59 protein-coding genes and 1 pseudogene (2 of these 60 running past the window's edge) are annotated in these 56,143 nt (G+C 58.5%); 27 read left to right on the forward strand and 33 right to left on the reverse strand.

The genetic code is table 11. The annotated features are described in order from the left end of the window. The 5 genes in view from G8E03_RS16325 to G8E03_RS16345 are tightly spaced (at most 39 nt apart) and all read left to right on the forward strand, a layout consistent with a single transcriptional unit that may run on beyond the window. Positions 1-2,611: the 3' portion of a sigma factor-like helix-turn-helix DNA-binding protein gene (locus tag G8E03_RS16325; RefSeq protein ID WP_166195114.1), read on the forward strand. It extends 443 nt beyond the left edge of the window; 2,611 of the gene's 3,054 nt are visible here — the last part of the coding sequence; its start codon lies off the left edge, out of view; its stop codon occupies positions 2,609-2,611. Beyond that, a complete protein-coding gene (locus G8E03_RS16330; RefSeq protein ID WP_166195117.1) occupies positions 2,611-4,695 on the forward strand; it encodes a DNA phosphorothioation system restriction enzyme in 2,085 nt (694 codons plus the stop codon). The genes G8E03_RS16325 and G8E03_RS16330 overlap by 1 nt, the downstream gene beginning before the upstream one ends. A gap of 39 nt (positions 4,696-4,734) precedes the next feature. Further along, positions 4,735-4,926, forward strand: coding sequence for a hypothetical protein (locus tag G8E03_RS16335; protein WP_166195120.1), 192 nt, complete (start codon positions 4,735-4,737; stop codon positions 4,924-4,926). Further along, positions 4,923-6,974 carry an AAA family ATPase gene (locus tag G8E03_RS16340; RefSeq protein WP_166195123.1) on the forward strand — a complete coding sequence of 684 codons (2,052 nt, stop codon included), beginning with the start codon at positions 4,923-4,925 and terminating at the stop codon, positions 6,972-6,974. The genes G8E03_RS16335 and G8E03_RS16340 overlap by 4 nt, the downstream gene beginning before the upstream one ends. Continuing rightward, positions 6,964-7,395 (forward strand): DNA phosphorothioation-associated protein 4, encoded by a 432-nt coding sequence (locus G8E03_RS16345; protein WP_166195126.1) that lies wholly within the window; start codon positions 6,964-6,966, stop codon positions 7,393-7,395. The genes G8E03_RS16340 and G8E03_RS16345 overlap by 11 nt, the downstream gene beginning before the upstream one ends. Positions 7,396-7,430: 35 nt before the next feature. On the opposite strand, the gene G8E03_RS16350 is transcribed toward G8E03_RS16345, so the two are convergent. The 17 genes and pseudogenes from G8E03_RS16350 to G8E03_RS16430 all read right to left on the reverse strand — a co-directional run bounded on the left by G8E03_RS16350 (position 7,431) and on the right by G8E03_RS16430 (position 21,079). Continuing rightward, complete coding sequence (locus G8E03_RS16350) at positions 7,431-8,705, reverse strand: DNA phosphorothioation-associated DGQHR protein 1 (protein ID WP_166195129.1); 1,275 nt, start codon at positions 8,703-8,705, stop codon at positions 7,431-7,433. Beyond that, a complete protein-coding gene (locus G8E03_RS16355) occupies positions 8,702-9,226 on the reverse strand; it encodes a hypothetical protein (protein ID WP_166195132.1) in 525 nt (174 codons plus the stop codon). The genes G8E03_RS16350 and G8E03_RS16355 overlap by 4 nt, the downstream gene beginning before the upstream one ends. A 269-nt stretch (positions 9,227-9,495) precedes the next feature. Beyond that, positions 9,496-10,575, reverse strand: coding sequence for a TrbL/VirB6 family protein (locus tag G8E03_RS16360; protein WP_166195134.1), 1,080 nt, complete (start codon positions 10,573-10,575; stop codon positions 9,496-9,498). Positions 10,576-10,581: 6 nt separating this feature from the next. Continuing rightward, positions 10,582-10,986 carry a hypothetical protein gene (locus tag G8E03_RS16365; protein ID WP_166195137.1) on the reverse strand — a complete coding sequence of 135 codons (405 nt, stop codon included), beginning with the start codon at positions 10,984-10,986 and terminating at the stop codon, positions 10,582-10,584. After that, complete coding sequence (locus G8E03_RS16370; protein WP_009820227.1) at positions 10,983-11,171, reverse strand: hypothetical protein; 189 nt, start codon at positions 11,169-11,171, stop codon at positions 10,983-10,985. Before G8E03_RS16370 ends, G8E03_RS16365 begins: the two co-directional genes overlap by 4 nt. Then, entirely contained in the window at positions 11,168-12,154 is a 987-nt protein-coding gene (locus G8E03_RS16375; protein ID WP_166195140.1) for an ATPase, T2SS/T4P/T4SS family, read from the reverse strand. The genes G8E03_RS16370 and G8E03_RS16375 overlap by 4 nt, the downstream gene beginning before the upstream one ends. Positions 12,155-12,158: 4 nt before the next feature. Further along, a complete protein-coding gene (locus G8E03_RS16380; RefSeq protein ID WP_166195143.1) occupies positions 12,159-13,538 on the reverse strand; it encodes a TraB/TrbI/VirB10 family type IV secretion system protein in 1,380 nt (459 codons plus the stop codon). Continuing rightward, on the reverse strand, positions 13,535-14,230 hold the full coding sequence (locus tag G8E03_RS16385) for a TrbG/VirB9 family P-type conjugative transfer protein (protein WP_009807513.1): 696 nt from the start codon (positions 14,228-14,230) through the stop codon (positions 13,535-13,537). The genes G8E03_RS16380 and G8E03_RS16385 overlap by 4 nt, the downstream gene beginning before the upstream one ends. A 1-nt stretch (position 14,231) precedes the next feature. Then, a complete protein-coding gene (locus tag G8E03_RS16390; RefSeq protein ID WP_166195146.1) occupies positions 14,232-14,885 on the reverse strand; it encodes a VirB8 family type IV secretion system protein in 654 nt (217 codons plus the stop codon). Between the two features lie 17 nt (positions 14,886-14,902). Further along, positions 14,903-15,712, reverse strand: a complete 810-nt coding sequence (locus G8E03_RS16395; RefSeq protein WP_166195149.1) for a type IV secretion system protein — start codon at positions 15,710-15,712, stop codon at positions 14,903-14,905. Beyond that, positions 15,712-16,800 (reverse strand): lytic transglycosylase domain-containing protein, encoded by a 1,089-nt coding sequence (locus G8E03_RS16400; RefSeq protein ID WP_166195361.1) that lies wholly within the window; start codon positions 16,798-16,800, stop codon positions 15,712-15,714. The genes G8E03_RS16395 and G8E03_RS16400 overlap by 1 nt, the downstream gene beginning before the upstream one ends. 55 nt (positions 16,801-16,855) lie before the next feature. Beyond that, a complete protein-coding gene (locus G8E03_RS16405) occupies positions 16,856-17,023 on the reverse strand; it encodes a hypothetical protein (RefSeq protein WP_166195152.1) in 168 nt (55 codons plus the stop codon). Beyond that, positions 17,020-19,395, reverse strand: a complete 2,376-nt coding sequence (locus G8E03_RS16410) for a VirB4 family type IV secretion/conjugal transfer ATPase (RefSeq protein WP_166195155.1) — start codon at positions 19,393-19,395, stop codon at positions 17,020-17,022. Before G8E03_RS16410 ends, G8E03_RS16405 begins: the two co-directional genes overlap by 4 nt. Further along, complete coding sequence (locus G8E03_RS16415; RefSeq protein ID WP_166195157.1) at positions 19,385-19,663, reverse strand: VirB3 family type IV secretion system protein; 279 nt, start codon at positions 19,661-19,663, stop codon at positions 19,385-19,387. Before G8E03_RS16415 ends, G8E03_RS16410 begins: the two co-directional genes overlap by 11 nt. Continuing rightward, positions 19,656-19,940 carry a TrbC/VirB2 family protein gene (locus tag G8E03_RS16420; protein ID WP_027246639.1) on the reverse strand — a complete coding sequence of 95 codons (285 nt, stop codon included), beginning with the start codon at positions 19,938-19,940 and terminating at the stop codon, positions 19,656-19,658. Before G8E03_RS16420 ends, G8E03_RS16415 begins: the two co-directional genes overlap by 8 nt. Before the next feature lie 107 nt (positions 19,941-20,047). Further along, positions 20,048-20,667, reverse strand: a pseudogene (locus tag G8E03_RS16425) (lytic transglycosylase domain-containing protein). A gap of 43 nt (positions 20,668-20,710) precedes the next feature. Further along, positions 20,711-21,079 (reverse strand): hypothetical protein, encoded by a 369-nt coding sequence (locus tag G8E03_RS16430; RefSeq protein ID WP_166195159.1) that lies wholly within the window; start codon positions 21,077-21,079, stop codon positions 20,711-20,713. Between the two features lie 210 nt (positions 21,080-21,289). On the opposite strand from G8E03_RS16430, the gene G8E03_RS16435 reads away from it, so the two are divergent. The 3 genes from G8E03_RS16435 to G8E03_RS17660 all read left to right on the forward strand — a co-directional run bounded on the left by G8E03_RS16435 (position 21,290) and on the right by G8E03_RS17660 (position 22,320). Next, positions 21,290-21,541, forward strand: coding sequence for a hypothetical protein (locus tag G8E03_RS16435; protein ID WP_166195161.1), 252 nt, complete (start codon positions 21,290-21,292; stop codon positions 21,539-21,541). A gap of 124 nt (positions 21,542-21,665) precedes the next feature. Then, entirely contained in the window at positions 21,666-21,923 is a 258-nt protein-coding gene (locus tag G8E03_RS16440; protein WP_108895410.1) for a helix-turn-helix domain-containing protein, read from the forward strand. Between the two features lie 169 nt (positions 21,924-22,092). Then, on the forward strand, positions 22,093-22,320 hold the full coding sequence (locus G8E03_RS17660; RefSeq protein WP_108895409.1) for a hypothetical protein: 228 nt from the start codon (positions 22,093-22,095) through the stop codon (positions 22,318-22,320). Between the two features lie 119 nt (positions 22,321-22,439). Here the strand turns inward: G8E03_RS17660 and G8E03_RS16450 are convergent, their stop codons facing one another. The 6 genes from G8E03_RS16450 to G8E03_RS16475 all read right to left on the reverse strand — a co-directional run bounded on the left by G8E03_RS16450 (position 22,440) and on the right by G8E03_RS16475 (position 26,750). Beyond that, positions 22,440-23,183: a hypothetical protein gene (locus tag G8E03_RS16450; protein ID WP_108895408.1), complete on the reverse strand. Its 744-nt coding sequence runs from the start codon at positions 23,181-23,183 to the stop codon at positions 22,440-22,442. A 306-nt stretch (positions 23,184-23,489) separates the two neighbouring features. Further along, the gene (locus G8E03_RS16455) at positions 23,490-23,852 is read right to left on the reverse strand and encodes a SpoIIAA family protein (protein WP_166195164.1); all 363 of its coding nucleotides are present in this window, start codon (positions 23,850-23,852) and stop codon (positions 23,490-23,492) included. Beyond that, on the reverse strand, positions 23,824-24,789 hold the full coding sequence (locus G8E03_RS16460; protein ID WP_166195364.1) for a cation diffusion facilitator family transporter: 966 nt from the start codon (positions 24,787-24,789) through the stop codon (positions 23,824-23,826). Before G8E03_RS16460 ends, G8E03_RS16455 begins: the two co-directional genes overlap by 29 nt. Beyond that, positions 24,779-25,549, reverse strand: a complete 771-nt coding sequence (locus G8E03_RS16465) for a transglutaminase-like domain-containing protein (protein ID WP_166195167.1) — start codon at positions 25,547-25,549, stop codon at positions 24,779-24,781. Before G8E03_RS16465 ends, G8E03_RS16460 begins: the two co-directional genes overlap by 11 nt. 69 nt (positions 25,550-25,618) lie before the next feature. Next, entirely contained in the window at positions 25,619-26,239 is a 621-nt protein-coding gene (locus G8E03_RS16470) for a cation efflux transmembrane domain-containing protein (RefSeq protein WP_166195170.1), read from the reverse strand. Between the two features lie 82 nt (positions 26,240-26,321). Continuing rightward, positions 26,322-26,750: a MerR family transcriptional regulator gene (locus G8E03_RS16475; protein ID WP_108895404.1), complete on the reverse strand. Its 429-nt coding sequence runs from the start codon at positions 26,748-26,750 to the stop codon at positions 26,322-26,324. A gap of 523 nt (positions 26,751-27,273) precedes the next feature. Here G8E03_RS16475 and G8E03_RS16480 point away from each other — a divergent pair. Next, the gene (locus tag G8E03_RS16480; RefSeq protein WP_240910498.1) at positions 27,274-29,424 is read left to right on the forward strand and encodes a protein-disulfide reductase DsbD family protein; all 2,151 of its coding nucleotides are present in this window, start codon (positions 27,274-27,276) and stop codon (positions 29,422-29,424) included. A gap of 97 nt (positions 29,425-29,521) precedes the next feature. On the opposite strand, the gene ccmI is transcribed toward G8E03_RS16480, so the two are convergent. Genes ccmI through G8E03_RS16500 form a run of 4 tightly spaced genes read right to left on the reverse strand, consistent with a single transcriptional unit; the run spans position 29,522 to position 33,699 of the window. Next, the gene (gene ccmI, locus G8E03_RS16485; RefSeq protein ID WP_166195173.1) at positions 29,522-30,673 is read right to left on the reverse strand and encodes a c-type cytochrome biogenesis protein CcmI; all 1,152 of its coding nucleotides are present in this window, start codon (positions 30,671-30,673) and stop codon (positions 29,522-29,524) included. Continuing rightward, entirely contained in the window at positions 30,670-31,155 is a 486-nt protein-coding gene (locus tag G8E03_RS16490; RefSeq protein ID WP_166195176.1) for a cytochrome c-type biogenesis protein, read from the reverse strand. The genes ccmI and G8E03_RS16490 overlap by 4 nt, the downstream gene beginning before the upstream one ends. Further along, a complete protein-coding gene (locus G8E03_RS16495) occupies positions 31,152-31,703 on the reverse strand; it encodes a DsbE family thiol:disulfide interchange protein (RefSeq protein WP_166195370.1) in 552 nt (183 codons plus the stop codon). Before G8E03_RS16495 ends, G8E03_RS16490 begins: the two co-directional genes overlap by 4 nt. 4 nt (positions 31,704-31,707) lie before the next feature. Next, complete coding sequence (locus G8E03_RS16500; protein WP_166195178.1) at positions 31,708-33,699, reverse strand: heme lyase CcmF/NrfE family subunit; 1,992 nt, start codon at positions 33,697-33,699, stop codon at positions 31,708-31,710. Between the two features lie 623 nt (positions 33,700-34,322). On the opposite strand from G8E03_RS16500, the gene G8E03_RS16505 reads away from it, so the two are divergent. From G8E03_RS16505 to G8E03_RS16565, 13 genes are read left to right on the forward strand one after another with little or no spacing between them, the layout of a single operon-like run. Further along, the gene (locus G8E03_RS16505; RefSeq protein WP_221892748.1) at positions 34,323-34,898 is read left to right on the forward strand and encodes an SCO family protein; all 576 of its coding nucleotides are present in this window, start codon (positions 34,323-34,325) and stop codon (positions 34,896-34,898) included. 5 nt (positions 34,899-34,903) lie between these two features. Continuing rightward, positions 34,904-35,326, forward strand: coding sequence for a disulfide bond formation protein B (locus tag G8E03_RS16510; protein ID WP_108895398.1), 423 nt, complete (start codon positions 34,904-34,906; stop codon positions 35,324-35,326). Beyond that, the gene (locus G8E03_RS16515; protein ID WP_166195182.1) at positions 35,323-35,982 is read left to right on the forward strand and encodes a DsbA family protein; all 660 of its coding nucleotides are present in this window, start codon (positions 35,323-35,325) and stop codon (positions 35,980-35,982) included. The genes G8E03_RS16510 and G8E03_RS16515 overlap by 4 nt, the downstream gene beginning before the upstream one ends. A gap of 22 nt (positions 35,983-36,004) precedes the next feature. Continuing rightward, complete coding sequence (locus G8E03_RS16520) at positions 36,005-36,475, forward strand: copper chaperone PCu(A)C (RefSeq protein WP_430693254.1); 471 nt, start codon at positions 36,005-36,007, stop codon at positions 36,473-36,475. Beyond that, a complete protein-coding gene (locus G8E03_RS16525; RefSeq protein WP_166195188.1) occupies positions 36,475-37,101 on the forward strand; it encodes an SCO family protein in 627 nt (208 codons plus the stop codon). Before G8E03_RS16520 ends, G8E03_RS16525 begins: the two co-directional genes overlap by 1 nt. Then, entirely contained in the window at positions 37,098-38,471 is a 1,374-nt protein-coding gene (locus tag G8E03_RS16530; protein WP_166195193.1) for a M23 family metallopeptidase, read from the forward strand. The genes G8E03_RS16525 and G8E03_RS16530 overlap by 4 nt, the downstream gene beginning before the upstream one ends. Before the next feature lie 3 nt (positions 38,472-38,474). Then, positions 38,475-38,933, forward strand: coding sequence for a DUF411 domain-containing protein (locus G8E03_RS16535; RefSeq protein ID WP_166195198.1), 459 nt, complete (start codon positions 38,475-38,477; stop codon positions 38,931-38,933). 22 nt (positions 38,934-38,955) lie between these two features. Then, the gene (locus G8E03_RS16540; RefSeq protein WP_166195201.1) at positions 38,956-39,741 is read left to right on the forward strand and encodes a ZIP family metal transporter; all 786 of its coding nucleotides are present in this window, start codon (positions 38,956-38,958) and stop codon (positions 39,739-39,741) included. After that, the gene (gene lspA, locus G8E03_RS16545; protein ID WP_185805241.1) at positions 39,722-40,216 is read left to right on the forward strand and encodes a signal peptidase II; all 495 of its coding nucleotides are present in this window, start codon (positions 39,722-39,724) and stop codon (positions 40,214-40,216) included. The genes G8E03_RS16540 and lspA overlap by 20 nt, the downstream gene beginning before the upstream one ends. Next, entirely contained in the window at positions 40,213-41,784 is a 1,572-nt protein-coding gene (lnt, locus tag G8E03_RS16550) for an apolipoprotein N-acyltransferase (RefSeq protein WP_166195208.1), read from the forward strand. The genes lspA and lnt overlap by 4 nt, the downstream gene beginning before the upstream one ends. Then, complete coding sequence (locus G8E03_RS16555) at positions 41,784-41,951, forward strand: hypothetical protein (protein WP_088652261.1); 168 nt, start codon at positions 41,784-41,786, stop codon at positions 41,949-41,951. Before lnt ends, G8E03_RS16555 begins: the two co-directional genes overlap by 1 nt. Positions 41,952-41,975: 24 nt before the next feature. Continuing rightward, the gene (locus tag G8E03_RS16560) at positions 41,976-43,910 is read left to right on the forward strand and encodes a penicillin acylase family protein (protein WP_166195213.1); all 1,935 of its coding nucleotides are present in this window, start codon (positions 41,976-41,978) and stop codon (positions 43,908-43,910) included. Continuing rightward, complete coding sequence (locus G8E03_RS16565) at positions 43,907-44,902, forward strand: cytochrome c oxidase assembly protein (RefSeq protein WP_166195216.1); 996 nt, start codon at positions 43,907-43,909, stop codon at positions 44,900-44,902. Before G8E03_RS16560 ends, G8E03_RS16565 begins: the two co-directional genes overlap by 4 nt. Before the next feature lie 245 nt (positions 44,903-45,147). Here the strand turns inward: G8E03_RS16565 and mntR are convergent, their stop codons facing one another. After that, the gene (mntR, locus tag G8E03_RS16570; protein WP_166195219.1) at positions 45,148-45,618 is read right to left on the reverse strand and encodes a manganese-binding transcriptional regulator MntR; all 471 of its coding nucleotides are present in this window, start codon (positions 45,616-45,618) and stop codon (positions 45,148-45,150) included. Positions 45,619-45,709: 91 nt separating this feature from the next. Between mntR and G8E03_RS16575 the strand changes: the two genes are divergently transcribed. Genes G8E03_RS16575 through phnE form a run of 4 tightly spaced genes read left to right on the forward strand, consistent with a single transcriptional unit; the run spans position 45,710 to position 50,005 of the window. Further along, positions 45,710-47,593, forward strand: a complete 1,884-nt coding sequence (locus G8E03_RS16575; protein ID WP_240910499.1) for a cytochrome c peroxidase — start codon at positions 45,710-45,712, stop codon at positions 47,591-47,593. Further along, positions 47,593-48,468, forward strand: a complete 876-nt coding sequence (locus G8E03_RS16580; protein ID WP_166195226.1) for a phosphate/phosphite/phosphonate ABC transporter substrate-binding protein — start codon at positions 47,593-47,595, stop codon at positions 48,466-48,468. Before G8E03_RS16575 ends, G8E03_RS16580 begins: the two co-directional genes overlap by 1 nt. Beyond that, the gene (locus G8E03_RS16585; protein ID WP_166195230.1) at positions 48,465-49,247 is read left to right on the forward strand and encodes a phosphonate ABC transporter ATP-binding protein; all 783 of its coding nucleotides are present in this window, start codon (positions 48,465-48,467) and stop codon (positions 49,245-49,247) included. The genes G8E03_RS16580 and G8E03_RS16585 overlap by 4 nt, the downstream gene beginning before the upstream one ends. Beyond that, positions 49,247-50,005, forward strand: a complete 759-nt coding sequence (phnE, locus tag G8E03_RS16590) for a phosphonate ABC transporter, permease protein PhnE (RefSeq protein ID WP_166195237.1) — start codon at positions 49,247-49,249, stop codon at positions 50,003-50,005. Before G8E03_RS16585 ends, phnE begins: the two co-directional genes overlap by 1 nt. 3 nt (positions 50,006-50,008) lie before the next feature. On the opposite strand, the gene G8E03_RS16595 is transcribed toward phnE, so the two are convergent. Together G8E03_RS16595 and G8E03_RS16600 are read right to left on the reverse strand one after the other, a co-directional pair. Continuing rightward, positions 50,009-50,518, reverse strand: coding sequence for a L,D-transpeptidase family protein (locus G8E03_RS16595; RefSeq protein ID WP_108895388.1), 510 nt, complete (start codon positions 50,516-50,518; stop codon positions 50,009-50,011). 66 nt (positions 50,519-50,584) lie between these two features. Then, entirely contained in the window at positions 50,585-52,981 is a 2,397-nt protein-coding gene (locus G8E03_RS16600) for a heavy metal translocating P-type ATPase (protein WP_221892757.1), read from the reverse strand. 169 nt (positions 52,982-53,150) lie between these two features. On the opposite strand from G8E03_RS16600, the gene G8E03_RS16605 reads away from it, so the two are divergent. Then, positions 53,151-53,420 carry a hypothetical protein gene (locus G8E03_RS16605; RefSeq protein WP_166195243.1) on the forward strand — a complete coding sequence of 90 codons (270 nt, stop codon included), beginning with the start codon at positions 53,151-53,153 and terminating at the stop codon, positions 53,418-53,420. A gap of 39 nt (positions 53,421-53,459) precedes the next feature. Here the strand turns inward: G8E03_RS16605 and G8E03_RS16610 are convergent, their stop codons facing one another. The 3 genes from G8E03_RS16610 to G8E03_RS16620 form a co-directional block, all read right to left on the reverse strand. Next, complete coding sequence (locus G8E03_RS16610) at positions 53,460-54,125, reverse strand: L,D-transpeptidase (protein ID WP_166195245.1); 666 nt, start codon at positions 54,123-54,125, stop codon at positions 53,460-53,462. Between the two features lie 205 nt (positions 54,126-54,330). Further along, a protein-coding gene (locus G8E03_RS16615) for an IS5 family transposase (RefSeq protein WP_166195248.1) occupies positions 54,331-55,088 on the reverse strand; the annotation gives its coding sequence in 2 pieces (ribosomal slippage) (positions 54,331-54,767 and positions 54,767-55,088; 759 coding nt in all). Positions 55,089-55,167: 79 nt separating this feature from the next. Further along, positions 55,168-56,143 (reverse strand): IS3 family transposase gene (locus G8E03_RS16620; protein ID WP_166195251.1). Its coding sequence is split into 2 segments (ribosomal slippage): positions 55,168-56,096 and positions 56,096-56,143, totalling 1,191 coding nucleotides (it continues 214 nt past the right edge of the window); the frame shifts between segments, so codons are not numbered across the junction.

A 56,143-nucleotide genomic window follows, 5' to 3' on the forward strand; every position in this document is an offset into this window, starting at 1 on the left:
TAGCAGCCGGTCGCGCCAGTTAGAACGTCCCACTTCTCAAAATGTTCCAGAAGAAGAAGAACTTCTGGACTTGGCAATACAGAGTTTCGCATCAACGCGGCTGATCAATGTGTTGCGTAATGCCGAAGTTGAGCTGCCTGCAAATACGGTCGCTGCCTACATGCGAGCGCCTGACGCAGCGCGAGACGCTTTCAGGCAACTCGAAAACTTTGGCGAAAAGACCGCAATGGAACTCGATGACCTTGTCAGAAAGTTCGCGCGCGAAGCCGATCAGAACAGGCAAACCGCGGCTGACAGCATCGTCGATGTAGTAAGAGAAGCCGACTGCTCCGTTCGCCTATTGAACGCAATCTCAGCAAACTCCGATTGTCTGCCAGTCAATACTGTAAGCGGATACTTGAGCGCTCCGGAACGCTCTCGGCAAGCGTTCCTTAAACTGCCGAACCTTGGGCGCAAGTCGGCAGATGAACTCGATCAAGTTTTGCGCAGTTTCGTTCCGAGCGTAACTAATGCTGAAGGTCACCAAGAACTGATCTCAAACGAGGATGGCTACTTCCAACGAGCGATCCGCGCCGCCGAAATGTTCTTTTCCGGAATGCTGTATCCTGATGAACTGTTCGAATGGTCACCGCCGACCAGGCTCGCGAACCTCCTCAAAATTGATCAGTTAGAACATCGAAAGAGTCTTTTAGATTTCCTGAAGACATATGACGAAACCGCCTCACGCATCCGTTCGCTGCCGGGCTGCGGACGAAAGAGCATCGAACAGCTCGACGAAATCGTGTCCAAGTTGATCGAAGCGCGACTCTCAATTTGTGGTGCAGGTAGCGATATTACACTCGATCTTAGACGTTTGTTGCGTGGTGAATTTGTTTCGCACACATCGCTTGCGAGCATAGTTGAACTTGGAAATATCAAGCCTGAAGACATCAAAGACTCCGAAAGTGGTTCGATCGAAGAATTGACGGTAGCCGAAATCATTGAGCGATGTATCTCGTCCCTCAATGATAGGCAGCAAGACATTCTGCAGCGGCGATACGGTATAAACAGAGAGGAGACCGAAACGCTCGAGCAAGTCGCTTCCAGCTATGACGTGACGCGAGAGCGCATTCGTCAGATTGAGAAAAAAGCAAAGCAAAAGTTCGAGACGAAACGCACAAAGAAAATTTTGATTGGCGCGCTGGAGCAAGAAGGGTCGTTGGAAAAGCTCTTCAAGAACCGGAAAATCGTTTCTGAGGAACAGATCAGTGCTGTAAGCAATTTACTGACTCCTGGGGAACGTCTTGCGGTCGATTTGGCGTACGGCAGCTTGAGGTCGTTCCTAGACGCTGAAAGCGTTCGAACCGATGCAGGTTGGATTCAAGAACAAGATCTGCTCTTGATGAACCATGAGCCGGAAGATCTATCTGGATCACTCCGTCAGAGGATCGTGTCTGCAATCCGCGACCTACACCTTCCAATACGCTTGTCTGAGATTGCCTCTTCATTGCCAGACTATCCGCTTTCAGGAATCAAGAACGAGATGATCGAAAGACTGAGTGCAACTTTTCAAGGAGATATAGTTGTCGCCGCTCCACGGCTTCCAAGCTCCCTAAGGTGTGTACTGATCCTAAGAGAAGCAGGACATGCCATGCATTGCGAGGAGATTCGAGCAAGGATGCATGAGCTGTTCGGGAAGGATGAGAGCATTGGCCAAATTGGAAATACATTGGCAGGATTGGAAGAAGCTCTCATCGTTGAGAGAGGAATATATGATCTCTACGAGAACCTAATCCTTACTGACGAAGACATAAAGGAAATTAGGCACCGTACGATAGCGCACTTAGAACACGTTGGCGGGTTTGTGAGCGCTAAAGTTTTGTTCTCCGGCTTGTTCCAGGGGGAGACTGAACGTTTTGGGATCGCGTTTGGACCTTACATGCTCCTTGGCATTGTGCAGGACGACAAGCGCTTCGAGACCAGGCGGGGCCTGATGATCGGTCTCGCATCCGAAGACAACAAGTCTGAGTTCCGGGGCCTTGGTGAAGATGTTCTAACCGTTCTAACAGAAGCGAAACGGTCGATGACGCTCGTTGAGATTGCCGAGGAGCTTGAAGGCCGGAGAGATGTTTTGACAACGTCGATATCAATTGGCCTGGAAAATTCGCCTGAGGCGGTTTCGGTTGGTCGAGGGCGCTTTGACCTGACTGTACGGGTAATCGGGCCAGAAGAGCGCCAAGCAGACCTAACACTGGCTTGCGCAATCGCTTTGGTAAACGGCCCAAAGACGGCATTTGCTCTTTCAGAAGTACTGAGACCCGTTTGGGGCGAGATTCAGACAAGACCGCTACTGAGCTTTCTGAAAAACCGCGTAATTTTCGTCGTCGATCAAAAGATCGTTTCAATTATTGAGCTGCCCGAAGCGGTTGCGAAATACGTGGCAATTCGTGATCGACTTCTAGAGGTTGGCGGTATGGGCGTACCAGACGCTGAAGCCCTGCAAGATGCTCTCGACTCGCGCGGTGCGCCCGACCTGACGCGTCTCGACCACTTGTTCGCAAGCAAGGAAGACGAGCAGGGAGAAGGAGAAGAAATGCTTGGGATGATACTCGGGGATTTTGGTATTGATTGATGTCCCTTGAGACCTTGAAACTCCCTTTTTACGTCACAACGAGCGAGCATGATCCTGTAGCGGATTTCTTCGATCCTGTTCTTGAGCGCGCGCAACGGTATGACATTGCAGTCGGATATTTTAGCAGCGCGTGGTTGCGCGATGCGGCTCATGGCATGGCAACCTTCGCAATCAACGGCGGTAAAGCTAGGTGGGTGATCTCACCCGAGATATCTGTCGAAGACTTCAAGAGCCTTCAGGTTGACGGCCAACTGTCAGATCAGCGTGTCCAAGACTTCATTTCTCAGTCGTATGAAGACCTCTACGACCATCTTACACAACATACGCGAGAAGCGCTTGGGTGGCTTCTCCATGATGGCGTACTGACCTTCAAAGTTGGCATTCCCAAGAACAGGCTGTCCGGAATCATGCATGCCAAACAGGGCATCTTCACTGATGAGTTCGGAAGCCGAGTCGGATTCCAAGGATCGTACAATTTGACCGGCGGAGCTGGTACAAATTGGGAAGCTTTCAGCGTTTTTTGTGATTGGACATCAAGCGAAAGCCTAGAAAGAAACAACCGTATTGCGGGTTCCTTTGATCGAATGTGGAGAGGGCTCGATCCGAACTTGGCGCTGTTTGACCCTTCTTCAGCCGATCTTGAGAGATTCGTCAGCGCGGCCCGAGATAGCTCCAGACACTACGAATTGTTTCCGCCTGAAAAACCAAGTTCTCCTCGTGTACCTGAACACTTCCTGACTGACGGTCGCCTACGTGGCTACCAAGAAGAGGGGATACGTAAATGGTTCAAGAATAATGGTCGCGGGATTCTCCACATGGCAACGGGAACCGGCAAGACAGTGACTGCTTTGACGGCAGTGACGAGGCTGAATGATTTTGTCGCCCAGAAGAACGGCCAGCTTTGCATCGTTGTTACGGTTCCTTATCAACATCTTGCAGAACAATGGGCCCGAGAAGCTGAAGAGTTCGGGTTCGAACCTGTTTTGTGCTACGGCGGCGTCAACCGCTGGATGGAGGAATGCCAAAGGCGCCTGAATGAGCTGCGATCAAAGGCAACGCAGCACGTAATGCTCATCGCGGTCAATGCCTCTATGGCAGACAAGCCATTCCAGTCTGTTCTAGGTTCTTTTGATGGCAACATCCTATTTGTTGGCGATGAAGCGCATAATTTGGGTGCGCCATCTAACCTACAAGCGCTCCCAGAGGGAGCTGCATTTCGACTTGGATTGACGGCGACTCCTGATCGCTACGGCGATGAAGAAGGTACCGACGGTCTCAAGAGGTATTTCGGCGAGATTGTCTTGGACTACGGCTTGGACAAGGCGATCAGCGGAGGGCACCTCTGCCGATATCTGTATTACCCGATCCTTGTGCACTTGGACGAAGATGAACAAGACGAGTACGCGGAGCTATCCACGCGTATTGGAAGACTTTTTGGCCAAGCAGCCAAGCCTGATAGCGACAAAGGCGAACAGCTGAACCGATTGTTGATCAAACGGGCCCGTTTGGTAGGGAAAGCGCGAAACAAGCTGCCGGAGTTAATCAAGCTTCTGAAGCAACAGGGAGACGTCTCACATACTCTGATCTATTGCGGCGACAGCAAGGAAAATGGTCAGCGTTACATTGATACGGCGCTTGCGCGGGTAGGAGGCGAACTAGGGTTGAGGGCAAGCCCCTTCACTTCAGAAGAAAACAATGATGAGAGGTCGAGATTGCTGAAGCAGTTCGCGGCTGGAGACATACAAGCGCTGCTCGCTATCCGATGCCTAGATGAAGGCGTCGACGTACCAATGACGCGAACTGCTTACATCTTGGCTTCATCTGCAAACCCAAAAGAGTTTGTCCAAAGACGAGGTAGAGTACTTCGGCGCTCTGAAGGGAAGACCAGAGCATACATCTATGACTTTATCGTTGTGCCGGATCTAGAAAAATTGTCAGATCAGGCTCCATCCAACGTAGAGCGAACCCTGATGAAACGCGAACTGGCGAGGTTCAACGAATTTGCTACGCTTGCAGAAAACCACGGTGAAGCGCTCTCAGCGATCACCGAGATTAAGAAGAGCCTTAACCTCCTCGACCATTAACGGATATGATGCACGAAATTTCAAAAGGACGCATTTAGAATGAGCGAGCGCACTAAGTCCCCAAAGCAAATTCTCGAAGCCGCCTCCCCAAAAGCGAGAAAAGTCGTGAACGAGATACTATCCATTGAGCATGAGTATCAGAGCTATCGAAACATTGGGGCAGCTGGTAGCGTTGAAAAAGAGATTGCTGCGCGGATCAAGCAACTCATTGAGCGTGAGGTAAAGCGGTGAGGATACTTCGTCTAAAACTCAAGAACTTTCGTCAATTCTATGGCGAGTGTGAGCTCAGGTTCCTTTCCGACGATACATCAAGAATCACCGTTATTCATGGCGAAAACGGATCTGGAAAAACCTCGCTACTGAACGCATTCAAGTGGGTTCTCTACGGGAAGACGGACTTTGATACCGGCGAGCAAACAATCCTTAACGAACTTGCTTTGTCTGAAATCGCTCCTGGAGCGGTTACGGAGCTAAGTATTGAGCTTAAATTCGAGCATGAAGAGGCCACGTACACTGTTCACCGAAAACAGGAATTCAAGCGGACTGGCGAAGCGCTAGACGCCGAACCAATCGGAAAATCAGTTCCAATCCTGTCTTGGATAGATGAACGTGGCAAGTACGAAACGGCTAAAAACCCAGCCAATCGTATCAATCAATTGATACCGGAGCAGATGCACTCGTACTTCTTCTTCAATGGGGAGCGGATCGAAAAACTTGCGAATGTATCTGCTTCTGGTGAAATCCGAGATGCCATTAAGACCTTAATGGGGTTGGAGATTATTGACCGCGCGAGTGATCATCTAGGTCGTTTGGTAATCAAGGACCTGCGCAAAGAAGCAAGCGAAACGGCTTCAGCTGATTACCGCGAGCTTCTTGAGAAAGAGGCAAAGATCAATACTGAGACAGATCAACTCAAACAGGAACGGGACACTGCGACGAAATCAAGTAAGGGCTTCCAGACGGAACTAGATGCCATCAACGCGTCATACGAGCAGATTGCTGATGTCAAGGCAAAGGCAGAACAGAGACGAAGTTTGGAGAACGAAAGAGGCACAATCGAAGGCGAGCTTGAGAGTCTAAGCCAAGAGAGAATGGAGCTGGTATCACAAACTGGTGCACTGGCTTTTCTGAACGATACCGTTACATCTGTCTCCAACGTTCTGGAGGATTGTCGGAAGAAGGGCGAGCTGCCGTACAAGATTAGGCGGACCTTCATCGACGACTTGCTGCACGATGCGAAGTGCATTTGCGGCACAGAACTACAGGAGGGCTCGCAGGCTAGAGCTGCTCTCGAAGGTTATCGAGATCAGGCAACTGGTGAGGATCTGGAGGCCGCGTTTACAGATGTTGTGAGCAACCTAAGAGCAATGCCACGTGAGAGAAATCGGCTATATGCACAGCTCTCGACTTGGTCAGCAAAAGAGAGCGACTACAACAAACGCCTAAAGGCGATTTCTGAAGAGCTCGACGAGATCAGCAGCAGCTTGGGGTCTTCAGATATTGAAGATGTCAAACGCCTTGAAGAGCGGCGGAACGAGTTGACACAACTGCAAGCGGAAGAGCGCTTGAAAATCATCAAGGCGAAAGATGCGATCGAACTGCTGAACGACGATCTGGCCAAGATCAAAAAAGAGATCGAAAAAGTCCAATCCAAATCTCAAAAAGAAGACTTGGCAAGACAGAAGCTTGAGTTTGCAGAAGCCTGCAAGAATCTCGTGGACAGTCTTCATGAGGCTCTGGCCGAGGAGACGCGACACCATCTCTCGTCCAAGGTCAATGACACCTTCCAGAGTATCCTACGTAAAGACTTTTATGCGGAAATTGATCAAGACTACACCTTGAGAATATTCAAAGACGTCCCGGGGGTGGGGAAGCAGCCCGTTTCTGAGAAGTCGACGGGTGAGAACCAGGTCATCAGCTTGAGCTTTATTGCGAGCTTGGTAAACCTCGCAAAGGAACGCAATAAAGCAAAAACGACCTTCTTCAAGGGCGGCGTTTATCCACTGATTATGGATTCACCATTTGGCGCTTTGGATCGTGAATACCGGGAGAAGATCGCACAGCACATTCCCGATCTCGCCGACCAAGTCATTATCTTTGCATCTAACTCCCAATGGAGCAAAGAAGTCGACGATAAGTGTCGCCCATTTATCGGTAAAGAGTACAGCTTGGTCTATCACGCCCCAAAGTCGAAGGGCCGTGAGGAAGATAGTGACTACGTCAAGCGTACCGATGGGCCTGAGTTCACGAAGATTGAGGAGGGCTATCTTGGCCACTAGAGTAAGACGACCCGCCGAATTCGAAGAAATGCTGAGCGAGTTACGGGACGAAGGTATTTTCCCAACTTTCAAGGATGCGCTTGTCTTCGCGGCTGCTCTAGGTTTCCGCCGCGGTAATCGGAAATCCTTCCAGAAGAGCTCTGAACCGATCGATCTTGAAGTATTCAGAGGCGACTTTGATCGCACGATCATGAGCATGATTGCGATCGAAGAAAACAGCGATCCGAAGATGCTTGCTCCTTCGAACGAAGCCGAGCGTGTCTTGTGCTTTGAAGAGTATGCGAACGGAGGTCTTGAGATCATGAAGCGTGAAATCTCGGACGGCAAACAAGACTGGCGGGAAGGGCTGCTATCCCTAATTCATAGGGAAGAGAGTGACCAGACCATTCTTGATGATATTACCGAACTCGCAAATTTTTAGGGTTTAAACGTCGGACCAAGCTAGATGCCATTGCTTCACACGTTTCGTCTGGCTTGGTCGACTATCCTTTCAATTTCCTTAGCTTGATCGTCTGTAAGATTTTGTTCCAATTTAAGAATGAAAAAGAGTACCCTTCGGATCTGAGTGCGACCTTGTCCTGAAGCTTGCTGGAATGCCTCATGCGTAAAATCAACAGTTGCAATAGGCGCAAGTCGCTCTAGAAACCACTCTTCCGAAAAATCCATATCTTTCAACGCCAAAGGCGATAAGGCTCTGAGAGTATCAAATAGCGCCTGCATTCCTACTGTCTTTGTGAGATAGGAACTGATCCCCAGTTCAGTTCCGTAGGCTTTAAAAACAGCGTTGAAAAAATTCGACACGGCTCCCAGTAGAACCTTGTCGCGAGTCTCTAGGTAGATTGAACGAAGCGGTGACCTGTCTGCGTGCGTAGATACACCCAATTTCGATCTATTATTTTCTCGCCCTGTTCTCAGTTCATCAGCGTCTCTTTTGGGTGAGGTCGAAATCAGACGCGTAATCCCATCAACTATAGTCGCAGTAGATATCATCCATCGGTTATCGGCTTTTGCCTCTGCTCGCGTTATAGCAAAGTCATTTTCCGCCGCTACCAAAATACGACGATACAACGGGCTGGATGGATCTGTGTTGAGTTTTCTAGATAAAAAAACCGCGAGCTTCTCAGGAGACCAAAACTCCGGTGGTTCTTCATCAATGTTGTATCCAAAGAGTTCATAAGTTTGACTGCGGTCTACTGGTTTCTGGGTAGAGTTGATGGTAGCAAAAAGATATGCCTGATATGGCCGTGGGAGGTCCAGAAATACCGAGCACAGGATGGACATTCCAAGGCGTCGCTCAGCGGCTTCCGTAAACCCGAATAGGCGATGCTGCCCATCAATAATTGGCGCTAGCGGTTCCGAAGTAGGGATGATCAACTGACAGCATCCACTCCCTTCGGTGTCCTCTTCAACTCTCCACTTTTTGGTGGTGTCACTCAAAGACAGGCCATCCGCCATAACGTAATTTGCGGCGAGGATTATTGAGTTCGGGAACGCTACTTCGGAAGTGCCGATGTACCGACCAATTTCTTTGAGACGTTTTTGATCGATGTCTCTCTGCGACCCATCCAATCGATAGCTATCACCGTCCATCACTGCTCGAAGGCGATCCGTATAGCAGACTTTAAGTAGGGTTTTCGCTGGAATTGCGACAGCATAGAACTCACCCAATGGCTGTTCAATGCGAATTGCTGGAAACCGAGCAAACTCAGATGAAACTTGGTCCGCGCTCATAGCTTGAATCCACCGTTGTCACCTGCGACTGCATCGTCTAACTCGCCGCCAAGCGCCTCGACTGCAGGTACTTGAGAGTATTTGCCGTCATCCCAGTTCGCGATCCACCAAGTAAGAACGGCAATAATTGTGCCTGAAATCAAATAGATAAAGCCATCCCCTTGTGATACGTGATCTTTGAGAGCAGCCATAATTGCTAGAAAAATTATGACCAGTAGGAGCACAATCGCAAAAGAACGGAGGTTCTTTTGTGTATCCTCAACGACAATAATTTGCATACATGACAATGATCCTAAGCCTGCAAAGAACGTGAGAATTGACTTGGCAACGCTTGGATCTTGCCAAATGCTCGACGGGGATACTTGCGATATTCCAGTTTGGCCCGGAGCTGCCAGCGTAAGCCATGCCTCCGCCACCGCCACCCAAACACCCGTCGCACCGATCATCATAGAGGCCAAGAAGAAGAACACGTAAGAAGGTTGGCCAAGAGGGCTAATAAGGCGTTTGGAAAGAGCCGTCATTAGTATCCTCCATTCAGAAGGTGTGTCGTCCTGCCGTTCCTTCGTCCGAAATATCTGGAATAATTTCATGCCCATTGAGACCTCTGCATCGACTTTCGTAGCAAGAGACCAAAGCTTTGCACTTCTACGAACATTAAACCCACATTACGGGCGTTTTTGTCCCAGACAAGAGCAAGTCCATCGAGCAGCAAAGACAAGAATCCTAACGAAATGGGTCATTGGCAGTATCTGCCGTCGCTGATCGGTGCAAAAAGTCGTATTTAGGCTGTTCACCGTCTGCCAAGCCTGCCGAGTCTTGAAAGCTGTGCCAGCATTCGGGCGCCTGTTCCGGTTGCGTCACCCGGACGAGCCGCAGTTGGCCCTCCAGCAGTATTTGGCCGGCTCGGCAAGGCTTGCACGCCGAAGAATTGTCGCGCTCGAAGGGCTGCGTATTCAGCCCCAGTTGCGCCACCGATGGCATAGCGATTGTAAACTTGTTGGCTACCTGCAAGCCCTCTGGCGAAGGCATAGCTTCCCCCGAACCCGGCTGAGAGTGCTGGCATCATGATGTTTCCGGAAATCGCCCGAACCAAGAAAGGCGTTGCTATGATGAAACCCTTTGCCATCAGCACCATCATGAAAAATGGGATAAGGGCCCCTATGTTCGAGGCTCCCTCCGGGTCGCCAAGCTCGGCAAGAAGCGCCCGAGAGACCCCTGTGATCGTCGCGAACACTCCGGCGACGACGATCGGATACATCGCGAATGAAATGAGCGCGGATAACCAGCGCGCGAAATAATCCTTGGTCACCTCGAACAGGGTCAAGAAGATCATCACTGGCGCAATGCCAATTAGCAGAGCGATCATGAGCCGGGACGCCACAACAATGAACGCCGCCAACCCGCCAAGAATCGAGAGCAGCAGAACCCCAACTGTGTCAAGCAAGGCACCCGCCATCCAGTTCAGCTCAGATCCCGCAGCATTCAGATAGTCCCCGAGCGCTGCGATCAGATCGTCGAATTCCTCCGCAAAGGTACCGGACGGACCTGGTGATCCGCCGCCGACAGAAGCCACAAGGGCCCCGGCAATGCTGTCGATCCCATTCAGTATCGCTGAGGCGAGCGCATTGAATTGGAGCCAATTGGCTGCGAAGACCCCTATCAGCCCCACCTTTACGGCCAGCCAAAAGGCAGTTCGCCCATCCATGGCGCGATACTGGTAGATCATGTTGATGAAGACCAGAATGACAACTAGTGTTGTGCCCAGAACCAGCAACGTGCCGACCGTTGCTGCGACCGCACCAAACTGAGTTTCGGCAGCGGTATCTAGATACCCTTCGGACGTTTCCACGAAGTAGGTGACGACACTCATGGATTGCTACCAGTTGCCAACTGCTTCGCAGATTGGCATGGCGGCGCGGCGCAGTTCATTTGCCTGTCGTCGGTATTCGGACGTCGCTTCGACAACGTCCCAATATTCAGATGAAGCATAGCGCTCGGTGTAGAAGCGTACGGCGTCCTCCCAAGTTGGATACCGTGTGAGACAGTCGCAGTTTTGCGAGTCTACGACGCGCTCCATGCTTTGAGCCCGATATATCTGTTGGATCAAAAGGCGCTTGTAGGATTCGCGCACATTGATGTTCTGCATCCATTCCGGCTCGGGTGGTTGGTCTGGGCAAACATTTGGGTGGTTGTCGAGCGTTGGGATCAGGTTCCACTCTGCTACGCCAGCAGTTGTGCCAAAGATCAAGAGCAGGCCAGCGACTGCAATAGCCCGTGTCATTCCGATGCCGCCTTCATTGTACCAGTCTCACGCTTCAAGAAAGTGGTGTAGCCGTAGTCGCCGGCTTCGGCGGTGATAACCTCCCACCCTTCCGCGCCGCGCTCATTCAAAGCACGTCGCACCTCGTCGTAGTCCTTTTGCTTCTTCACCGGAAAGAACAGGATGTCATATTCAAAGGTTTTCATGGGGAAGTTCCAATCTCAGTTGCGCCGGGGAGGTAGAATTCGGTGATGCCGCGTTTGCCGTCATGCCGACCGGCCTGGATGATCACGTCGATGGAGTTCTCGATGTACTGGATCATGTCGGCATAGGTCATCGGGATCTCGGTCTTGAGTGCTGCGATCGCGAGGCGCTGCACGGCCAGTTGCGGGGTTTCGGCATGCAGCGTGGTCATGGACCCGCCATGGCCGGTGTTGATGGCTTCCAGAAAGGTCATGGCCTCCTTGCCACGCACCTCGCCCAGGATGATCCGGTCGGGGCGCATGCGCAGCGTGGCGGTGAGAAGCACATCGGCGGTCTGGAATTCTGCGTCGCGATTGGCGATGAGTGTCACGGCATTGGGCTGGGTCGGCAGAAGCTCGGCGGCTTCTTCGATGGTGACGATGCGTTCCTCGGCCGGTACGTGAGAGAGGATCTTGCGCGCGGCGACGGTCTTGCCGGTGGAGGTGCCACCCGAGACGATCATGTTGAGTTTGTTCTCGACGCAGAAGGCCAGCGCATCATCGATCAAACCCGCGGTCACCACTGCGCGCAAGGCGCGCTTCTTTTCGACGCGCAGGTCTTCGAGCTTGCGCTCTTTGCCATAGAGAAAATCGAGCGCGATGCCTTCAAGCGGCAGGCTTGAGAAGAACCGCAGGCTGATTGACATGGCCGAGAGCACTGCGGGCGGGGTGATGACCTGTGCGCGGATCGGGCGCCCCTTGTAGGTGATCGAGACCGAGACGATGGGGCGGTCCTTGCTCATCGTGGTATTGGCCGAGGAGGCGATCTGGTTGCCGAGGTCCCTGACCTGAACGCCCGTCAGCCTTTGATCCAGCGCGCGCATGAAATGATCGCCCTGGAATTCGCCCCAGCAGGTCCCGTCTGGGTTGATGCAGATCTCGATGACATCGTCGCGAGCGGCGGCGTCGATCCGGTCGAGCGAGGTTTCGAGATAGCTCAGCGACATGGGCTCAGAATATCTCCAGATCGCGGTCGACCATGACGGTGACGCGCGCGCCCTGGTCGACATAGATGACGGGGCCGATGGAGAGGTAATCGCCTATGACGCTGTCCGTGGCATCTGCCAGATCATCGCCAACGTCTTCGAGAACGTCGGCGGCAGTCTCATCCTGGACCTCGGAGGCGGCGGCACTTGGTGCCGCGGAAATCAGCGAGATCAGGGCGGCCGACCCGAAACGCTCGGCAAAACGCGTGTCCACGAAACCCGTGACGCCGGAGCGGCCAAGTTCATCGCCCCCGAAAGAACTGATCTGGACGGTCTGGCCCGCGGGCAGGATGATCCGGTCCCAGGCGATCGTGACGCGGCGCTGCGCGATATCGACGCCCGCGCGGTAACGCCCGATGAGACGCGATCCGCGCGGGATCAGGAGGCGCGTGCCATCGACGCTGTAGACATCCTCGGAGACCACGGCACGGGTCTGGCCGGGCAGGGAGCTGTCGAGGGCAGTTTCCATGACGGCCTGGATCATCGTGCCCTGGATGATGGTGTTGGAGGGATTGGCGATGACTTCTGCCTGCGTCACCGAAGTGGGCAACGCGCCGTTCAGCACAAAATCCGTCACTTCCCCAAAGGTCCGTTCGGTCAGAGCCGTCTCATTCGCACCCGAGGCACCACCAAAGGCGATGGTGGGCGAGGCGATGCGCCGCTCCTGGAAGGCGCGTTCCTCCGCCGCGCGGCGTTCAAGTTCTGCCAGCCGCCGTGCCTCTTCCTCGCGGCGGAGCCGTTCTTCCTCCCGCGCGCGCAATTCGTCCTCGGTAGGACCGACGGGTGCCGGAAGCGGGCGGTTAGCCTCGAGCTGCGCAAGTTCGAGGTCCATGCGGATTTGCTCCAACTCCCGATCGCGGGCAGTGAGTTCGTCTCGGAATTGCTGCTGTGCGGCTTCCGAGGCGGCTTGCAGCGCCGCGATCTGCGTGGTCAGCGCATCGATCGCTTCGGCGGCAGCCGTGTCTTCCTCGACCACCGGTTCGGGGGCGTTGCGCAATTCCTCGATCTGGGCCTGAAGGGCGGCGAGTTGCGCCAAAAGCTCGGCGTTCGGTTCCACCGGTTCCGGTGCGACCAGAACGACTTCGGGCTCGGGTGGGGGGAGGGTTTCGATCGCGCCAAACCCGTCGCCTTCGTTCTGGAACACGTCCGGCGTGGCCGTAGGCAGAGCTTCCTCTTCCTCGGGCTGGGAGAGGAGATAGAGCAATGCACCGCCGGCACCGATCACGAGGACGACGACTAATGCGAGCAGCGGTGAGCGCCGTGGGGCAGGGGGCGAACCTGCGCCTTTGCCCTGCTCGAGGGCGGCGAGTCGTTTTTCGAGGTCCGCGTTTCCGGTATCGCTCATGATCCCACCCCCGCAGGCGGTGTGGCCTCGATACAGACTACCTCTTCCCCGATCCGCAGGACCCACTGCCTGTTCACCCCCGAGACTCGGATCACGCCGTCCTCGGTGGCTTGCGTGTTGACCGTGCGCTCACGGCTATTGGCGTAACGGAAGATCGCGGGCACCGGCGCGTTCCGCGGAAATTCAAAATACGTGAAGGTCCCGTCATCCCAGACGCGGGTCGGGGTGAATTCGGTGCGGGCGCTAGCACTGTAATTGTAGTTTGGCGCTTGGGCCGCGATGGCATGCGTGGGCCGCGCATTGTCTTCGGGGTAGCGGAACTGCACGACGTAGAAAGTCGGGCTGCGGGTCTCCTGGACATTGAAGTAGTAGCTGCGGCGGTTGGTATAGACGGTCACATTGGTATGGACACCGCGCGCAACGGGCTTGATCGCGAAGGCCTGGCCGCCCGGCACGCCGTCGATCTCAAAGCCCTCCGTGTCGCCCGCGATGATTGAGCGGATGCTTTCGCCCTCGCCGAACTCGACCGTGGTCACATGGGTGAGCGACACGCTGAGGCGGTAGACCTGACCCTCCTGGTAGGTGGCCAGCCGCACCCGATTGTCGTTGGGCCCGCCGCGCGGGATCGCTTCGGCATGGGCGAGGACCGGCAGCAGGGCAACTAGGCCAGCAACAAAGAACTTACTGATCAAACTAGTTCTCCAATCTGTCGGAGCGGATGGAATATTCGAGGACGGTGAAGCCGAATGGATTGGTCCAGACCTCATCGATGGAGCGGCGGGTCTCCGGGCGGAACTCGAAAAGAAGCGTCGCAGTGAAGAGGCCGGTCTGGGTGCCGTTAATGGACGTCAGGCGCTTGCGCAGGCGGACCGTCGCGCGGTTGGTTCCGATCCGGTTGATGCTGAGGATTTCCACGTCGAGCCGAGCATTGGGGCCATAGACCGTCGGCGGGTAATTCTCGTTGGCGCTGTTCCAGATCTGGCGCAGCCCGCTCTCGGCAGCTCCGTCCGAGCGGCGCAGGACGCTGCGGATGCGCAGGTCGTTGTCGAGCTGGTTGTAGACCTCGCGGTCGGTCACATAGCGGAACACTTCCGCCTCGATGATCGCCTGGTTGGCTGTGACCGAAGTCGCGCCCACTGAAGCCTCGGGCAGGGCAAAGCCGGTGGCGGGATCATAGGGCACGACCACAGGCGGCGGATCGACATCGAGAATTGCGACAGCCGCCGCACTCAGGCATCCGAGAATGCCGAAGACGAGCCCGATGAGCCCAAGGCGCTGCCAGAGCCGTTCACGGCGCAGGGCACCATAGACCAGCTCTTCTTCGATGATTTCTTGTTCACTCGCCACCCGTCATGCCCCCGCGATCAGTCTGCCCGGAGGTCTGGCAAGGTGAAATCCATGAAGCGCTGCTCCTCGGCGATGGTGGCGGCATCGATCACGCCGCCGGTGCCATCGCCCACGGTCTGGATGGCTTCGAGTTGCCACATGGCGACCAGCGCAATGGCGAGCTCCGCGGTCACGCGCGTGTTGAGGTCGATACTTTCCTTGAGTTCGTCCATGTCGTCGATGAGCCCGACAAGGCGGTCTACCCGCTCGAGCGATTGGCCGGCATCCTCATAGCTGTTCTGGGCGGCGGCTGAGACGAGCGCGCCGGTTGTTGCCTGCGTGGCCACACGGTTGGCCCCGGGATTGCCGCTGGTGGCCATTTCCGAGAGCGTGTCTTCATCGAAGCCGAGATCGGCCAGAACCCGGTCCATCTGGGTTTCGATCTCGCCTGCGCCAGAACCGGACAGGCCGGAGAAATCCCCCGTCTTGATCGCCTCAATCGTGGCGAGGATGTCGCCGAACTCCTGGTCGAGCAGGCCGTTCAGCTCATCTTCCATCTCGGTGCGGATGATTTCCGGAAGCTCGGCAAGGCGGGTGAGGGCCTCGTAGGTGCGTTGCAATTCGCCAAGTTGATCCGTGAGTGTGGCAAGCTGTTCGCGGAGCTGCGTCAGCTGCTCGTTCTGCAGGATCTCGTCTTCGATCATCTGCCGGAGCTGCTGGATGTTTTGCGCGATGTTCTGGGTATCGACGACGGGCACGCCTTGTGCTGCGGCAGGGGGTAGGGCGCTGAACTGCAAGCCAACGCCAAGTGTCGTGGCCAAGGCCGCTCTCAGAAACTTCCGTCTCATCAATCAATCTCCCTGATCGTAAAATCCATGAACGCGCCTTCGGCCATGCGGGCGCTGGCCTGGGCCAGCTCCTCGGCAGAGAGCACGCGGGTGCGGGCGGCCTGAAGCCGGATGCGGGCGGCCACGAGACGCACGAGTTCGGCGCGGGCATAGGTATTGAGCGCGACGCTTTCCTGTACGTCTTCCGTCGCGGAAATCCGCGTGACGATGTCTTGGATACGCAGGGCAGCTTGCCTGATCGCGGCGGGCGAGTTGTTGCCATAGAAAGCCGCGCCATGCCCGGTCATCGAGAGGTTGGCATTGGCCAGAAGCGCGGGGTCGATCGTGCCGAGCGCGTCTATCCCGCCGATGCGGCTCAGATAGAGATTGTAGCGTTCGGGAATGACCGTGACGTAGTGCTGGGTCTCGGCGAAAGGCGGCACGCCCCCATATTCGAACACGCGACCGGGTCCGGCGTTATAGGCCGCGAGGGCGTTGATGATGTTGCCATCGAAGGTGTTGAGTTGTGTCGCGAGATAGCGTGCGCCGCCATGCACCTGCAGGTAGGGGCTGTCGTAATACTCCGGGTTGATGCCCAGATCGCTGGCGGTGCCCGGCATGATCTGGGTGAGACCATAGGCGCCGACGGGAGAGCGTGCACCGATGGTGAAACGGCTTTCCTGCCAGATCAGCGCCTGTAGGAGTGCGCGCCATTGGACCGGGGAGAGGCCCGCGCGGCCCACGCCCGCAAACCCGCTGGTTTCTTGAGCGACGCGGATGATGAGTTGCTCGATGTTCTCGGCGGCGTCGCCGAACATCTGTGCACCGCCGGGATTGGGGTCGATCTCACCCGTGCCATAGACAGCCTCGACGGACCGCGCCGGATCGCCGCTGCCGCTTTCCAGCCCAGAGACCATCGCGGGCAGGCCCTGACCGCCGAAGCTGGTCTGGGCATCGAGGATGCGCTGCAGGGTTGCGAGTTGCTTGCGTTCGATCTCGGCAATGAGTTCGCGTACGGCGAGCTTGTCGGCCTGAATGGCCAAGTCAGCCTCGCGGTCGCTGGTCTCGACGATATCGCGCGCGGTCAGCCCGCTGTCATTGGTCGGCACACCTTGGGACAGGGCGAGACCGGGCAGCAGGCAAAGCGCCAGGATATGGGGCAGCTTAGACCTCAACGTCACCCTCCGGTGCGCCAAGCGGTGTGAAGCTGCAATCGGGCGCGACGGGTGCCGTGGACGCAAGGAATGTGAAGCAGTTCGCCTGCGGCTCCCGGTACTGGGTGCAGGAGGCCAGCGCGCCAAGCACAGCCAAAGCGATAAGAATACGGATCATGAAAGCCTCCAAAAATCTGGGCGGTCGCGGTAATCGGCGCCGACAAGCGCTTCGCCCTTTTCCATGCCGCCAAGGATCGTGAGATTGGGCCCAAGGGCGCTCAGATCGGCATCAACGACGATTGAGCCCTGATCGTCGCGGATCAGTGCGAGGCGGCTGTTGCTGCCCGTGTTGAGAAGGACGTCGAGCTCCTTCTCCGTGAGGTTCAGCATGGCGTAATCCGAGGCACTGGCGCGGATATTGGGCAGCAGGATCTGCGTCGGAACGGCTTCGACGATGGTCTTGCCGGTCCGGGTGCGCTCAAGCTGGCTGGCATATTGCGTCATCATCACCGCTACGGTGTTCTGCTTGCGCGCAGTCACGAGCCAGTTCGACAGCCGTTCGGCGAAATATGCGTTGTCGAGCGCCTTCCAGGCCTCGTCGATCACGATGATGGTGGGGCGGCGGTCCTCGATCTCGCGTTCGACCCGGCGGAAGAGATAGGACAGGACCGCCATCCGCTCCTTGTCGGCTTCGCTGTCGAGAATGCCGGTCAGATCGAAGCCCACCACATCGCCTTTGAGCGAGAACGTGTCCTCGAGGCTCTGCCCGAAGATCCAGCCGTAGCGGCCGTCTTCGGTCCACTCGAGCAGGCGCTGGTGCAGATCGCCGCCATCGTCGGTGGACACAAAAAGCGATGCGAAATCCCGCCAGTTCCGCAAGGCGGGGTTTGTGGCCTGCGCGTTCTGGCGCACGACTTCTTGGATGCGATTGGTCTGGGCAGGAGTGAGCGGCTTGTCGGCGCGGTAGAGCAGGGTGGCAAGCCAGTCCGAGAGCCAGGCGGTGCCGCGCGCATCGGTCTCGGTCCAGAGCGGGTTGAGGCCCGTGGGCTGACCGGCGTTCAGGGACGCGTAGCGCCCGCCATTGGCGCGGACCGCCATCTCCATACCAAGACGGTAATCGAAGACGAAGATCCGCGCGCCTGCGCGACGGGCTTGCGTCATCAGAAAGGCGGACAGCACCGATTTGCCCGACCCGGGCCGACCCATGATCAGGGTATGCCCGCTGGTCGGTTCTTTGTCCGGGCTGCCCTGCTCGTGGTAGGAAAACCGGTAGGCGCTCTGCTCGGGCGTGGGCAGATAGGTGATGACCTTGCCCCAAGGGGTTTTCTCAGCAGGTTTGCCAAGCTGCGTGCGATGAAACGCCCCAAAATCCGCGAAGTTGCGGTTGGTGATCGCACTGGCACGCACGCGCTTGGGCTGGTTGCCGGGATGCTGGCTGAGGTAATGCGCCTTGGCCGCGACCCGCTCGCCGATCATCTTCACGCCTTCGGCCGCGGCAGCGTTGACGATCTCGGCGCTGAGGGTCTGCAATTCGTCGAGCGTGTCACAGAAGATCGTCACCACCATGTGGTGCTCGCCGAAGCTCTGGCGCTTGGCCTCCAGATCGTCGGCGGCGATGTCGAGGGCTTCCATGAGCGACAGGGCCGCATCCTGGGAGGCTTGCATCTGGCGCTTCTGCCGCTTGATGCGGCCCGCCATCAGGTTCGAATTGATCGGCGTGAAGGAATGCGTGACGATCATGTCGACTGGCAGGTTCAGCATGTCGAACATGGTGCAGGAGGTGGCCTCGGAATATTCCCCGATGGTGAAACTCTTGCCGTAGCGATGCCCCACGACGCCTTCGGAAAGCTCGAAATGATCGCCGTGAAACGTCACGCGGGTATTGGCGACGTTGAAGGACAGAAAGCCGTAGGTGTTGGCCGGGTAGAGCGGCAGCTCGGTGCCCGTGTTGAGCGCGCCCAAAAATCCCACCAACTCTCCCGATCCGGCTGACAGCAGGCGCGGCTTGAGCTCGGTGAGCCCAGAGAGGAAGACGTTCACGGCCTCACCGAGGCGCTGCAGGCGTTTGCGGGTCTCCTCCTTCAGTCGGTCCGGCGCGCTGCGGCTCAGAAACGGCAGGAGACTTTTCGGGGGTGGGCGGTGAATGACGGTGAGCGTCAGTGTTTTGTCGCGGAGCCCGCTGGTCTCGAGTTTCGCGCGCCAGCGCCGGTCCACCTCGCCCGCGAAGCTGTCCTCACGGATGGGGTCGAGATCCGGTTTGATGGCCTTGGAGACCTTGTGGACGTAATAGCTGAATTCCGGCCCGAGCTGCGCGACGATGCGGGCAAAGAGCGCCGTCACCTTGTCGAGATAGGCATCGTCGGTCGTGTAGCTGTTGATCCCCTCGAGCCGGATGCAGCGGAAGAGTTCGTTCACCCGTGTCCGCACGGTCTGGTCGTCGACGAGGCTCACATAGGGCAGCATATGCGCGAGGCGGGTCTCGCGCGCATACCAGTCCGGCGTCATTGTGCGGGCATCGAGCGCATCAACACGGGCGTCATCACGGGGCATAGCTGTCCCCGCCATGAATGGACCTGTTGCGCGTGGGCGGTGTCTCCTGCAGCGCTGTCATCATCACATCGATGAAGCGCGGGTCCCAATCTGCGGCCTTCCAAAGCACCGGGTAGAGCAGGGTGGCCACGCCCAGCACCGCGATGTGCTGGACCCAGACGAACAAGAGCACCGAACCGAAGAGCCAGACCATCGCGTACATGATGGGCAGGCCCAGAAGCTTCGGCGGGCGCACGAGGCCGAGAAAGAGAGGCGCGCGCTCAGCCACCGGCAAAGACCGCGGCAACGATGGTGGGGGCGGCCGCAACACCGGCGATCCCGACGAGGACCCAGAGCGCCTGGCGCAGGTCGATGATGTTGAAGAACCAGCTCAAGAAAACGCCGAGGACCGCGAGCGTCGCGATCACAACACCGAGCGGACCTGTCAGCGCATCGACGATACCCTGCAACAGGCTCTGGATCGGGGAGAGATCGATGCTTTGAGCAAGGGCCGGTTCGGCAATCAGCAGGAATAGCGCCAGCGAGGCGACAAAGAGGTTTGAAATCCAACTTGTTTGGAAAAATTGGTATCGCCAATGCACTGCCGCGCTGCGCGCTCTCGTGACATTACCGATAAGTGTTTTGAGGAATGATTTCCAAAAAGGTTGGGACATCATGAATTTGATCCTTCCAATCGGGCTACGACAGCCATGACGCGGGCCACGTGGTTCTGGGTTTCTCGGTAGGGGGGAACGCCGCCATACTGGCGGACCGCATCGGCCCCGCGTTGTAGGCCGCCAGCGCCAGATGCGGATCGCCGAAGGTTTCCAGCATCATCGCGAGGTAGCGGGCGGACCCGTCGAGGTTCTGCAGCGGATCACGCGGGTCGACGCCGAGATCACGGGCAGTGGCGGGCATCAGCTGGCCAAGGCCAATGGCGCCCGCGCGGGAGACTGCATCCTGCCTGTAGGCGCTCTCCACCTCGATATTGGCGCGGTAGAGAGCCAGCCAATCCCTCACGGAGAGCTCTGCGCGCCGCAGGCCCGGATGGCCGGCATAGCGCAGGGCCGTTGCCTCGATGCCCGAGAGAACGTCTGCGCGGGGCAGGGGTGCTGGCTGGGCGAGTGCCGCAAACCTCAGCGCGTCAGGTTCGGAAGCTGCTTCAGTCTCGCCAAGAATGGCCAAACCATCGGACGCTGATCCCTGACCAATGCCGTCATTGTAGTTCCGGGCAAAACCGCTCTGAGACCGGGATGGGGTCAGAGAGCCGTCGCTCTCCATGACCAGGACCATTTGCGCTGAGGCAGGTGCTGCGACCAGCCAGAGACAGACAAGGCTAGGTGTCAGCGCCCTTGTCTGATGGGGCTTTGTCTGGCGGCGCAAGTTTGTGCGTACGGCTTGTGCCCGCCTCAAGCGGCAGATCGACATGCGCAAAGCCAAGGCCAATGAAGAATGACACCACGCCGGAGATCGTCTTGAACTCGCGGATCTTGATATCGTTGTAGGTCGTCCGAGTGCGGGCGGTGACGAGGAGCTTTTCCACGCCTTCGTTGGAGACCACACGCATGATCCAGACCCCGTAATAGCTGGGGCCTTTCTTGTGTGCCGATTCTTGGCACAGGATTTCTGCGCTATAGCCGCTTTCCACGAGTTCGCGGAACCTGGCTTCCGTAACCACATTTGGTGCTTCGATGTCCCAGTTCATGGCCCGGCTCACGCTTTCTCCAATGGCGCGACCCCAGGCATTCCCACTTGAAGCCCAGAGTTACGATAGTATATTATCAACCGCAAGATGTAATATCGTGCTTTAGCTGTAGTTTGGTTACGCAAACACTAGTCACGGCCAGTGTCCGCGATCAAGGAGATAACAGGTTTGAGAAACCCAAGGTTGACATGCCTGCTCCCATTACAAGCTGTGGCCCTTCTGATCTGCGTTCCCGGGCCGGTTTTGGCGGAATCCTGCTTTGCGCCATCTCGTCCTTTCCTGCCAAGCGATTCGCAGGCCGCGCGGGACTATGCGGATATCATCCGCGGGGACTTCGAAGATTACATTCAGGATATCCAGAGCTACTTCCGGTGCCTCGACGGCGAACGCGCCCGCGCCTACGAGGAAGCGCGCGAAGTCAGTGAGGACTACGGCCGATTTCTGCAATTGGTAGGGGATTGATGGGCAACCTCGGGAGCATCAGACTTGCAGCCCATGGAAACCAGACGCCGATAACACCCTCAAATATCTACTTTTTAGATAACAGATTTCATCCGCTAGCGACGTCACAAAAGGTATGTGACGCGTGGCGAAAACAATCAGAAGCAAGGGACAAGTGGCACTCTGCCAGGCGTTGGTCGATGCGCGTAAAAGCGCAGGCTTGGGCCAGGACGATTTGGCGGACAGGCTCAAGTGCCATCAATCCCTCGTGGCGCGCATTGAAAGCGGCCAGCGCCGGGTCGACGTCGTCGAACTGGTCGTCCTCGCCCGCGCCATCGGCTTTGACCCCTCCGAGGTTCTGGCGATCGTCGAAGCCGCCACGGAGCCCGACCACAGGATTTGAAGTCAATGAATTGTTGAGAAACCCGGAACCCATTTCCCCGGTCTGATGATCATTCCCTCCTCGAGGACCAGTTAGCCAACATCAAAGAGGCCCGGCGCGCGGTCGTAGTGAACGCTCTGCAAACCCACGCCGCAATTCGCAGCGCCACAGTGCAGGAAGTCAGTAAACAGTGAACGAAGATAAGGGTGAGGGCGTCGCGATCGCCAATCTGATCGGGACCGATGGGTGCAGTGTTGTTGGTTGGGTTTATCGCTGGAGTACAGGCTCACATGCGGTGATGTGGGACGTCCAAGGGCCCCAGCAGGTATCGGAAACCCGGCCCGATATAAGTGACGAACAGAAGCAAGAAATCGACTTCGATGCGCTGACGAGGATCGGAAGAAGCGACGACAGGTGAACAGAGCGAAGCCGCGGTGTTGCCGAAACGCCAAACAGCATGTGGACCGCGACGTGTATACGGTGCGGTCGTACACGCCAAAGAAGCCGTCTTCATAGACAAATCTAGGCGGCGGCAGGTCAGTAGTTCACCTGCTCGAACCCGTAGTTGCCCTCATAGTCACGCCAATCGACGAAGACGGATCGGTGATAAATGCCAGGGCAATGCTCGCCCCAGCGTTCAAGGCCTACGTGAGCCGAAGGAAGAGCAGTGACGGAAGACCTTTGCCAGGCGAAGTCACCTTGGGTCCCGTAAGTGCCGAGAACCACGGTCGCGCTTCGGTTACAGTCCCCATCGCGCCCGGACTCGTGCTGTCGTGCATACCGTACATCAAATACGCGAATGGACCGGACGAAATTGAATTCCGGCCCGCTGATATCGATGTCTGCGCGATCTTGAACGAGCCCGAGGGTCCGGTCGGTGGGAACAAGGTCACGGGCATCTGGAGCGCGCCAAGAAACTTCAATTGGGTCAGCGGCGTCGCGCCCTGGAAAGGACTGTCGCGGTCCAGCGCTGTTGTTTTGGAAGAACGCATCAAAGATGCGGTTTGCATTGTTTGATGATGGAGCGGCCTCAAAGGACGCGCCCATGGGACAGCGCCAGATTTGCAGCGGCGGTTCCACCGGCCAAGGTGTAATCCGCCGGATGAATTCGGCGCGGGCTCGGGCGCAAGGGACCGAAGCAGGCCAGCCGCCAGACAGGCACAGGAGGATCGCGCAATCGATCGGGTATGTCTGCGCGCGGGCGGGTATCGTTAGCGAAGAACCTGTCACGATCAAAGCGAATGCGACCGAGGGGAGGAGCTTCTTAAGTAACTGGCGCATGCTGAGGAACCTCCGTGACAGGAGTTGAGCATACATACGATAATATACTATTGCAACTCGAAATACAAAGGCGCATAATTTGAATTATGTTAATCGCGAGGCGCTCTGAGTTCAATCAAACAACATTACGATTTGGTAGTGCTCCGGCAAGGGCAGTGCCACCGTACTGAAGTTACTCCTTTGCGAAAGGAGCGACCATGTTCAGAAAATTCGGATTGCTCTTGGGCCTCGCAACTGCTGTAGTTCTTCTGTTTATGGTTTCGAACAGATGCTGCCTTCTGCGAAGGCATCTGATTGAAAGCTCCCCTACCTTTCACTTGCCCAAGCGATTGCCGCATCCGTTTCCGAGGGGTCGAACTGGCGGAGTTCGGCCTTGGTTAGCACATCGGCGAACCTGGTGCCCCACTCCATTAAGGCCCCTGCGCCCACCACAGCAACGCGACAGAAGTCATTCCTATGGGCTGTGTCGATCTTCAGATCTTCGAGCAGAGCAGACGGCCCCTCGTAGCCTTCGAACCTCGTGAGATCGAGAACCAGGCCGGGCTTGCTTGTCTCTTGCAGGCGCTCATGAAGCAGTGCGTGCATCCGTTTCAGGTCGCTTTCGCTGAGCTTGCCCTCGCAGGCGAGGCCAATCGTGTCGTCATGATTTGTCAGTGTCTCGGTGAACATGGTTCTCCTCCTCTTTTTCCGGCTTGCCGTGACCGTAAAGGTCAGCGTTTTCGTGTGCACGGTCTTCGTGTTCAAATTCCAGACTCGAATGACCGATGCTGAAATCGTCCTTCAGCCGGTCCTTGATCGCGGCCTTGATCTTTTCGATTTGACCCCAGCGGTCCGCTGTCAGCACGACGTGGCAGTCCAGAGCCGCCTCGTGCTCCTGCATCTGCCACAGATGCACGTGATGAACGTCCGCGACACCGTCCACATCCCGCATCGCCTCTACGACCTCGTCGCCGTCGATCTCCGGTGGGCTGCCGAGCATCAGGGTCCGGATCGGACCGCCAATCTCGGTAAATGTGAGGTAAAGGATGTAGAGAGCGATGCCGATGGTGATCGCCGGGTCGACCCACCGCATGTCGTAAAGGATGATCAGGGTGCCGCCAAAGACGACGGCAACCGAGGCGGCGGCGTCCGACAGGTTGTGCAGGAAAAGCGCACGGATGTTCACGCTGCCTTTCTGCATCGAATAGGTGAGCATTGCCGTCAGCGTGTCGATGAAAAGCGCGATGCCGCCGAGGATCACTACCATCCAGCCCTGCACCTCGGGGGGGTCGATCATGCGCATGCCACCCTCGTAGATCAGGTAGAAGCCGATCAGGATCAGGGTCGTGTAGTTGATGAGTGCTGCGACGATTTCTACCCGCCCATAGCCGAAGGTCATGCGTTCGTCTGCGGGCCGCCGCGAGATTTTCTGGGCGGCAAAGGCAATCACCAGCGACGCCATGTCCGAGAAATTGTGCAGGGCATCCGCGATTAGCGCGAGGCTGCCGGAAAGGATGCCGCCGACGATCTGCGCGACCGTCAGGAGGCCGTTGGCCCAGATGGCGATGGAGACGCGACGATCACCGGATTGAGGATCGATGTGGGCGTGGCCGTGATCATGCGGCACGGTTCGTCTCCTCATGGCGGTGGTTCGGCCGATTGAATCCGGGGACCGGCGGCAAGATTCCGCGGCGGATGCGGCGAACCCTGGCATTCATCCAATGACGGATGACGTGGCGATAGAGCAAGTCGCGCACAAATCCGAAGTTCTGGCGGTGCTTTGAGAAAAAATCGTCGGGCGCCTCAAAGGTTCCGAAATCGCGAGCAATACCGGTTTTCTGGATGTAGGTGTCATTCCCGGTCCAGGCGACAGCCGGGGCGCTCAGACTTTCCGTTCCAACCCCGTAGCCGCACAGACTATCCGTGTCGCGGAATTCGTGCTGCAACGCATGCAAGAAGGACGCGTCCAGGATGAAGCCTTCGAGATTGACCCATCCGTCCCCCAAGTCCACCTCTACCCAGGAGTGGAGGATTTCGGACGGCGCGAGGGGATAGACGAGTTCCGGAACGACGCCTCTCTGAAGCGCCTTGTGGATTGTGAATCCGTGCAGTCGACAGCGAACTCCCACGCCACGCAGCAGGGCCATGAGGAGCGTGCCCTTGGTGTTGCACTGCCCGTGGCCATCTGCGAGGACCTCGGACGCCGGAATGTCGTCGGCGCGGTTGTAGCCGAAGGTAATCTCGTTCCTGACGAAATCGTAGATGGCCCCAGTTCGGTCCTCGCTGGGAAGGTCTGCCCAGCCGCGATCCTCGATCAGTTTTGTAATTGAGGTCGCGTCAAAATCCAGCAGCCGGGTTTTGGCCAAATGAGGGTCGGCGGGGTTCACGGGATATCTCCTCGAATCGTTCGCGAGAATATGTAGTTGCTACAGTCACTGTAGCTTCAAGCCCCGATTTCAGGCGATGTCCTCACTTGCCTGATTGTCATCGTGCACCGCCTTGTGGTGTTCACCATGCGCGTCTTTCAGGATTCCGACGCCACCCCAGGTCGCGATGCCGGCGACAATCACGCCCACGACAAGGTCCGGCCAGTTCGTTCCGAGCCAAGCCACGAGCCCGCCTGCGACGACGATTCCGAGATTGGCCGCGAAGTCGTTCCAGCTGAAGGTATTCGCCGCTCGGATGTTCACGTCTGGATCGCGAAGCCGTGCCAGCAGCCAGACGCAAAGTGCGTTGATGGCCGCGGCTACCAGCGCCATGATAATCATGATGGTGCCAAGCGGATCCGATCCGCCAACGTAGCGGCGCCAGGCGTCATACAGGATGCCAAGGGCGAAGAGGATCAGCAGGCCGCCCGAAACGTTCGCCGCTCCGCGCTTCCACTTGGCGGAGCGGGACAGCGCGAAGAGGCTGATCGCGTAGACGAAACTGTCCGACAGATTGTCGAGGCCATTGGCGATAAGCGCGCTTGAATCGCCGAATGCGCCCGAGGCGAAGAAAGCGATTGCCAGCCCGATGTTGAGACCCAGCACGATCCAGAGTGTGCGTCTTTCCGTTGCGTTTCTCTGCTCCGCCATGCCGGGTATCCAAATTATTGAATTGCCAATGAGTAACTAACACCGGGCTTTCTGCGTTCCGATCAAAGGTCCTCAAAATAGCTCAGGCACCGATTTGTTCATGCTCGGTCAGGCATTCGGAATGGTCACGCAGCACCTCGAGCACACGGCAGTCTGAAGTCTGCCCGCCGCTGCACTCATGCACCATCCGCTTCAATTCCGTCCGCAGCGCCTCGAGCCGCGCCAATCGTTGCTCGACCTGTTTGAGTTGCCGACGGGCTATTGCATCCGCCTCCGCGCAGGACTTTCCCGGATGATCGCTGAGATCGAGGAGCTCACGGATCGCGTCCAACGAGAATCCCAGTTGCCGTGCGTGCCGGACGAATGACAAGCGGTCGAGTTCGGCGTCGCCATAGCGTCGTTGGCCCCCCCCGGTCCTGCCGGGCTCAGGCATAAGTCCGATCTGCTCGTAATACCGGATGGTCTGCACCTTTGTTCCGGTCTTCTTCGCCAGCGTCCCAATCGTCAGCATTTCCGCTCCCCACATTACCTACAGTGGGTGTAGCTTTATGCGGTGCGCATCACAAGCTTCACCTGAGTTTCACAGATCGGTGATTGTTGGCCGACCGATGACAATCACGCTTGAACCTACAGTAGCTAGAGGATGTAAACGCACACAAAATATAGAATCAAGTTCGGGCGGAGCGGCGTGAGGCTTTCAGGTCTTCAGAAGGTATTGTGGGTGTTGGCGGGCGCGGCGGCGTTCGTTTTCATCTGGCTGTTCCAGTGATCTAACTATTTTGCCGCCCGGCGTCGAGACTCGACGGGTGAACTATCGGAGGTACCGTGAAAAGTTAGTTGAGGACTTACCTTTAAACAGCGTTAGCCTATAAGCGCGACACCATGGAGAGCGGGTCAAATTTGTGTTCGACGCAGAAAAAAGACTGTTTTGCAGGAAGCCCAAACGAGCATCGCTGTCGCCTAGCTATTCGGAGTCTTGTCTGGGCCTACTGTTTGAGGGGTGACGGCATCGCAACGCGTTCGAGAACAGCACGTTGCAGCAACTTCCCGAGACTGAGCGCGAAGAAAAAAGAGGTCAGAATATGCGTATAACCTTGGCAGGGTATCAGGGATTGCTTGTCAGTCTCGCACTCTTTCTTGTTTTAGTGGCAAGCCCTGTTCGCGCCTTGGAATCCAATGCGTATCGTTCCGAAGTACTGACGGCGCGCTTGATCGTCGCGGAAGCAGGAATCGCCCCGGGATCGCAGTTCCTTTCGGCGGGTTTAAAGATTGAACTGGAGGAAGGATGGAAAGCGTACTGGCGGTCGCCCGGCGAGGTTGGCCTGCCGCCGGAGATCGATTGGAAGGGGTCCACAAACCTTGAATCCGTCGACATGCTTTGGCCCGCACCCACGCGTTTCCGCGCCTTCGGAATTGAAAATTTCGGCTATGCCAAACAAGTAATATTTCCATTGCAGTTGCGGCTTGCGAACTCTGATAGAGCGGCCGAGCTGAAGGGACTCGTCGATCTGCTGATCTGCTCCAATGTGTGCATTCCGGAAAGGTTTGAATTGACACTCCCTGTGCCATTGGGAACGGGCGTCGATGCGAAAGCCGCGACCGATATCGCGACATGGGCCGCTCGCGTACCTGTTGCAGGGCCAGAAAGTGCAATAGCGGTCTCGGGCGCATCGCTGAAGCAGGATCAGGCATTGGTTGTTCAAATGACGCGGCCTTCTGGCTGGAACAATCCCGATCTTTTTCCAGAGTTTGGTGCAGGCTCTGCATTCGGCGCACCCGACATCCGCCTTACAAGTGATCGCACCGGTCTCTGGGCAAGTATCCCGATTCTCGCGTTAAGCGAGGAACAAACCTCCCTTCGAATTACGGTCGTAGACGAAGATGTCGCGGTTACATTCGATGATGTGAACACTACCGACGTTATACCTGCGCCACCTTACGCATCCGAGACCAGCCAAGATAGGGGTCAGTTTTTCCCGATTCTCTTGCTGTCCTTCCTAGGAGGGTTGGTACTGAACGTAATGCCATGCGTCTTGCCAGTTCTATCGATCAAATTCGGATCGGCGCTCCGAATGAAGAATCGCTCCGTTTCACAATTGCGCGCGGGGTTTCTCGCTACGGCTGGGGGAACCGTTGCTTTCATGTGGGTGCTGGCCTTGGCGGTCATAGCGCTGCAGACGCTCGGATATGCCGTTGGGTGGGGTGTGCAGTTTCAGAATGCATATTTCCTGATCGCACTCATACTCGTTGTGGGACTCTTCGCGGCAAATTTGTTTGGAGTTTTTGAAATTTCTTTGCCCAGCAGCTGGATGGTTAGGCTATCTGGCCGCTTTGGGCAGGGGTATGCCGAAGACTTCTCCACCGGCGCTCTGGCTGCGATACTTGCAACGCCGTGTTCCGCCCCGTTGCTGGGGACAGCCATTGCCTTCGCCCTTTCTGGCACGACAGGCGATATACTTGCGGTTTTCACAGCAATGGGGATTGGGCTTGCACTGCCATATATTCTGGTTGCCGCTTGGCCTGGTTTCCTGTCCCGACTGCCCAAACCGGGACCCTGGATGATAAGCGTGAAGATCGTTCTCGGATTGCTGCTTGCCGGAACCGTTGCATGGCTATGCTGGGTCTTGATTGGTGTGACGTCGCCAACCCTCACAGGCCTGGTACTGCTGGGTCTTGGGCTCATCGTACTGGCGGCGAGAGCCTATCAGGTTCAGCCTCGTAACGGTTTGCTGTGGGGAATGACTGCGGTTTTGGGCATGACATTGGCGGCCCCTGCACTGCTGCCAAAAAGCTCCGATGATGTAACAGACTCGATCACTTCTTACTGGGTCGAGTTCGACCGGTCCCGGATTGCGCGTGAAGTGTCGCAGGGCAAAACTGTATTCGTGGACGTTACTGCGGATTGGTGCATCACTTGTAAAGCAAACAAAACCCTGGTCCTGGATCGTGAACCAGTTTTAGGAGCACTTGGCGAAGAAGGAGTGATTGCGATGCGCGCGGATTGGACGCGACCGGACGCGAAAATCCAATCCTATCTCGAGGCGCACGGCAGATACGCAATTCCGTTCAACATCGTCTACGGTCCAGATGCGCCTGAAGGCATCATTTTATCTGAATTGCTATCCGCGGATGCCGTTCTCGAAGCGCTGTCGGCTGCCAATCTCAGCGGCGTCGGAAAACGATGAAAAAGCGCCTGCATTGCTCCAGAGATGTGGAACCTGCAATGGTTCAGTTTCAGGTGAAAAGAAAGCTGTTATGTATCTGAGATCTCGTGGCCCCAATCTATTTTTTGATCCGGTCCAATCGGGCCGTGGCGGCGGCACGCGTAGGGTCCGTTTCCGGAAGGCTTTCGGCCAAGCTGCGCGCTTTGTCGGCGGCGTTCTGGGCAGCATCAAAGTCACCCAATACACTGTACGCTTCTGCAAGCCGTAGCCATCCTTCAAGATCGTCTGGGTCGTCTGCCAATCGCGCCGCCAGGCGGTCAACCATGGAGCGGACAAAAGCGCTGCGCTCCTCGACTGACATATCCTGTGCGGCCTCGACATCGGCCGCACGGGGGCCACGCGCGTCCCGAGAGTCCGGAAAGAAATCTGCTAGGGCGACAGGGTTCTCTCCGATCTGTTCCCCCAATCGGTTGGCGACAGACAGGAAAAGCTCCATCCACGGATAGGCGCGATCCGCTCTCTCGAGACGCTCGATCAAAAGCGCCCTCGCTTCATCTGGAATCCCGTCCTGTTCGAGGATCCGGGCCCTATAGAAAATTGGGCCTGGATCATCAGGGTCCATCGCCGATGCACGTTCGATCACGCTTTCCGCTTGCGGCGTCACGATCCCGTTCTCGGCTGCGATCAAGGCCTCGGCATATAGCAACAGGGTTGAGATATCTGCATTGTCGCGGAAAGTGACGCGTTCGAATGCATCGGCGGCATCATCGTAACGAGCCATACGCATATAGGTCTGACCGAGCAGAACCCAACCATCACTTGGTCCACCAGACTCGTCTGCTTCAAGCCGGGTTTTTAGTCTCTGGGTCAACTCTGAGAGGTTTGCGGCTTGCTGGGTTTCAGATGCGCGAGACGCCAGAGGCTGGCTTTCGATCTGTGGCGAGCCGATTTGAGAATACAGAGCGAAGGCTACCAAGGGCGTGGCAATGGCGGACGCGAAGATGGTGCTTCGCCCACTTGCGCGCGACGACTCACGTGTCGCAAGCCGACCGGCAGCCAGAATGCGGCGTTTGATTTCAACCCTGGCCGCTTCGGCCTCGGTAACGGATATCAGATTCCGCTCTTGATCAGTATCAATTTCGGAAAGCTGATCCTTGAGGATAACCAACGCTCCATCCTTTCTGTTCAGGACTTCACCCGTTCGATAGAGACCGGACAAGAACAGAAGGACAGTGATGGATGCCATAGCGCATAATACCAACCAAATCATGGGTCTCTCCGTCCTTCATTTTCATGAAAAATGGCTTCGAACTCACGCTCTTCATCGGGGCTCAGTGGATCAGCAGTGCCATCAAGAACGGCCCTGCTTCGGCGCCTGATTGTGACAAAGACAACGCCAATCCCAGCGGCAAAAAGAACCGCTGGTCCGAACCACAACAGATACGTGGCGGGTTTCAGGCGCGGCCTGAACAGGACGAAGTCACCATATCGATCTACGAAAAACGCAATGATCTCGTCATTTGTTTCACCTGCAATCAGACGTTCGCGCAGCAAGGTGCGCATCGTTCGGGCAACACCCGCATTTGAGCTATCGATATCCTGATTCTGGCAGACAACGCAGCGTAGCTGCTTTGAGAGCTCCCGGGCGCGCGACTCAAGCACTGGATCATCCAGCAACTCATCTGGCTCCACAGCCCATGCCGCGGTTGTTGCGGCAAGCACCAGCACCAGTGAATAGAGCCAACTCTTCATGATTGACCACCTGCTGCGGCCAACGCAGCACGAATTTCATCCTGTGCCTCTGGCGTCACAATGGGACCAACGTAGCGATAGACTACGATACCGTTTGCATCGATCACAAACGTCTCAGGCACCCCCGAAATACCCCATTCGATACCGACCCGGCCCTCGCTGTCTGATCCGATCCTTTCATAGGGGTTGCCAAGCTCCTCCAGCCAGTTTGCGGCATCTGCTGGTTTGTCCATGTAGTTAATCCCCATCAGCCGAATACCGTCTTGTTCAACAAGCCTGGTTAGCACCGCATGCTCAGCACGACAGGGCACGCACCATGAAGCGAATACATTGACCAAAACCGGCTCGCCAATGCTACGAAGAGCTGCGGTCGACAGTCCGGGTGTCTGCGTGCCCTCTACCGGTGGAAGTTCAAAGTCCGGAACTGGTTCGGAGACCAAAGCGGAAGGGATTGCGTTTGGATCTCGGGCCGGGTTTAGCCCCCAGAACAAAAATCCACCCAAGATCACTGCGACCAGCGCTGGCATCGCGAGAAGGATTTTCTTCATCATATCATTCCGCCGGTCGAAGCGCTGACGACCGGCTTTTTGGCGACGGCGCACCCACCCGCAATCTGCGGTCCGATAGCGAAAGGGACCCGCCAAGCACCAGCATCGTCGCTCCGATCCATATCCAGTTGACCAGTGGCTCGTAGAGAACGCGCAAATTCCACTGGCCCGACGCCGTATCGGCCGCGGGCTCACTGATGGTGACGTAGAGATCTCCGGTGAGCGTTGATCTGATTGCAGATTCGGTTGTTGAAGTCCCCGCGACCGGATAGCTTCTGCGCTCCGGACGAAGAAGCGCAATCTCCCGTCCATCTTTCAAGACGCGAAGCTGGCCTTGTTGTGCGATGTAGTTTGGACCACGCAACCGTTCGACGCCGTCAAATACTACCTCAAAACCGGCGATTTCTACGGTCGTCCCCGGTTCTGCGAAAAGAACACGTTCTTCTTTCCAAGCAGTTGAACCTACGAATCCAAGCACAAGCATTGCAACGCCGAGATGCGCGAGCGTCATACCGTGCGCAGCGCGCGGCAGGTTTCGTGCGCGACGCAGAGACTGTGAAAGCGGTAAATTAAAGAGCTTGATGCGCAGCGTCCATTCGCGCAACGTCGCAAAAAAAACCCAGGCTGCAATCCCTATCGAGACCACGGCAAGCAGGGGCCCGTCTGTCTGAAGGTACCAAACGATCCCCGCAATACCAATCGCGATACCAAAAACCCAGCGCAGCCGCTGCCAGATACCGGGAAGATCGGCCCGTTTCCAAGACAGGAATGGGCCAACTCCCATTATAATGACGAGCGGCAGCATGAAAGGGATAAACGTCGCGTTGAAATACGGTGGTCCTACAGAGATCTTTTCTTCAGTCACCGCTTCCACAAACAATGGATAGAGTGTTCCAAAAAGGACGGTCGCCGTTGCGGTCGCGAGCAGAAGGTTGTTGAGCAAAAGCCCGGCCTCGCGGCTGATTGGCCGAAAGACGCCACCCGATCCAAGCTGAGGCGCGCGCCATGCGTAAAGTGTCAGTGAGCCGACAATGGTCACGCCAAGAAGGCCGAGAATGTACACGCCGCGCGCCGGGTCGACCGCGAACGCGTGAACGGATGTCAAAATGCCGGACCGGACGATAAATGTCCCCAGAAGTGACAGCGAAAAGGTCAGGATGGCCAAAAGAATGGTCCAGCTTTTGAACGTGTCCCGCTTTTCCGTGACGATAGCGGAGTGCAGGAGTGCTGTACCCAGCAGCCATGGCATGAAGGATGCGTTTTCAACCGGGTCCCAAAACCACCAGCCGCCCCAGCCAAGTTCGTAATAGGCCCACCAAGAGCCGAGTGCGATCCCCGCAGTGAGGCTGATCCAGGCCGTCAGAGTCCAAGGCCGCACCCAACGCGCCCATGCGGGATCCACCCGACCCTCTATCAGAGCCGCGACCGCAAAGGAGAAGACGATCGAGAAGCCGACATACCCAAAATACAAGAGCGGGGGATGCATCGCCAACCCGATGTCCTGCAGCAGAGGATTAAGGTCTGTGCCATCCAGAGGCGGCGGAAACACCCGCTCGAACGGATTGGATGTAAAGAGCATGAAGCTCAGGAAACCGACGCTGATCCAGGCTTGAACGGATAGAGTTCGCGCTTTGAGACCAACCGGAATGTTTCTGCCCAGCAGCGCGACCCCAGCTCCGAAAAGTACGAGAATAAGGGTCCAGAGAAGTAGGGACCCTTCGTGACTGCCCCAGGTGCCCGCAAACTTGAAGATCATCGGCTTCAGCGAGTGGGAATTCTCCACCACGTTTCGAACCGTGAAGTCACTGACAACAAATGATCGCATGAGTGCGCCGAATGCCATGGCAACCAACACCAGCTGCAGCGCGGCTGTCGTCTTGGCACTTTCCATCCAAAGCACGCGCCCCGTGCTTGCCCCGACAATTGGCAGGATGCTTTGAACAATCGCGACGGCAAGCGCCAGGATAAGTGCGAATTGTCCGATCTCAGGTGTCATTTTGCGTTCTCCTGAGTAGCGCTTCTGCATCCGAGCCGGACAAGGTTTCTGCATTGGGGGAATTCAGCATGATCATCGTTCATCGTTCATCGTTCATTCTAGTGAGATCATATCGCGACATTCTCCACTTTCCGCCTGTGTTCGCTTCTGTGAATCGCAAACGGGATGGGGGTGGGCGGAAAACCGAGTGGGATGAAGTTCTTTGTGCGTGCATGCCGTGAGCAGAATCCGACAGTTGATTCGCGTTGTTTGTAGTTCCTGCAGTCGCTGTAGGTTCAAGCGTTATTTTAGACTGATACCTTAATAAATGACTCATGCTTGCAGTGCATCTGCGTAGCAGCTTTATATCTGCAGGTCCGTTTTCCGCAGGCGTCGGATTTAGCGGAACTTGCCGTTGCCTTCCCTCGATGGCCACCCGTAGGGTCAGACGAAGCAGCGAAACATTGAGTGACGGCAGGTTTTGAAGCGCTGAATAGAGAGCATTAACTTCACAGGTGCGTGACGTGCTGCCGCAGGGCAGGAATCACGCTTGAACCTACAGTAGCTAGAGGATGTAAACGCACACAAATTAGAGAATCAAGTTCGGGCGGAGCGGCGTGAGGCTTTCAGGTCTTCAAAAGGTATTGTGGGTCCTTGCGGGCGTGGCGGCGTTCGTTTTCATCTGGCTGTTGCTGTGGTTGGACTACCGTGCCGACCTTGCCCGAGCCGAGAACGAACCGCCGTTTTTTGCTGACTTCGAACTGACCGATCATCGTGGCATGGTTCAAACAGCGGAAGATTTCGAAGGACGCTGGATGTTGGTCTTCTTCGGTTTCACCAATTGCCCCGACGTCTGTCCGACGACACTGTCCGAGGTGGCGGCCGTGATGGAGGGCTTGGGCGATGAGGCGGCAATGGTTCAGCCGATTTTCATAACGGTCGATCCCGAGCGGGATACGCCGACGGCACTTGCGGAGTATGTGCCGCTGTTCGACGCAGGGATCATCGGGCTTACCGGCACACCAGAGCAGATCGCCGCGACATCCGAAACCTTTCCGATATTCTTTGAGCGGATCGAGCAGGCGACTGCGCCGGGCGGTTACACGATGGGTCACACGTCGCATCTTTTCCTTTTCGACACGCAAGCAGGCTTCGCGGACTCCTGGCCCTACGGCACGCCCGCCGAAGAGATCCTCGCCGATCTGAGAGAGAGGATCTGATCGTCATGACCCGACTTTCCGGAGAGACGGCCCTCGGGCTGGCCTGGATCATCGCGCTCACCGCGTCGCTTGCAGTGCTTTTCATCGGCGAGGTTCTGGGGCAGACACCTTGCGTGCTTTGCTGGTTTCAGCGTGCCTTCATGTTTCCCTTGGCCATCATCCTCGGGCTCGGGCTCTGGTGGCAGGACCGGCGTGTGGGTCGCTACGGGATCGCGCTGGCCTTGGGCGGTGCCGCCGTCGCGTTTTGGCATATGGGCCTCTATGTTGGGCTGGTCCCCGAGCGTATCCAGCCCTGCACGGCGACCGGTCCCTCTTGCATCGATGACAACCAGTTGGTCCTCGGCGTACCGATTCCGCTGATGGCGCTTGTCGCCTTCGTGGTGATCGGGCTGCTGTCGGCCGTCTCACTGAAGGAAACACAAGAATGAAACGACGCGGCCTCATCCTGTCCGTTCTCGCGCTCGGTGTCGCCGGTTTCGGCGGCGCGGCCTGGTATGCCACCCGCCCCGACCCGATTGCCGCGGCCGATCCCATCGACCCTGAATTGGCCGATGCGCTGATCCGGCCCTATTCCCCGATCCTTGGACCTGTGGATGCGCCCGTAACCATCGTTGAGTTCTTCGACCCGGCCTGCGAGGCATGCCGCGCTTTCTATCCGGTCGTCGAGGATATCATGGCGGAGCACGGAGACGCGGTGCGTGTTGTAATCCGCTATACGCCGTTTCACGGCGAGGCGTCGGTAGAAGCGATCCGTGTGCTCGAGGCGGCGCGCATGCAGGACGTGTTTGAACCCGTGCTCGAGGCAGTCTTGCGAGAGCAGCCCAGATGGGCGTCTCACGGGACCCCGGCACCCGGATTGATCCTTGAGATTGCCGCAAGCGGAGGTCTGGATGTCGAAGCTGCCCGGACACAGATGCTGGCCCCCGGTGTTGTGGCGGTGCTCAACCAGGACCGCGCCGATGTCGAGACCGTCGGGGTCCGCCAAACGCCCACGTTCTTCGTGAACGGCAAGCCTCTCGATCCGTTCGGTGAGGCCGAATTGCGGAGCCTGGTGGCAGTGGAAGTTGCGGCAAGCCAAAGCTGATTTGCGGAAGCAGGAGAAACGAGTGGTGAAGAAGTTGAGATATACCAATGCATTGGCCGTGCTTTTGACGGTTGTAGGGCTGTCGGCCCCTGCACTGGCCGGTTCGGAGGATGTCGTGGTCGAAAACGCGTGGTCCCGCGCCTCGATCGGCGTCAACAGGCCAGGTGCCGCCTATATGACCGTGCGCAACACGGGTGAAGACGCCCTGACGCTGACCGGCCTTGCGACACCACTGGCCGTGATGCCCCAAATCCATGAGACGAAAACCAACTCCGATGGCGTCAGTTCCATGGCGCCTGCAGGCGAGATCACGATTGAGCCCGGCCAAAGCGTGGCATTGGAGCCGGGCGGGCTGCACGCCATGCTCATGAAGCTGCAAGAGCCGATGATCGAAGGCGAGACCTTCCCGCTGACACTGGCCTTCTCGGACGGTGGCGAAGTGACTGTCGAGGTCCCAATTCTGGGGATCGCCGCGCGCGGGCCGGAGAGCTGATGCAGCGTCGGCATGTGGTCCAATACGGTGCAGCCGGTGTAGGCGCTGTCGCTCTGATGCTCGGCTTCGGTTGGTGGCGGGTGGATGGTCCCGGAGCACCAAAACCGGCCAGCCAAAGGCCTCTCCCCCTGTCGGCGATGGAATTCCGGCTGACCGACCACGAGGGAAATGAGGTAGGGCCTGGCACCGTGATCGGTCGTCCGACAATGGTGTTTTTTGGATTCACCTACTGCCCGGATGTCTGCCCCACGACGTTATCGGACATCTCCGGCTGGCTTGAAGATCTCGGAGACGAAGCCGCGCAGATGAACGTGGCCTTCATCACGGTCGATCCAGCGCGGGACACGGTCGATGCCATGGCCGAATATGTCGGCTATTTTCATCCAGCCATTCGGGGCTGGACGGGGCCGGAAGACCAGATTGCCCGCGCCGCAGAAGGGTTTCGTGCCTCATTTGAGCGCGTCCCGACTGAGGGCGGCGGCTATACGATGAACCATACGGCAAGCGTATTCCTGTTCGATGCCGAGGGTGAGCTCGTCACCATGATCGACTATCACGAGCCAAGAGAATTCGCGGTGCCAAAGATCCGGCGCGCACTGACAGAAGACGTAGAGGGAGCAACATGAAGATAAGAACTGTCTTGGCGAGCCTAGCGGTCGCAGGCGCATTTTCGGTGACCGCCATCGCCATCTCTGGCGTTCCGTCCAAAGAACCGGTGCCTCGCGCGATTGCTGAAGCGACCCTCTGGACTCCCGATCCGCTCGCGCCGCCTCGGATTGCCGAAACCAATTCGGTCCGCCCTACACTCGCCCAGGCAGATGTCGCATTCGAGTTCAGACCCGTGCCCCTCCTGCCCGTTTCCCCCGCTGATACCTCCTTGCCATCTATCGAGCCCCCGCTGGTCACCTGGTCGCGCGAGATTGCGTCTGGCGAGACGCTTGATGCGGTCCTTTCCGATGCGGGGCTGGAGGCTTCGGATCGCGCCGAAATCGCCTTGGCGATTGGCGCGGAATACGATCTGCGCCGTCTGCGACCGGGTCACATCATTACCGTGGTTTCCACAACGGACGACAACCCGCGTCGTGTAGAACTTGCCGTCGAAGACGGTGTCCGGATAGAGGCGGTCTTCGGCGAACAGCTTGCCGCCCGCGTGTTGGAGCCGGACCTCGAATTGGTGACTTTCGCGGGCGAGGCGGTGATCGAGAGCTCGATTTTCGCCGCCCTGGACACGGCAGACATCCCCGCCCGTTTTGCGGTGGACCTGGCGCAGATGCTGGGCGGCACCGTCGATTTCCGTCGTGATCTTGCGGGTGGCGAGACGATGCGCCTCCTTTGGCGCGAGGCCCGAGACGGGAACAAGAGGATTGGTCAGCCCGAGCTTGCCTTTGCCGCACTGGATATCGATGGCTCGGTCTATGAAATCGTCTGGCCGAACGACGGCAGCGGCCAAGCGACGATCTATGTCGACGGAGAAGTCCTGCGCGTGTTCGCGCAACCGGTCGAAGGTGCACGGCTGAGTTCAGTCTTCGGCCGTCGCACCCATCCGGTCTACGGCAATGTACGGATGCACACAGGGGTCGACTTCGCGGCGGCGCGTGGCACGCCGATACAGGCGACGGCGCCGGGCCGCGTGAGCTTCATAGGTCGACGCGGAGGATATGGTCGGGTCGTCGAGATCGCACATGGCTCCGACACCCTGACGCGCTATGCGCATCTGAGCGCTGTACCGGACGGCCTCACACAAGGGCAACACGTGATGGCTGGAGATATGATCGGTCGCGTCGGTGCGACCGGCACCGCGACCGGGCCTAACCTGCATTACGAAGTTCTGGTGAATGGTCGCCCAACCGATCCTCTCTCAGACGACCGACTGGCAGAGGCGGCCGAGCGGGATGCGGATGACACGGCTGCACTTGAGCGATTGGCTGAGGCACGCTCGCTACTGGCCGAGAGGCTCACCAGCGAATTTGTGCAAACAACAACCGAAAGGCTTTAATCCATGAAAAGACTGGCTTCCGCCCTTGCAGTCACGCTGGCGTTGTTTCCCGCGGCGCAAGCTGTCGCCGATGCGATCCAGATTGATGTCCGGAAGACAAACGGCTGCGGCTGTTGTCTGTCCTGGATGAAGCATCTCGAGGAAAGCGGATTCGCGCCGACAGGCGAGGACATGTTCGGGGGATCTCTTGTGCGCTTCAAACTCGACAATGGCGTGCCTCAGCGCATGGTCTCCTGCCATACCGCTTTGGTCGACGGCTACGTGATCGAAGGTCATGTACCGGCATCAGACATTCAGCGTTTGTTGGATGAACGTCCAGATGCAGTGGGGCTGGCGGTGCCGGGAATGCCCTATGGCTCGCCGGGCATGGGACCGGAGGATGATCGTGAGGCTTATGACGTCTTCCTGATCCGCGGCGATGGATCGACCGAGATCTTTAGCAGCTATTCGGCCGCTGACTGACGTATCGGCGAGACCTCAGCGCTTGGAACCCTTCTCCCCAATTACCCTTGGCTTTCTAGGAAGTCTGGCCGCCGGGTCGCTGACAGCGGTCGGGGCGATCCCAGTTCTTTTCGGGCGCATCCCATCCCGGGCTACACGCGATCTGCTACTTGGCTTCGCAGCGGGTGTCATGCTCGCTGCATCGTTTTTCTCGCTGATCATCCCGGCTCTCGACGCAGCCGAAGGACAGTTCGACAACGGTGCTCTGCCGGCGGCCATCGTTTGTGTCGCGATTCTGCTTGGCATGGGCGCGGTCGCTCTGATGAACGAACGGCTGCCGCATGAGCATTTCAAGTCGGGGCGGGAAGGCCCAGACTCTGCTTCGCTGCGCCGCGTCTGGCTCTTCATCATTGCGATCACGATCCACAATTTCCCCGAAGGACTCGCCGTTGGTGTCGGGTTCGGGGCTGACGGTCTTTCTGGTGGCTTGCCGCTTGCGATTGGCATTGGGCTGCAAAACGCTCCCGAGGGTCTCGCCGTAGCGGTCTCATTGCTTGGTGAGGGGTATTCCAGGCGCCGTGCGTGGGGGATTGCCGCCCTGACAGGTCTTGTCGAGCCAGTAGGTGGGCTTCTTGGGGCTGGGATCATCAGCATCTCGCAGCCGCTGTTGCCATGGGGCCTCGCCTTCGCCGCCGGGGCGATGCTCTACGTCATCAGCCACGAAATCATTCCCGAAACCCACCGTTCCGGCCATCAAAACAGGGCGACACTCGGTCTCGCGGTTGGCCTCGTGATCATGTTGTTTCTCGATGTTTGGCTGGGAGGATGAGATGAAACAGTCCCATTTCCAAGGTTTCATTGCGGCTGGAACTGCTTTTCTTGTCGATCAGGTGACAAAAGCAATTGTCGTCGCCAATGCGGCAGATTTGAGCGCCGGAATTCCGGTCTTTCCCGGTTTCAATCTCATCTACCTGCGCAACGATGGCGTGACATTCGGACTACTTGCTGGTGCGCCATGGTGGAGCCTTACGGTATTGGCCCTCGCCATCTGCGGGTGGTTGACGGTCATGCTGGTGCGAGCCGCCAGCCGGGTTGAGGTCATCGCCTATGGTGCGATCATCGGTGGTGCGCTCGGCAACGTCTTGGACCGCCTGCGCTATCGCGCGGTGACAGACTTCCTTGATTTTTACATCGGGTCGGCGCACTGGCCTGCCTTCAACATGGCGGATGTTTTCGTGGTCGGCGGGGTGATGCTGCTGCTCATAGCTCCTTGGTTGAGCGCCAAGTTTCAGAATGGCACATGATGACGGGTTTGGCGCACATGTCTGTCTGGGGCCATTACATTCCTCTGCGTTCCGGAATTAGTTTTGTGGCGGGCGGTTTGACGGTTTTAGCCCTTCCGCCGTTCTCATGGCTCATCGCCGTTCCGGTTGCCTTCTCGGCGCTCTTTCTCATACTCCGACAGGTTTCCACAGCGCACGCTTTCTTCATCGGCTGGGTCTTCGGAATTGGCCAGTTCGGGTTCGGAATCGCTTGGATCGCCGAGAGTTTTTACGTCGATGCCGAACGTTTCGCCGCGCTGGCGATCCCGGCCGTCGCGGGGTTGTCAGCGGGCCTAGCCATTTTCCCGGCCATGGCTGCGGCGCTCTATGCCGTCATCGCGCAGCGCAGACCCCTCGGGAGCATTGCCGCAAGTCTGCTTCTCGCAACCTGCTGGGTGGCGACGGAATGGTTGCGAGGTCATGTCCTGACAGGTTTTCCGTGGAACTTGGCCGCTTATGCTCTGGTCGATCACGCCGCGCTGCGACAGCCGGCAGCCTGGGTCGGAAGCTACGGGTTGAGCTTTCTCACCGTCCTTGTCGGCGTCATGCCGGGAGCTGCGTATTCCGCCGTGCCACGTCAACGGTCAGCCGTTCTGGTGTTGTGCGCGATGGCCATCATAGGACTCTGGGGTGCCGGTACGTTCCGCCTTGGATCAGAGGCGCCCTTGCCTCGCGTCGACCTGCGCATCGTGCAAGGCAACGTGCCGCAACGGGAGAAATGGGCGCCCGGAAACCGGGACGCGACCCTTGAGCTCTACCTCGACCTCTCATCTCGTCCCGGCAACGTCGATCTTCTGCTTTGGCCGGAGACGGCCTTTCCCGGTTTTCTCGACGAGGACGCGGCAGCCCGTGCCCGGATCACCGGTTCTCTGCCCGAAGGTACGCTGCTTCTGACGGGAGTGCCCGATCGAGTGGAGAGCGATGCGGGTACCCGCTATTTCAATACGGTCCAGGCCTATGACAGCAGCGGGGAAATACTGACCGGATATGCAAAGCATCATCTCGTGCCGTTCGGGGAATACGTTCCCTTCCGGGGCTGGCTGCCTTTCGCACGGCTGACCGAGGGATTGGGCGATTTCACGCCCGGACCGGGACCACGCACGCTCCCGCTCCCGGGTACGCCGCTGGTCGCGGTCGCGATCTGCTACGAGATAATCTTTTCGGGCCACGTGGTCGATGATCTTTTCCGCCCCGACTGGATATTCAACGCCACCAACGATGCCTGGTTCGGAACCAGCATCGGGCCCGAGCAGCACCTCGCGGCCGCGCGCATGCGCGCGGTCGAAGAAGGTCTTCCCGTGGTCCGCGCGGCCAACACCGGGATATCCGCGATCATCGACGCCAATGGAGATGTCGTCGCGCGTCTCGATACCGGGGAAACAGGCGTCATTGACGCCAGCCTGCCCGGCGCGCGCGCTCCCACGCCCTACGCACGTTTCGGCGACTGGACAATACTGGTGCTTATCGTTGCGTCTTGGAGCCTGGTCTATTCTTTCGGCTTGATCCGACGACGTCTCGATGCGGAGCATTTAAGAATGGAGGAATGGTGATGCTGGTACTCGCGGGTTTTGTCGGAGGTGCGATCTGGGGTGGCTATCTGGCGCGGCGGCGGAAAGGAAACCGCCTGGATATGCTTCAATATGCGACAAGCTTCGGCATTGCCTTCGGCCTCCTCGCCTTTTTCGCCTCGGTGATCCTGTTGCGCATCACGTCCTGAAAATGCTTCAGCATCGGCAACGAATTGAAACGACTGTTCAACATATTGCTTTACACTTTCCTGGCGGCCTGCGCAGCGGGATTGGCCGTTTCCGGTACCGTCTACTTTCTGCTGCGTGCCTCCGTTCCCGACTATGACGAGGACTTCAGCGTTGCAGGCATAGATAGCCCGGTCGATATCCTGCGGGATTCTTCATCCTTACCGCACATCACGGCGGGGTCCGCCGAGGATGTCTATTTCGCCATCGGCTTCGTTCACGCGCAAGACAGGCTCGGTCAGTTGTTGAGGGCAAGGCGTGCAACGAAAGACCTGTTGCCACTGGAGCCGACGAGCGAAATTGACTCTTCGACATCCGATGCGCTCGAAGCATACGCCGCCGGTGTCAACGCGTGGCTTGGGCTGGTTTCCGAAGGCGGGCGCGGCAGGGGCTCACCCGAACTGTTGATCGCTGACGAGAGAATGATAGCGGCCTGGAGACCTGTCGATAGCCTCAGAATAGCCCATGCATTTTTGAGCGATCTTCGACCCAAGAGCCGGCAAGAATTGTCAGTCTCGTCAGATTTGCAGGTCCCGTCAGATCGCCCCGTCACACCCGAGTTGTTTGCGACCCCGCCCGAAGTCAGCCTCAATGCTTGGGCGCTGTCCGGCGACCGAACGGCCACAGGGGCACCAATTCTCGCCGCGGACATCGTTGGCCCTTTGTCGCTCCCCTCTGAATGGTACCTGGCGGATCTTCAGCTTCCGACAGGGGCCGCGATTGGCGCCACGTTGCCGGGCGTGCCGTTCGTTGTCATCGGCCGCAACGAGCGCGTCGCATGGGCGTTTCGATCAACTCCCCAAAAACCCGTCAAAGAGCCAGAAGCTCCTACAGGCAGGAGTGCTGGCGATTATCTGATGATGCTTGACCGTCTCGCGAGGTCAACCGATGCGAACAACGCCCTTAGCGGAACCTCCGAAATGTTATCGGCCGGAATGGAGGTTCTAGCGATCGACCGTGAAACCTTGGCCCGCTGGCCCGAAAGGGAGATCGAGCGCCCTGCATCGTTTCGAGACGCCCGTTTGGCTGTGCTTGATGATCGACAGCTGATATTCTCGGTCGAGGGCGCGATTGCGGTTCAACGCGACACTGTCAGCGCAGCCGCACGCGCCCTTCTTCCTCTGATGGCAAAAGAGCTTTGGTTCGTGAGGTCCGCAAGCGGCATCGAAGAGACCCGCACCGAAAGGCTTCGCAACGAAATACTGGACAGGCTTGCGCAATGGAATGGCGACATGGATCGCTATTCACAGGAGCCGCTCGTGTTCTGGGCATGGGTCAGTGCTTTGCAACGACGCATTCTTCAGGACGAATTTCCGGCGGCGAAAGAGGTTTGGACCAGACCGAATCCCGATTTCCTTTACGCGGTCCTTTCCGGTCGCGACAGGAGCGAAGTCTGGTGCGACATCCGCCCTTCCGCACGCACAGAAACCTGCGAAGATCAGGTTCGAGCGGCTCTGGATGATGCCCTCGGCTGGCTGGTCGACCGCTACGGATCCGATCCCTCCGACTGGTCCTGGGGTGAGGCGCATACTTTGAACATGCAGTGGTCGCCGATCAGACCGGGCGGGATGGTGAGCGACTTGTTGTCTCTCGAAGCACCAACGCCGGGCGATCCCTTTACTCTGATGTCGACAGTATTTGCATCTTACGATGATCGGCCATTTGTCTCCGATGCGGGCACCAACTTTCAGGCGGTCATGTCGCTTTCGGACGAAAGCGGTTCCTATTTCATCACGCCCGCCGGTCAGTCCGGGCACCCTCTCTCAAGGTTCTACGAAAACCTCTTTCCGAAGTGGATGCAGGGTAAATACATAATGATGAGCACGGATCTGTCCTTGGCCCGCGGTGGTGCCGCAGGAACATCTCGACTGTCACCCAAATCAGAGGACAGCTCGAGTACGAAAGAGGATAGGAGCCAATGATCACGTATCTCATCCACTACGATCCGTTTGGCTATGCGATTTCACCGGTGTGGTTTGTTTCCGTCGGATTGGCCGCATGGCTCTACATGCGCGGCCTCGCGCGATCCTCTCGCATTCTCGGAAGGATTACTGTCTGGCGACAGGTTCAGTTCTTCACCGGCATTGCCTGCCTCCTCGTCGCCACGAACGCGCCCCTGGCCCCGTTGGGACACAGTCTCTTCTCCCTGCACCAGGTGGAGCATCTTCTTCTCCGCCTTGCCGGACCGCTGCTTTTCGCGGTGTCCCAACCATGGCGCATACTGCAAGCTGGTCTGGCAAGAGAATGGCGACGGCACCTCAATGCGCTTGGCAATCGTGGCATCGTGCGGTTCATGGCGCATCCCGCGATCGCCACTGCCTTGCTTGTTGCCGCGCTATACGTTTGGCAGGTTCCTGTCCTTTACGGACTTGCGCAGCGCGTTGCGGCGATCGAGATGCTCGCGCACCTGTCGATGGTGTTGGCAGGGATCTGGTATTTCGGCATGCTGTTCGACCCCAGGGATCCGCCTGATGGTGCGCGGCGAGGGGCGCGGCTGATATCCGGTTTTGTAGTGATCGTTTCGAATATTTTTCTGGGCGCCCTCACGACGCTAAAAGAGGTGGGTCTCTATGCGTCCTACCAAACGGCAAGGAACAGTAGCGGACTTAGCGCCTTGGCTGACGAGACGATCGGTGGCTACACAATCTGGGTCCCGTCCTCGATGGTTTTGATTGCGGCAATTATCCTTGTGCTGAACGGCTGGAACGCGGCGGAAGTGCGCCGATGGAACACCCGATACGAGTTGATGCGGGGTTCGAATGTGGCGGCGCTCGAGTTTCCGGAAACCGCCGCGGAGTTGCGTCTGAAAGTGGAAAAGCCAAATCGCGACATGGGCCGAACACTCGCTCTGGGCGCATTCGCCATGTTCTCGATTGTCATGATCACGCTCGTGACGATCGTCTACGCGCTCTGACGATCGACAAAAATTCAGGGTAGCGCCCACGGCATGTCCCAACGACCGGAAACTTCGGCCAGCAGTCAGTCGTAAAGAGAGGATTAGGTACGCACCACCTCCGGCTCACCTGGGTACGAAAGATCAATTGGCGTTTGGCGCCAGAGTTCGAAACCAGCGCTCAAGTCTCGTCCCGGCGTTTGACCGCTGGCATCGCCTCCATCGTCGTCGTGACGTCCTCATTGTTGCGAGAGCCCGCTGTGTCGCTATTCGTGGTTCCGGAATTGCTTCAGCGCTTGTTCGAAGGCCTCCAGCGTGGTCGTGCTGACGTGATGCTCGATCCCCTCCGCATCGCGTTCCGCAGTCTCTTCGTCGATTCCCAGGCTGAGTAGAAACTCGACGACGATCCTGTGCCGCCGGCGGCAGGCCTCGGCCAACTCCCGACCGGCATCCGTGAGGAATATGGCGCGATAAGGTTCCCGCCGCACCAGGCCAGCAGCTTTGAGCCGCGAGATGTTCTTGGTCACGGTCGGCGGTTTCACGCCAAGTCGTTCTGCAATCTCGACCGGTCTGGCCTCCCCGCGCGTCTCGATGAGTTCCGCGATCAACTCGACGTAGTCCTCCGCCATTTCGCTCTCATGCGCCTGACGCACGGTCGCAAACCCCTCGGCCTGTGCTTCGGGAGCTCTGTCGACAGTTTCAAACGGTTCACGCCCATGTGATTGCAGCTTTGTCATACTTGGGACTTTGCAGCGAAACAGCGGGATTGACAACTTGTTTGCTGAGGGTAGATAAGTTAGCCATGTCTAACTTTTGTCTCTGGAGGTTATGGTGATACGAAATTTCCTGGGAGTGTTGCTCGCCACGTTGGCCAGTGTGCTCGTCCTGTCCGGACCTGTGGCCGCAACACCTGCTAAGGAGACCCCCTGGCTTCCCGAGGCGGCGGCCTACCGGCTGACGCTCTTTCTTGGAAATCTCGAGCCGTTGCCCTGGGATGATATTGAGACCGCCTGGAGGGAACCCTACCGGGGTTCGGAATTCTCCATCGGTGCCCTGGCGTGGGTGGATCGCGAAAGCGACATTGACGCTGCCCAGCTTCTGAACGCGATCACGCATGAAGACCGGCAGGCGGTCTTTGCCGAGGCGACGCGGCTCATAGCGCTCAGGATCGAAGAGGAACTGAACCGGGCCGTTGCGGTCGAAGACCCGGCGCATGCGCAGCAGGCCGTACGGACAGCTCGCGAACTCTATCGCGCGTTTGAGGACGGCATCGCCGCGGCGGAGCGAGACGCCGCGAGGCAAATCGGCCTTGCCTGGCTGGAGTTGAACAGCAGTATGGGTTCCGCCGGGGTCCTGGGCGCGGGCGTCACATCCGCTGATCGCAACACGATGGTGGCCGCGCGCAGGGTCATCTCCGACTACCTCGCGGAAAACTATATCATTGACGATTTTGCTCGGCGTCAGACGCTGAGCGCCTTGCCGGAAACTGCGATACTCAGCGGTCGCGCCATCGAGGTACCGCCAAGCCTGCCACCGGGCTCCGACATTTTCGATCAGGACCCGTTACCACTGCTCGTCCTCAACTTCGAGGAGCAGGGCATCGACGAGACCGATCTGCCGCTCGTGGCCTACGGCGACATGCTGTTCGACAGCGCGCAAATCTTCGGAAGCCCGGCGCGCGATCTCGGTCTCGCCTGCTCGACCTGTCACAACCGCTCGGACGTCAACCAACGGCTGTTCATTCCGGGTGCCAGCCACCAGCCGGGCGCGATCGACGTCGACGGCGCCTTTTTCAACCCGATCTTCAATGATCGGCGTGACGACCCGCTCGACATTCCGAGCCTGCGCGGTCTGCGCTTCACCGGGCCCTACGGCCGCGATGGTCGTTTCGCCTCCCTGCGCGATTTCACCCGCAACGTGATCGTCAACGAGTTCGGCGGGAAGGAACCGACGCCCTTCATGATGGACGCTCTCGTCGCCTACATGCTCGAGTTCGACTTCCTGCCGAATTCCATGCTGACGACCGATGGCCGCCTGACCGACACGGCCCAAGAGGCCGCCCGGCGCGGCGAGGAGATCTTCAACCGGCCCTTCGCCGGGCTCGGCGATCGGTCCTGCGCCAGTTGCCACGTGCCAGACGCGAACTTCCTCGACCGGCAGGCCCACGACATCGGCTCCGTTTCGCCAGCCTATGAAGGTGCCCGTGCCGGTGCGCTGGACACGCCCACGCTGCTCGGCACGGCCTATACCGCCCCCTATTTCCACGACGGGTCATTGCCGACGCTGGCCGCCGTCGTGGACTGGTTCGACGAGACGAAATCGCTTGGGCTTACCGAGGAAGACCGCGCCGACCTAACCGCCTATCTCGAGACCGTTGGCGCGGCAGACGAGCCCTATGAAGCCTTCGACACCGAGAACACCGCTTTCCGGCTGGCATTCGCCGAACTGACGACCTTCGCCTCGACAATCGATACGCTACTGCCGCGGCGGGACGCGGAGCATATCCTGCTGCTGACCGACACCGTGGCCGCGGACCTCTCGGCGGACGCCAGTACCATGTCGAACCTCCCCGCCCGGCCCGAGGTCTATGCGCTGGCCGAACGTCTGGCCGCGGTCGGCGCCGCCGTCCGTGCCGATGACTGGAAGGCCGCCGAAGCAAGCTGGACCGCGTTCAAGTCCGAAGCCGATGCAATCGAAGAGAGGGCATTCTGATGCCGGTCCATCTGACCCGTAGAACGATACTGACCTTGGTCGGCGCGGGCGCGGTGTCGCTGGCGACACCTCTCGCCGCGCAAGACGTAACCCTGCGGCTTGCCTTCATCCCGCAAGAGAACCCCGACAAGCTTCTGGGGGACATCGAGGCCATCACCGGATGGCTGGCAGAGGAGATCGGCGTCCCCGTCGAGGGGTTCGTCACCATCGACCATGCAGCGGCGGTCGAGGCGCTGCGCAACGGCGACGCGGATATCTCCTTCATGGGCGCCCTGCCCTTCGTTCTGGCCGAGGCCGAGATCGGTGCCGTGCCGCTCCTGTCCGAAGTCTACCGGGGCGCGCCGAGTTATACGGGCCGCATCTTCGTGCGCCGCGACAGCGGCATCCGAGCGCTCGCCGACCTGCGCGGGCGCGACATCGCATTCGCGGATCCGATCTCGGAATCGGGCTATCTCTATCCGCTCGCCGAATTCGTTGAGGCCGGGCTGGTCGAAGGCCCGGGAGAGGCAGAGGCATTCTTCGGCCGCATCTTCTTCGCGGGCGGCTACCAGCAGGCGATGCAGGCGATGGCCGAAGGCCTGGTCGATGCCGCAGGCGCCAGCCAGTATGCCGACCTGCTTCTGACGCCGCAGCAACAGGCGGAGGTAGCCTGGATCGCGGAAAGCGCGCCGATCCCGAGCCATTTGGTGATCGCTCGCCCGGGGCTCGATGCCGCTCTGCGGGACCGTTTTGTCGACGCAATGCTGCGGCTCAACGAGCCGGAGAACAGCGATAAGCTGCGTTACCTCTACGGCCCGGACGGCTATGTCAGGGCCGATGCCGCCGCCTATGACGGCGTGCGCGACATGGCACGGCGATACGGGCTGCTGGAATGAGTACTGCCGCGCAGATCGACGACTTGAGCTTTGCACATCCCGGTGCGGACTTCCCGGCGCTGGAGCGGGTGTCGCTGCGTGTTCCGGCAGGCGAAAGCGTTGCTTTGCTCGGCCCGTCCGGGGCGGGGAAAACAACGCTCCTGGCGCTGCTCGACGGCAGGCTCCAAGGCTGGACCGGGCGGGTATCGGTCCTGGGGGGGCCGCTCGATCCCGATCAACCGCCGCCGCGCGCGCGCCGACCCGACACCGGGTTCGTGTTTCAGGAGTTTGCATTGGTCGAACGCTCCACGGTTCTGCGTAACGTCCTGAATGGCCGCCTGGGGCGCATGTCTCCCCTGCGCGCCCTGATGGGGTCATCGACCAAGCACGATCTGGAGATTGCGCGCACGGTACTTGCCGATTGCGGCATTTCCGATCTTGCCGAACGCAGGGTCGACAGCCTCAGCGGCGGGCAGCGGCAGCGCGTCGCCATCGCGCGGTGTCTGGCGCAGGAACCACGGCTTATTCTGGCCGATGAACCGGTAAGCAACCTCGACCCCGCGCGTGCAGGTGAGATCCTGGCGCTGCTGACCGGGGCGGCGCAAGCGCGCGGCGCGACGGCGCTGTTTTCGTCGCACCAGCCCGACCTGGCGCGGCGTTTCGCGCAGCGCATCATCGGCATGCGGGACGGGCGGATCGCCTTCGATGTACCGACCTCCGAGTTGAACGATGATGCGACGGCGGAGCTCTATCGGGAGGTAGAGCCAATCCCCGGTATCGGCCTCAGGGCGGTGTCCTGATGGCGTTCCGCGGGTTTGGCGGCTTTGCGACGAGCGGTCTGATCGCAGCCGCGATCCTGTGGTCCTTCGCCACGACCGATGTCGAGTTGTCGCGTCTCATGTCGGCCGGCCCGCGCATTGCCGATTTCCTCGGTCGCATGTTTCCGCCTGACCCGACGGTGATGGCCGAGATCAAGAAGGGCAGCGCGGAAACGCTGAGGATCGCGATCCTCGGCACCCTCGGTGCTGTGATCCTGTCCGTTCCCCTCGGCATTCTCGCCTCCGAAACGATGGTATCGCCTGCGGTGTTCCGACCGATCCGAACGCTGCTTGCCTTCATCCGGGCGATTCCGCTGATCCTCGTGGCCATGCTCATGGTGGGCGCTGTCGGGCTCGGGCCGCTGCCCGGCATCATCGCGGTCGCCTTTCATGCAACGGGGATGCTCGCCAAGTTCTATGCCGAGGCGATCGACGGCGTGTCCCGCGCGCCGATCGCCGCGCTGGAAAGCGCGGGCGCCGGGCCGCTCGTGCGGCTCAGATACGCGATCTGGCCGCAGATGGCGCCGGTCGTCGCCCGCGACACGATTTTCCGGTTCGAGTTGAACCTGCGCGAGTCGCTGATCCTCGGCATTGTCGGCGCGGGCGGGATCGGCTTTTACATCCAGACCTACGTGCGCTCTTTCCAGTATGACAAGGCGGCCAGCGTCACGATTGCCGTCGTCGTCATGGTCATCGCCATCGAAGCCATCAACGTTGCGCTGCGCCGTCGCTTCACCTGACGATCAGGCATAGATGTCGATGGGGGTTCCGTCCCTGACCATGGCGTAGATTTCCTCGATCTGCCGGTCGGTGACAGAGATACAGCCCGCGGTCCAGTCGCGTACATTCACAGGGTCAATCCCGCGTCTTGGGCCGCCATGAATGAAGATGTCCTTTCCCGGAGATCGGCCTTGCGCCTCCGCGAACGCGATGTCGGCCTCATTGGGATATGAGATGCCGATGGAGAGGTGGAAGAGGCTGTCCGGGTTGCGCCGGTCAATCGCGTAGGAGCCCTCCGGCGTGCGGCCGTCCCCTTCGAACTGCTTGTGGCCTTCGGGCGCGAAGCCCAATCCGATGGGATAGGTCCGCAAGACATCATCCGCGCCGTCCAGAACCAGCAGCCGCTGCGCCTTGTACATACGCAGCCGGGTCACTTCGGGTCCGTTGTAGGACCGGAACTTGCTGGCACAGCCTGACAGGAGGGCGGCCAATCCGCCCAACAGCAAGACCCGCCGTGGAATTCTGGTATTCATCACTGCTCGACGCCCCTTTTGCGAGGTCTGGTTGATGTCAGACGTTACTCTACCGAAACCGCCGGATCAATGACCGTGCGCCAGTGCTCCCTTCGCCATCTGCTCGCCCACCGGTTCTCCGCCTGAAGGCCCGGCCTCAACCTGATGGCCGTTCAGGAGCCGAAGTGCGTTGGCGACCACCAGCAGCGACACGCCTACATCCGCAGCGATGGCGCCCCACATCGAGGCCATGCCGAACGCGGTCAGCCCGACGAACAGCGCCTTGGTCCCCAGCGATATGCCGATATTCTGGTGGATGATCGTCATGGCCCGGCGCGAATGGCCGATAAGCCAGGGTACCTTGCCGATGTCGTCGGTCATCAGCGCGATGTCGGCCGTCTCGATCGCGGCATCCGATCCGACAGCGCCCATGGCGATGGCATAATGCGCCCGCGCCATGGCCGGTGCGTCATTCACACCGTCGCCGATCATCGCCACCATGTCGTGGCTTTCGACGAGTTCCTCAATGGCCGTCACCTTGTCTTCTGGCAAAAGTTCGGCGCGCACCTCGTCGATGCCGACTTCGGCTGCCACCGCGCGCGCGGTGCGTTCGTTGTCGCCGGTCAGCATCACGATCGTCTTCACTCCCTGCGCGTGCAGCCGCGCAACAATTCCCTTTGCATCAGGGCGGATGCGGTCGCGAAGCTCCAGCACGCCGGTCACGCCGGTCTCGTCACCCACGGCAACGAGGGTGCTCCCTGCCCCTTCGATCCGATCCCGCAGCTCCGCCGGAATGGCATTGCCGAACCCCTTCTCCTCGGCGAACCGATCCGAGCCGAGCCAGATCGCGCGCCCGTCGGCGCGTCCTTCCAGACCGCGCCCGGGCACGGTGCGGGTGTCCTCTGCGGCAGACACGGAAACACCATCGGTTTCGGCACGCGTGAGGATGGCGCGTGCCAGCGGGTGCGAGGACCGCGCCTCCAGGCTTGCTGCCAGCGCCATAAGATCGCGTGCGGAGGCTTCGCCCAGCGGATGGACTGTCGCCACCTCGGGCTCGCCCATGGTGATCGTTCCGGTCTTGTCCATCGCCAGTGCCGTGGTCCGCCCCGGCGCCTCGACATAGGCGCCGCCCTTTATGAGCACCCCCGCCCGTGCCGAAGCGGTCAGCGCCGCCACGATGGAAACCGGCGTAGAAATGACAAGCGCGCAAGGACATGCGATGACCAGAAGGACCAGAGCATTGTAGAACCAGTAGTCCCAGGCGCCACCGAGCAGGAGTGGCGGCACCACCGCGATGGCAATCGCCAACGCCATCACGATGGGTGTGTAGATGCGCGCGAACTTGGCCACCCACTGTTCGACCGGCGCGCGGCGGGCATGGGCATCGCCCACCATGCGAATGATTTTCGCGAGCACCGTGTCCGAGGCGGCCTTCGTCGCCCGCACCGTCAGTGTGCCCTCGCCGTTGATCGTGCCGGCATAGACCTCGTCGCCGGGTTCCTTGGGCACTAGCGCGCTTTCCCCAGTAATTGGGGCCTGATCGACGGCCCCTGCCCCGTCCACGACCTCACCGTCGAGGGGGATCCGGTCGCCGCCGCGCACAACGAAGCGATCGTTCACGGCAACCTCTGCCGCAGGAACATCTCTTTCGCTGCCATCTGATCGGATCACCCGAGCTGTTGGCGGCGCCAGATCCAGCAAGGCCGATACCGCGTTGCGGGCCCGCCCCACACTCCAGCTCTCAAGGTAAAGCGAAAGTGAGAAGAAAAACGCAACCGTCGCGGCCTCGAAGAATTCGCCCAGCCCGATGGCACCCGCCACAGCGACCACCATCAACAAGTTCATGTCAGGGGAAAACCGTCGCGCAGAAGACCAAGCCTTGGGTGCGACCAGCCAGACCCCGAAGAGAATTGCCACCGCGAATAACCCTGCTTCCGCGAGTGGCATCGTGGTTTCTCCGTGGCCTGCGAATAGCCCGAGCGCACCCCCCATTCCGGTTTCGACGATGTGGTAGAGAAAACCTGCTATCCAGAAGCCGCCGCTGAGCGCGGTAAACCGCTTTTGACGTGCCAGATGCGCGGTCTGATCCTCTGCTGCGTTGTCGGCGTCCCACGGTTTTGCGCTCATGCCGGTACTCGCGACCAGTTGCGAAACCTCGTTGTCCGAAATCCCGACTGCGGTATCCAAAATTGTCATCCGCCCATTGATGACATCGAACGCCAGATGCTCAGTCCCGCCGACTTTTGGACCGACCACCCTATTCAGGATTGCCACCTCTTCGGCACAATCCAGACCGGAAACTTGAAAACTTCGCCCATTCGAGGGGATGGATTGTGCCGGTCCTGTATTGGCTCCAGCACCGCAGCACGCAGCACCTTCTCCATGAGAGTGAGGAACTGCGCTCGCATGTTTGTGATCATCACCATGATCGTGAATGCAGTCAGAGCTGTGCTTGTGGTCGCGGCGGTGGCCATTGGAAGACATGGGATTGACCTCGGGATTCGTTCATTCCACATTGAGATAGCCCCTACAGTAACTAGAGCTTCAAGAGCTAAAACAGAAACTTGGTCAAGTAAGGACACCGGCCTGCGGAACCTTGAAACGCGTTGCCAAGTCTGTGGACGCGGCTGACCTGCCAAAGAGTGAGATAGATATGCTTCAAAAATATGCGGTGATCATGGTTGCAACATTGGCCCTGGCTGGCTGTGCAGTACCTCCGAAGGAAGACAACGATCCATTCAGGATCGGGAATATTCCAGAGTCTGTCGCTGCCCTTGCCGCGCCGGATCAGGATCTCACCACGGCCCGGCTTCGTCCCGAAGATAATTGCTATTGGTACGCGCATAGTGGGCCGGTGGAAACAACCTTGGTGCCGTTGCGATCGCCAGGCGGCAATCCCATCTGCGCCGTGCGCCAATCCTGAATGGCGCGTTCGATCGTCACACCGCCCACGATCCATGGGTCAGCTTCGCGGGGTTACGCTGTCCTCGGCCGAATAAAGGAACGCTGTCGAGCCAATCGCCACATTCGCGTAAAGATCGTTAATGTGGGCCATGACCATCCGGACACAACCGGAACTCGCCCGGCCGCCTATGCTACTCGGATGCGGTGTGCCATGAATCCGAAGATAGGTATCGCGGTCGCCGACATAGAGATAAAGCGCCCGTGACCCGAGCGCGTTCTCAGGTCCGGGTTCCATACCGTCAGCGATGTCGGCGTAGAGCTCCGGGTCGCGGTCAATCATGTTCTGTGTTGGCTGCCAATGCGGCCACCTGACCTTGCGCTTGATCGTGTAGACACCCGGCTCATAAAGTTTGCCGCGAGCGATCGCGACGCCGTAGCGCATCGCAGTGCCGCCTTCCTCGATATGGTATAGATAGCGCGCCACGGCATCCACATGAATGTCACCGGCCACAAGACCATCTTTAGCTACAACCCGCTGCGGCAGAAAGCGCGGGTGCAGGCCCCACGGGTTTGATGTGGCTGGGTTATAGCCCGGCGGTGTAACCTGTCCATCCCAAGCAGCCTTTTCCGCTTCAGTGGGCCAGGTGTCAGCGAGGAGTGGACTCGAGATAGACGCCGAGAACAATGCGGCAGTCGTCTGGATGAAGTGTCGTCTTGTCAGCATATAGAATACTCCGTTCACGCATTGGACGGCAAACCGAACCTTACCCCGAACGCAGTGTTGTTCGCCCGGGAAGGAGTGAGGCGTTATTGGCAACTTGCTCCATGGTGCCGTTCTTTGTCGGTGGCTTAACTCCTAAAGCTACTAGAGGTTCAAGAATAAATTCCGATGTCACACGTGCTTTTGTGTTCTCACTTAGGGTCAGGACTCATAGCCAATAGATGACGGTTGCCGCGAGGGCGATGGCTGAGAGGAAGACCTTCGGGCACCTATCGTATCGGGTTGCCACACGCCGCCAATCCTTGAGCCTGCCAAACATGATCTCGATCCGGTTGCGCCGTTTGTATCGGCGCTTGTCGTACTTGACGGTTTTCTTGCGTTGTTTTCGACCAGGGATACATGCGCGTATCCCTTTATCTTTCAGCGCTTCTCTGAACCAGTCGGCATCATATCCGCGGTCCCCCAGCAGCCAGTCGACGTCCGGCAGGCTGCCCAGCAATGCCCGTGCTCCGATGTAGTCGCTGACCTGTCCGGCCGTGACGAACAGGTTGAGAGGACGTCCCTGGCTGTCGCAGATCGCGTGCAGCTTGGTGTTCATCCCGCCCTTGGTGCGACCGATCAGGCGTCCACGCCCCCCTTTTTCACGCCCATGCTGGTCGCTGTTCGGTGGGCCTTGAGATAGGTCGCGTCGATCATCACGGTCTTCTGTTCGCCGTGGTCGGCAGCCAGACCCGCCATCATCCGGGCGAAGACGCCCCTATCGCTCCACCGCTTCCAGCGATTGTAGAGCGTTTTGTGCGGGCCATAGGCTGCAGGTGCGTCACGCCACCGCAAGCCATTGCGATTGATGAAGATAATCCCGCTCAACACACGCCGGTCATCGACGCGGGGTTTGCCGTGGGACTTCGGAAAGAAGGGCTCAAGACGCGCCATCTGCGCCTCCGTCAGCCAGAAAAGATCAGACATGTTCATCGCTCGGTTTTCGAACCGTGAATCACGCCCCTACGCCGAAATCAATGGGTCCTGATGACCTGCCACTGAACCTTCATCCACCCGGAACCAGAGCCCTTTGGGTTGATACGCCGATTGGCGCAGGAGGAGCAACCGACATCCGTGCGGAGTTTTGAGTTGGCGCAGCGCGGGTGTCGGTTGCGGTGGTGAGGTGTTCGGCGAATGCCTTTGGTGTCTGATAGCCAAGCGCTGAATGCGGGCGTGTTTCGTTGAAGTCGGTGGCCCAGGTCCGGATCACGGCGCGGGCATGGGCCATGTTCCGGAACATGGTCTCGTTCAAAAGCTCATCGCGCATCCGCCCGTTGAAACTCTCGACAAAACCGTTCTGCATTGGCTTGCCGGGGGCAATGTAGTGCCATTCGATCTTGCGCTCCGTGGCAAAGGTTAAGATCGCGTTACTGGTCAGTTCGGTGCCGTTGTCGCTGACAATCATTCCCGGCTTCCCACGCCGTTCGATTAGCGTTGCCAATTCCCGCGCGACGCGCCGCCCGGAGATCGAAGTGTCCGGGATTGCCGCGAGGCATTCTCGGGTGACATCGTCGACCACGTTCAGGATGCGGAACCGCCGGCCACAGGCGAGCTGGTCATGCACGAAGTCGAGCGACCAGCGGGCATTGGGCCGCGCCTCGACCAGGATCGGGGCGCGTGTTCCTACTGCTTTGCGCCGAGCCCGGCGCTTGCGCACCTTGAGCCCTTCCTCTCGATACAGCCGGTAGATACGGTTAATCCCTGACAGCTCGCCATCGCGGCGCAACAGCACGAACAGACGCCGATAGCCAAACCGGCGGCGTTCGTTTGCCAGATCCCGCAGCCGTTGGCGCAGTTCCGTCTCGGGCGGTCGTATGGACTGGTAGCGGATCATCTTGCGATCCGCTCCAACAAGGCGGCAGGCCCGCCGCTCCGACAGGCCCAGCTTGGCCTGCAGATGCGCAACTGCTTCGCGCTTCACGGCGGGCCCTACCATTTTTTTGAGAGCAGTTCCTTCATCGCCGCAGCATCAAGCATCTGCT

The sequence above is a fragment of the Pontivivens nitratireducens genome, from assembly GCF_011290545.1.
Taxonomy (GTDB): Bacteria; Pseudomonadota; Alphaproteobacteria; order Rhodobacterales; family Rhodobacteraceae; genus Pontivivens; species Pontivivens nitratireducens.

Bases quoted from the DNA above. Each gene is read 5' to 3' on its own strand.
- G8E03_RS16500 (WP_166195178.1), bottom strand. From the start codon at position 33,699: ATGACACCTGAGATCGGACAATTCGCACTTATCCTGGCGCTTGCCGTC.
- G8E03_RS16595 (WP_108895388.1), bottom strand. From the start codon at position 50,518: ATGAATACCAGAATTCCACGGCGGGTCTTGCTGTTGGGCGGATTGGCC.
- G8E03_RS16405 (WP_166195152.1), bottom strand. From the start codon at position 17,023: ATGATCCGTATTCTTATCGCTTTGGCTGTGCTTGGCGCGCTGGCCTCC.
- G8E03_RS16350 (WP_166195129.1), bottom strand. From the start codon at position 8,705: ATGAGCGCGGACCAAGTTTCATCTGAGTTTGCTCGGTTTCCAGCAATT.
- G8E03_RS16605 (WP_166195243.1), top strand. From the start codon at position 53,151: ATGCTTCAAAAATATGCGGTGATCATGGTTGCAACATTGGCCCTGGCT.
- G8E03_RS16455 (WP_166195164.1), bottom strand. From the start codon at position 23,852: ATGTTCACCGAGACACTGACAAATCATGACGACACGATTGGCCTCGCC.
- G8E03_RS16515 (WP_166195182.1), top strand. From the start codon at position 35,323: ATGAAACGACGCGGCCTCATCCTGTCCGTTCTCGCGCTCGGTGTCGCC.
- mntR (WP_166195219.1), bottom strand. From the start codon at position 45,618: ATGACAAAGCTGCAATCACATGGGCGTGAACCGTTTGAAACTGTCGAC.
- phnE (WP_166195237.1), top strand. From the start codon at position 49,247: ATGGCGTTCCGCGGGTTTGGCGGCTTTGCGACGAGCGGTCTGATCGCA.
- G8E03_RS16580 (WP_166195226.1), top strand. From the start codon at position 47,593: ATGCCGGTCCATCTGACCCGTAGAACGATACTGACCTTGGTCGGCGCG.
- G8E03_RS16600 (WP_221892757.1), bottom strand. From the start codon at position 52,981: ATGTCTTCCAATGGCCACCGCCGCGACCACAAGCACAGCTCTGACTGC.
- G8E03_RS16575 (WP_240910499.1), top strand. From the start codon at position 45,710: ATGGTGATACGAAATTTCCTGGGAGTGTTGCTCGCCACGTTGGCCAGT.
- G8E03_RS16335 (WP_166195120.1), top strand. From the start codon at position 4,735: ATGAGCGAGCGCACTAAGTCCCCAAAGCAAATTCTCGAAGCCGCCTCC.
- G8E03_RS16490 (WP_166195176.1), bottom strand. From the start codon at position 31,155: ATGAAGAGTTGGCTCTATTCACTGGTGCTGGTGCTTGCCGCAACAACC.
- G8E03_RS16430 (WP_166195159.1), bottom strand. From the start codon at position 21,079: ATGAACTGGGACATCGAAGCACCAAATGTGGTTACGGAAGCCAGGTTC.
- G8E03_RS16565 (WP_166195216.1), top strand. From the start codon at position 43,907: ATGATCACGTATCTCATCCACTACGATCCGTTTGGCTATGCGATTTCA.
- G8E03_RS16410 (WP_166195155.1), bottom strand. From the start codon at position 19,395: ATGCCCCGTGATGACGCCCGTGTTGATGCGCTCGATGCCCGCACAATG.
- ccmI (WP_166195173.1), bottom strand. From the start codon at position 30,673: ATGATTTGGTTGGTATTATGCGCTATGGCATCCATCACTGTCCTTCTG.
- G8E03_RS16380 (WP_166195143.1), bottom strand. From the start codon at position 13,538: ATGAGCGATACCGGAAACGCGGACCTCGAAAAACGACTCGCCGCCCTC.
- G8E03_RS16355 (WP_166195132.1), bottom strand. From the start codon at position 9,226: ATGACGGCTCTTTCCAAACGCCTTATTAGCCCTCTTGGCCAACCTTCT.
- G8E03_RS16375 (WP_166195140.1), bottom strand. From the start codon at position 12,154: ATGTCGCTGAGCTATCTCGAAACCTCGCTCGACCGGATCGACGCCGCC.
- G8E03_RS16525 (WP_166195188.1), top strand. From the start codon at position 36,475: ATGCAGCGTCGGCATGTGGTCCAATACGGTGCAGCCGGTGTAGGCGCT.
- G8E03_RS16610 (WP_166195245.1), bottom strand. From the start codon at position 54,125: ATGCTGACAAGACGACACTTCATCCAGACGACTGCCGCATTGTTCTCG.
- G8E03_RS16585 (WP_166195230.1), top strand. From the start codon at position 48,465: ATGAGTACTGCCGCGCAGATCGACGACTTGAGCTTTGCACATCCCGGT.
- lnt (WP_166195208.1), top strand. From the start codon at position 40,213: ATGATGACGGGTTTGGCGCACATGTCTGTCTGGGGCCATTACATTCCT.
- G8E03_RS16365 (WP_166195137.1), bottom strand. From the start codon at position 10,986: ATGACACGGGCTATTGCAGTCGCTGGCCTGCTCTTGATCTTTGGCACA.
- G8E03_RS16360 (WP_166195134.1), bottom strand. From the start codon at position 10,575: ATGAGTGTCGTCACCTACTTCGTGGAAACGTCCGAAGGGTATCTAGAT.
- G8E03_RS16530 (WP_166195193.1), top strand. From the start codon at position 37,098: ATGAAGATAAGAACTGTCTTGGCGAGCCTAGCGGTCGCAGGCGCATTT.
- G8E03_RS16475 (WP_108895404.1), bottom strand. From the start codon at position 26,750: ATGCTGACGATTGGGACGCTGGCGAAGAAGACCGGAACAAAGGTGCAG.
- G8E03_RS16330 (WP_166195117.1), top strand. From the start codon at position 2,611: ATGTCCCTTGAGACCTTGAAACTCCCTTTTTACGTCACAACGAGCGAG.
- G8E03_RS16370 (WP_009820227.1), bottom strand. From the start codon at position 11,171: ATGAAAACCTTTGAATATGACATCCTGTTCTTTCCGGTGAAGAAGCAA.
- G8E03_RS16470 (WP_166195170.1), bottom strand. From the start codon at position 26,239: ATGGCGGAGCAGAGAAACGCAACGGAAAGACGCACACTCTGGATCGTG.
- G8E03_RS16555 (WP_088652261.1), top strand. From the start codon at position 41,784: ATGCTGGTACTCGCGGGTTTTGTCGGAGGTGCGATCTGGGGTGGCTAT.
- G8E03_RS16535 (WP_166195198.1), top strand. From the start codon at position 38,475: ATGAAAAGACTGGCTTCCGCCCTTGCAGTCACGCTGGCGTTGTTTCCC.
- G8E03_RS16450 (WP_108895408.1), bottom strand. From the start codon at position 23,183: ATGCGCCAGTTACTTAAGAAGCTCCTCCCCTCGGTCGCATTCGCTTTG.
- G8E03_RS16495 (WP_166195370.1), bottom strand. From the start codon at position 31,703: ATGAAGAAAATCCTTCTCGCGATGCCAGCGCTGGTCGCAGTGATCTTG.
- lspA (WP_185805241.1), top strand. From the start codon at position 39,722: ATGTTTGGCTGGGAGGATGAGATGAAACAGTCCCATTTCCAAGGTTTC.
- G8E03_RS16395 (WP_166195149.1), bottom strand. From the start codon at position 15,712: ATGAGACGGAAGTTTCTGAGAGCGGCCTTGGCCACGACACTTGGCGTT.
- G8E03_RS16510 (WP_108895398.1), top strand. From the start codon at position 34,904: ATGACCCGACTTTCCGGAGAGACGGCCCTCGGGCTGGCCTGGATCATC.